Genomic DNA, 44,563 nt, shown 5'->3' with positions numbered 1-44,563 from the left:
CCAGATTCGACAAACTCGCTGTGCGCTACCAGGCCACACTCCACGTCGCCGCGATCAACGAATGGCTCTGAACCGAGCTATGAAACACGGCCTAGTGCAGGTGGGCGAAGGCCAGCGCCTCGGCGTAGCTGATCCGGCGCGCGGGCGTGTTTCGGATGAAGCCCAGCGGGCCGATCAGGAACACCGGCCGCTGGTAGGTCCGCTCGCGAACGATCCGGTTCAACTCGCTGGCGAGCGCCGGGCCGATGGGTCGCCCCAGGTGTCGGGCCAGCGCCAGCGTGCACAACGGTGATCGGTCGTAGAGCTGCACCGGGCCGTGTGAGCTGGTTTGCCGGTGGCGCTGGAGTTGGGCGACGGCGTCGACGAAGCTGGGCTCGCGCCACGGCTCAGCGTGCCCCTGCGCCTGCCGCTGGGTGATGACGTCGGTGGCGGCCTCTCGTACGGTGACGTGTCCCCTGTGGCGTAGCGCCTCGATCAGGGTGGTCTTGCCGGCGCCGGGTGCTCCGGTCAGGACGTACCGCCGGGGTTCTGGCATCTACTCCCCTCTCCCTTGCCGATGAACGCGAAAAAGCTGCATAATATCCCTTATGCATGACAAAAAGGACGACTCGCTTGATGTGCTGATCGAGGAGTTCCTGACCGCCCGCGCGACCCGCAAGCCCTCCCCCCACACCCTCGCGGCGTACCGGCGGGACCTGCACGCGGTGGCCGCCCTGATCGGCGAGGACGTCACCACTCCCCTCCCCCGTGATTCGCTGTCCATCACCGATCTCTCCCCCCGAGTGATGCGGGCGGCGTTCGCCCGTTTCGCCGCGCCCCGGGCGCCCGCGTCGGTGCACCGGGCCTGGTCCACCTGGAACAGTTTCTTCACGTTCCTCGTGGCGGACGGGGTGGTGGCGGGCAATCCGATGCCGGCGGTCGGCCGGCCGCGGGCCCTGCTCCCCCAGCCCAAGCCGCTGCGCGGGGCGGACACCCCCGAGCTGCTGCTCGCCTCGGCCGCGCGTGACGACGGCCGGCAGCGTGACCCGTGGCCGGAGCGGGACGTGGCGGTGCTGGCGGTGGCGCTCTGCGCGGGGCTGCGGCTGTCGGAGCTGCTGGCGCTGCGGGTCGGCTCGCTGGCGGGTCGGCCTGGTGAACGGCGGGTCGAGGTGGTCGGCAAGGGTGGGCGGCCCCGGGTGGTGCCGATCGAGGCGGATCTGGACGGGGTGCTGGTGGACTACCTGGACAGTCGGGTGCGGCGCTTCGGGTCGCGGTCGGTACGCCCGGACTCGGCGTTGCTGGTGGACCGGCGGGGCGAGCCGCTGCGTCGTGGTGGACTCCAGTATCTGGTGGAGTCGTGTTACCGGCGGGCGGGCATCGGTGACCGGGTGCCGCGTGGTGCGCGGTTGCACGCGTTGCGGCACACGTTCGCGACGCGGCTGGCCGAGGACGGGGCGAGCGCGGCGGAGATCATGCGGTTGCTGGGGCACGCGTCGTTGGCGTCGTCGCAGACGTACATCGAGGTGACGGCCGATCAGCAGCGCGACGCGGTGCGGGCCAACCGCACCAACCGGGCGCTGGCCGCCCTGGGGCCGGCGGACCGGGCGCGGTGAGCGGGGTCAGTGGGCCCGCTGGTCGGTGTCGTCGGCGGTGGTGGGCAGTGGGCCGAGTACCGCGTTGATGATGTGGATGCGCGCGTTGGTGGCCTGGTAGTCGGCGCACACCGCGTCGGCCCGGTCGTCGAGGCGGGCGGTGGTTGCGGTGCGGGTGAGGGTGACGGTGGCGCCGTCGAGGGTGGTGGCGGTGCCGGCGGTCACCAGCTCCTCGATGGGGTGGGTTCCGGCGATCAGGTGTGCCTTGAGCAGGGTGCGCAGTTGGTCGGTGTGGCGGGTCATCAGGTCGTCCCAGTTGTCCTCGGAGAACTTGGCGGCGAAGGCGTCGTCGGAGGGCGCCAGGATGGTGACGCCGGTGCCGGTGGGCAGGTCGGTGAGGGCGCCGCTGGTGCGCAGGGCCGCCTCGAACGTGGTGAGGGTGGGGATCCACCGGAGTGCCTGGTCGACGGGTTGGCCGGCGAGGAAGGTCGGGTTTCCGGGGTCGGTGCCGGTGGGCAGGGCGGCGCAGAGTGGTCCGGTGACCTGGGGTGCGCTGGTGTTGCTCGGTGGTCGCGCGTCCGTTGTGGAGGTGGCGGTGCAGGCGGCGGTGGCCAGCAGCAGGGCCGGTACGAGGAGGCGGAGAGCGCGGGACGGGTTCGACACGGCGGGCTCCACGGGTCGGGGGTCGGTGGGTGGGTTGCGCCGGCGGTACGGGCGTGGTGCCCGTACCGCCGGCGCGCCGGCTCGACTAGCTGCCGGTCACAGTGCCGCGCACTGGGTGGTGCGCGGACCGTGCACGGTGTTGGTCACGCCGAGGTTGGTCGGGGCGGGACTGTTCGCGGTGCAGCTGAGCGGGCCGCGGATGGTGTTGCCGGCCAGCAGGGGTGCGTCGGTGCCGGTGGTGTTGCCGGACAGGCTGACCGGGCCGGCGATCGTGACGTCGATGATGGAGATCGCGTCGGTGGTGTTGGTGATCTGGACCGGGCCGTTGATGGTGCTGTCGGCGAGGAGGACGCCGGCGGCGCGGGTGGCGCTGACCGGCCCGCTGATGGTGGTTCCGGTCGCGACGAGTGCGGCGCCCGCCCGGACGGTGACCGGGCCGCTGATGGTGGCGTCGGCGGCGCAGGTGAAGCCGGAGACGACCAGTGGTCCGTTGCGTCGGCCGGTGAGGGTGGGGTAGACGCGTTCGCCGTCGGTCAGCTTCTCCACGCCCTTGGTGTCGAGCAGCAGCGGGATGAGGCCGCGTTCGGGCTGGTTGAGAGGTACGTAGTAGCCGTCACTGGTCTTGATGACCTTCCACCCGTGTGCGGCGATGCGCTGCGCGACGGTGGTGCCCACACCGCCTGGTCCGTCGGTGCGTGCGCCGTTGTACTGCTCGTCGGTGAGCTTGTAGGCGCACGGGGCGTTGTCGAGGATGAGGTCGGCGCGGGGTGCGTCCAGCGGCGGAGGGCTGTCGCCGGGGTGCGGGGCGGGGTGGGCGGGGATCGGTCGGGAGCCGCGGAAGACGAGGCGGCCGGTGTTGGCGGCCTGGATTTCGATGGACTCGGCGCGGGAGGTGAGGATGTCGCCTCGGTCGGCGCGGTGGTAGTCCAGGAACTGGTGGAAGGTCCACAGGGCCGAGTAGGTCTTGCGGCGCCGGTTGTTGGCGGTGTTGCCCTCGTCGGGTCGGGTCTGTCCGCCGGAGCTGCGCAGTTCCAGCAGGGAGTTGGCGACGTTCTTGAGGCCGAGGGTGTTGCGCAGGATGGTTTCCTCGCTGAGGCCGACGTTGCCGCCGCCTTCGCAGCCGTAGGGGCAGGCCCACCAGCCGGCTTCGGCGCCCTTGGCGTACATGTGTCCTTCGATCATGTCCTGGGACTGGTCGAAGACGGGTTGGGCGACGTTCTGGTGTCGGGGCGGCAGCATCGGCAGGTCGCCTGCGCGGGAGTTGCCGAACTCGTGGCCGTCGTAGCCGGCGACGGGTCGGTAGTCGCGGACCATCTTGATGTACGCGGCGGTCTCCGGCTGGCGGATCAGAGAGTAGTCACGGTTGAGGTCCTGGCCGGTGGAGTTGCCGCGGGTGTTGGCGGCCCGGCCGTCGCCGTTGATGGTGGGGACGATCAGGACGGTGGTGTGGCTGAGCAGGTCCGTGATGCGGGGGTCGGTGCTGAACGCGAGTTGCCGGGCCATGATGAGGCAGGCTTCGCGGTCGCCCGGTTCGTTGCCGTGCACGTTGCAGTTGATGGCCACGGGTGCGGTGGCGGCGACGGCCTCCGGGGTGGCGGCCGGGGTGGGGGAACCGATGACCAGCATGTTGATCGGTCGGTTCTGGACGGTGCGGCCGAGCTCGACGACGCGGACGCGGTCGCTGAGGGCGTCGATGGCGGCCGTGTAGGCGTACTCGTCGGTGTCGCTGGTGTACTGCGCGGCGTGGGCGGTCTCCCACTGGGTGCGCAGTTGCTCGCCCGGAGTGCCGAGGTTGCCCCAGGGTGCGGTGGTGGTGGCGACGATCGGGTCGGAGTAGGGCTGTTCGGCCGTGCCGGCGCGGGCGCGTACCCGCCATTGGAACGTGTCGCCGGGGTTGAAGCCGGCGTCGGCGAAGGTGGGTGCCTGTTGGTTGATCTGGCGGTTGGGGCGCCAGATGCCGACGATGGTGGGTGCGCCGGTGGGGGTGCCGTTGGCGTCGACGGCGGTGCGTTCGATCTGGTAGTCGGTGGCGCCGTCGACGGGTTGCCAGGCGAGGGTGGCGTACCCGTCGGCCTGGCGGACGGTGAGGTTGGCGACCTGGTTGGGTTCTGCCGCGCTCTGGGCGTTGGCGGGGGTGGGTGCGGCGGTGAGGGTGATGGTGAGGAGTGTGGAGATGGCGAGGACGGTGGGTCGCTGGCGTCTCATGTGGCCTCCGACTAGTTGATCGTGGCGCGATTCGACCAGCATGATCGTCGGAGGTCGTCGATGCAATGATCTTGAGGGAATCTTGCGACAGGGCTCCCTCTCCCCCGGCGGCCGTTGCTACGCGCTGATGGTGGTGGGCTGCCCGAGTGGCAGCCAGCGGATGCTGTCGCGGACGGCGGGCGGGGCGGCGGCGAACGCCCGCTCGATCACGTCGCGTGGCTCCTGGAAGTGCTGCCAGCCCTCGTAGTGCACCGGGATCGCGGTCTGCGGTCGGAGTGCGGCGCACAGCTGCGCCGCGCGTCGGGCTGTCATCGAGTAGCGCAGCGGCCCGGTGCTGGGGAACCGCACCCCGCCTAGGTGCAGCAGCACGGTGCCGACGGGGATGCGGGTGGCGACGTGGCGTACGCCGCGGTGCAGCACCGTGTCGCCGGTGATCCACAGCGCGCCGTGTTGTTGCCCCGCCCAGCGCATTGCGAAGCCGACGACGTCGCCGACGATCGGGGTGCTCAGCGGTGGGCCGTGCCGGCACGGCGTCGCGGTCACCTCGATCGTCGGGCGTCCGGGGTGTTCGAGCCGGGTCGTTTCCCAGGCGCGCAGGCCGTGGGCGTCGTGGCCGAGCCGGCGCGCCCCGGATGTGGTGGTGAGCACGGTGTCCACGTCGGTCAGCAGTGCGCGGCCGGCGTCGTCGAGGTTGTCGCCGTGGTGGTCGTGGGTGAGCAGCACCGCGTCGATCGGGCCGAGGTCGGCGGCGGGGATGGCCGGGCCGGTGGTCTTGCGGGAGGAGGTGCCCCAGCCGAAGGTGTAGCGCCGTCCGGGTGGGTCGAAGGTCGGGTCGGTGAGCAGCCGCCAGCCGCCGACCTCGATCAGCGTGGTGGGGCCGCCGATGTGGGTGATCCGCAGCGGCTCGGTGTTCACCGGGCGTGCCGCAGCGCCCAGTCGAGGGCGTGGTCGGCGATGTCCTGCCAGCCCTGCTGGGCGGGGAGCAGGTGCGCGTACCCGTCGTAGAGCTTGACCTCGGTGACCGTGTCGCCCTGGTAGTGCGCGGCGTTGGAGCGCTGCACGCTCGGCGGCATGATGTGGTCCTTTGAGCCGGAGATGAACAGCAGTGGCGCGCGCTGGTCGTTGTGGTAGTCGACGGCGATGTCCTGCGGGCCGGGCAGCAGGTTGGCCAGCACGCTGTCCCAGAGGATGCCGCCGGAGGCGGGGATGGCGTAGCGCTCGTACAGCGCCCGCGACTCGTGCTCGTCGAAGGTGTTGGTGAACGCGTAGTGCCACTGCTCGAAGGTGAACCCGACGGCCCGGTGTCGGTTCGCCGGGTTCCTCAGCACCGGGAAGGTGGAGCGGAGCTGCGAGAACGGGATCACCTTGACGCCTTCGGTGGGCGCCGAGTTGAGCGTGACCGCCGAGGTGCCGTACCCCCGGCTGAGCAGCACCTGGGTGAACGCGCCGCCGGCCGAGTGGCCCATGATGATGGGTGGTCTGGGCAGCGCCTCGACGACCGTGGACAGGTGCTCGATGATCTGCGGCGCGGTCAGCGTCTCCAGTGGGCTCGGGTCGGCGTTGAGGGCCTCGACCTCGGCTTCCAGGCCGGGGTATGCCGGGGTGAGCACCCGGAAGCCCTTGTCCTGGTAGTGGGTGACCCAGTTTTCCCAGCTGCGCGGGGTGACCCAGAATCCGTGGATGAGCACGATGGTGTCCGGCGTGTCGCTCATGGTCAGCTCCGATGGACGTCGGGGGCGGAGTTGGCGGAACGGCGGTGCTGTCGGTGAGCCCACCCTAGACATTCGTGACCCACGATGGCAGTCGATTCTCAGCCGAGGTCGACCAGCAGGGGTCGGTGGTCGGAGATGGCGGACAGCGGAGTGGTGACCGCGCGTACCGGTGGGAGCTGCTCGAGGGCGTGCCGGTCGGCGAGGATGTGGTCGAGTTGGACGCGGGGTTGCCCGGCGGGGTAGGTGGGGCGGCGACCCAGGGGGCGCCAGCCGGAGAGGAGCCGGGCCGCGCCGGCGGGCAGGTTGAGATCGCCGAGCAGGACGCGGGGCGAGGGCAGCGCCCGCAGGGCGCGGATGGTCTGCCGGAGTTGGCGGGCGTTCCAGCCGGGGACGAAGGACAGGTGGGTCGCGGCGACGGTGAGCGGCCCGTGCGGGGTGTCCAGGACGGCGGCGAGCACGACGCGGGGTTCGTCGTGCAGCAGGACGAGGCCGCCGCCGGGGCCGGGCACGTAGACCGGGGAGCGTACGGGTGCGGGCTTGAGTCGGGTGACCTGCCAGCTGCGGACGGGGTGGCGGCTGATCAGGCCGATGCCGTAGCAGGGTTCGCCGTGGCCGTCGTCGTCGTGGCGCAGGGGCCGGAACTGTTCGCCGGGGGTGCCGACGACGGCGGCGGCGAAGCGGTGGTGGGGTGCGTCGAGGGCGCGGGCGGCGATGGCGGTGAGGTCGAGGTTGCCGCTGCGGCTCTGGTCGCGGTCGACCTCCTGCAGGGCCAGCACGTCGGCGTCGAGGGCGCGCACGGCGGCGGCGAGTCGGTCCGGGTCGACGAGCCCGTCGGTCAGGGATCGTCCGTGCAGCACGTTGAAGGTGGCCAGGCGCACCCCTGCACCCTACGTCCCCGTGGCAGGGTTGCCGGGTGGTGAAACTGCTGCTGTGTTCGGTGCTGGTGTTCGTGGCGGTGGGCGCGTTGGGGGTGTGGTTGCGGCGGGCGCGGGGTCGGTGACGTGCGGGGGCGCGAGTGAGGCTGGCCACTTCGGTACGGGCCGGGCGGGTCGGGGTGGGAAGAATTGCCGCCCGTGGACGCCGTATCGCTGAGCACCCTTCTGGCCGCCGCGGCCCTGGCCGGCTGGGTCGACGCCGTGGTCGGCGGTGGTGGCCTGCTGCTGTTGCCGGCGTTGCTGGTGGCCGCGCCCGGGCTGCCGGTGGCCACCGCGCTGGGCACCAACAAGCTGGCCGCGATCTTCGGCACGGCCACCGCGGCGACGACGTACGCCCGACGCACGAAGGTCGACTGGCGGGTGGCGGGGCCGGCGGCGGCGCTGGCGGTGCTCACCGCCGGGGTGGGCGCGGCGTTGGCCGGTGCGGTGCCGGCGTCGGCGTACCGGCCGGTGGTGCTGGTGGTGCTGGTGGCGGTGGCGGTGTTCGTGCTGCTGCGGCCCCGGCTGGGGGTGGTGGCGGTACCGCAGCGGCGGACCCCGGTGCGGGTGGCGGTGGTGATCGCGGTGGCCGGGGTGGGGATCGCTCTGTACGACGGGTTGATCGGTCCGGGCACCGGCACGTTCCTGGTGCTGGCGTTCACCGCGTTGGTGGGCGCGGACTTCGTGCACGGCTCGGCGATGGCGAAGGTCGTCAACGCGGGCACGAACCTGGGTGCGCTGGTGGTGTTCGGGGTGACAGGGCACGTGTGGTGGCTGCTGGGCGCGGGGATGGCGGTGTGCAACATCGCCGGCGCGGTGCTGGGGGCGCGGATGGCGTTGCGCCGCGGGTCGGGGTTCGTGCGGGTGGTGCTGCTGGTGGTGGTGGTGGCGTTGGTCGCCAAGCTCGGTTACGACCAGTGGCTGGCCCGGTGAGTCGGCGCTGATGCCGGTTCGCGCGGAGCACGACCGGGCCGTCCTGGCGGAGCTGCTGGGGCGTGATCCGGTGCTGCACGCCTACCAGTTGGGTGACCTGGACGACTTCTTCTGGCCGTACACCTCGTGGTTCCGCCGGGGTGAGCAGGTCGTGTTGCTGTATCACGGGGTGGACCCGCCGACGCTGCTGGCGTTCGCGGCGCCGGCGGACACCTGGGCGCTGGCGGCGTTGCTGGCCGAGGTGGCGCCGGTGCTGCCGGCCCGGCTGTACGCGCACCTGTCCCCCGGGCTGGCCGACGCGCTGGCCGGGTCTTTCCGGCTCGATTCCGGTGGCCGGCATCACCGGATGGCGTTGACCGACCCGGACCGCCTCGTGCGGGTGCGCCCGGCGGGCGTGGTGCTCGGCGCGGCGGACCTGCCGCCGCTGCGCCGGTTGTACGCGCGGGCGTACCCGGAGAACTGGTTTGACCCGCGGATGCTGGACACCGGGCAGTACGTGGGGGTGCGCGACGGCGGTGAGCTGCGGGCGGTGGCCGGGGTGCACGTGTGGTCGCCGGCCTATCGGGTGGCGGCGTTGGGCAACGTCACGACCGATCCGCGCTGGCGGGGGCGGGGTGTGGGCGCGGCGGTGGTGGCGGCGCTGTGCGCCCGGCTGCGCGAGAGCGTCGAGCACGTGACGCTGAACGTGAAGGCGGACAACGTGGCCGCGGTGCGGCTGTACGAGCGGGTGGGGTTCAGCTGGGTCGCCGACTACGACGAGTGGACGTTGACCGCCCGTTAGCGGCGGCGGCTGGGTGAGTCGAACCGGCCGGCGCGGATCTCGCGCAGGGCGCGGCGGCGGATGTCTCCGCGCAGGGTGTCGACGTAGAGCGTGCCGCGCAGGTGGTCGGCCTCGTGTTGCAGGGCGCGGGCGAGGAAGCCGCTGCCGGCGATGGTCAGCGGTTCGCCGTGCTGGTCGACGCCGTGGGCGGTGGCGTGCATGGCCCGCTGGGTCGGGAAGTACAGGCCGGGGATGGACAGGCAGCCCTCCTCGTCGTCCTGGGGTTCCTCGGACAGCTCCAGGGTGGGGTTGATCAGGTGGCCGCGGTGCCCGTCGGCGTCGTAGACGAACACCTGGGCGCTGACCCCGATCTGCGGGGCGGCGACGCCGGCCCGCCCGGGCGCGCCGAGCAGGGTGTCCATCAGGTCGGTGACCAGGGCGCGTAGGTCGGCGTCGAAGGTGGTGACCGGCTCGCACGGGGTGCGCAGCACGGGGTCGCCGATGATCCGGATGGGCCGCATGGTCATGCGGGTCAGCGTATCGCCGGTCGCGGCGGGTTCAGCGCCCGGCCAGGGTGGCGCGGATCGGGGCGGTCTTCGCGGCGGCCTCGGCGACCTCGGCGGTGGGGTCGCTGTCCCAGGTGATGCCGCCGCCGGCCCAGGTGTGCAGCCGCTCGCCGTCGGCGGCGGCGGTGCGGATGGTCAGGCCGAGGTCGACGCGGCCGGGGGCGACCCAGCCGAGCGCGCCCATGCTGGCGCCCCGGCCGACGGGTTCGAGGGCGTCGATCTGGGTCAGGGCGGCGAGTTTCGGCGCGCCGGTGACCGAGCCGCCGGGGCAGGTGGCGCGCAGCAGGTCGGCCAGGCCGAGGCCGTCGGCGAGGGTGGCGCGGACGGTGGACTCGGCCTGCCACAGGTCGCACCAGCGGCGTACGGCGAACAGGTCGTCGACGCGGACGCTGCCGGTGCGGGCGATGCGGGCCAGGTCGTTGCGTTCCAGGTCGACGATCATGATGTGTTCGGCGCGTTCCTTCGCGCTGGCGAGCAGTTCGGCGCGGCCGGCGGCGGTGGCGGGGCGGGTGCCTTTGATGGGTCTGGTGGTCAGCTGCCCGCCGGTGACCTCGACGAGGGTTTCCGGGGAGGCGCAGCCGATGGCCCAGCCGTCGCCGGTGAGCACGCCGCCGTAGCGGGCGCCGGGCAGCGCGCCGAGGCGGCTCAGGGCGGGCAGCGGGTCGCCGGTGTAGCGGGCGGCGGCGTGGCCGACGAGGTTGGTCTGGTAGACGTCGCCGCGGCCGATGGCGGCGCGGACCGCGTCGACGGCGTCGGCGTGCTGGCGTGGGGTCCAGCTCTCGGTCCACTCGTCGAGCCACCAGGGCGCGGGCGGGCCGGGCGGTGTGGGCCGGGCGGCGCCGTGGTCGTAGACGACCACGGCGAGGTCGGGCAGGGCGGGCGCGGGGTCGGGCGCTTCGGCCGGGGCGCCGGCCAGCAGCGCTCCGGCGGCGGCGGACAGGTAGAGCGCGGCGCCGCAGGGGCCGGTGGCCGGGTGCGCGGGGGCGGGCCGGGTCAGGTCGTGCAGCGCCAGGCCGTGCGCGGCGAGGAACTCCTCGGCGAGCGCGGCGGGGTCGCCGCCGTCGGTGCGGCGCCATTGCAGGCGGGCGCGCTCGACGAGCGCGCCCCGGCATCCGGGTGGCGCCGCGGGTGCATCGACCACCACCTGTGGGAGCGTTTCCACGCCGTATGGCCCAACCTTCCTCATCCGTTCAGTGGATTTCCCGTGCACCAGGCCGGCACCTGCTCGATGCTGGACACTTTCGCTTGGTACTGTGCGTCACTGGTCATGTGAACCATGACACAGTGCCCCCACAGTCCGGAGAACCCGATGTGCCAGCACCAACCGACCTGCCCCTCCGCCGAAGCCATCGACCGGGAAGCCGCCCGCGTCCTCGCCTGCTTCCCTGAGCAGGGCTGGAGCCTGCTTTGCAACGGTGTCATCGTGTTCGAGGACACCGGCGAGCTGCTCCCCGACGGCAGCAGCATCGCCCCGCACCGCGGCCCCGCCCGACACGCCCTCGTGGCCTGATTGACCACTCAGCGTCACCGAATCGCCGCCGTCGACCCAGGCTAGTCCCCGGTACGGGACGTCCCCGCCCAGGTCGGCGCGGCTGCCGGGGCGGCCACACCGCCCGCCCCGGCACCCCGTCGTCAGTCCTCGAAGGCCTCCGGCGACGGGCACGAGCAGACCAGGTTCCGGTCGCCGTACGCGCCGTCGATGCGCCGCACCGGCGGCCAGTACTTCCCGGCCCGGTCCACCCCGGCCGGGTACGCGCCCACCGACCGTGGGTACGGGTGCGCCCACTCGTCACCGCTGACCATCGCCGCGGTGTGCGGCGCGTTCGCCAGGGGGTTGTCCCCCGCCGGCCACTGCCCCGACCCGACCTGCTCGATCTCCGCCCGGATCGCGATCATCGCGTCGCAGAACCGGTCCAACTCGGCCAGGTCCTCGCTCTCGGTCGGCTCCACCATCAGCGTCCCGGCCACCGGGAACGACATCGTCGGCGCGTGGAACCCGTAGTCGATCAGCCGCTTCGCCACGTCGTCCACGCTCACCCCGGTCGCCTTCGTCAGCGGCCGCAGGTCCAGGATGCACTCGTGCGCCACCAGGCCCTTGTTGCCGGCGTACAGCACCGGGAAGTGCCCGCGCAGCCGCGCCGCCACGTAGTTCGCCGCGAGGACCGCGACGCCGGTCGCCCGGGTCAGCCCGGCCGCGCCCATCATCCGCAGGTACGCCCACGGGATCGGCAGGATCCCCGCCGACCCGTACCTCGCCGCCGAGATCGCCGGCGTCGCGTCCGCGTGCGCCCCCAGCGGGTCACCGGGCAGGAACGGCGCCAGATGCGCCCGCACCGCCACCGGACCCACCCCCGGGCCGCCGCCGCCGTGCGGGATGCAGAACGTCTTGTGCAGGTTCAGGTGCGACACGTCCGCGCCGAACTTGCCCGGCTTGGCGAACCCGACGAGCGCGTTGAGGTTCGCCCCGTCGACGTACACCTGCCCGCCGGCGTCGTGGACCTTCGCGCACAGCGACGCGATGCCCGTCTCGTACACACCGTGCGTCGACGGGTACGTCACCATGATCGCGGCGAGCGCCTCCCGGTGCTTGTCGATCTTCGCGTCCAGGTCGACCAGGTCGACGTTGCCGTCGTCGTCGCAGGCCACCACGACCACCCGCATGCCGGCCATCACCGCCGACGCCGCGTTCGTGCCGTGCGCCGACGACGGGATCAGGCACACGTCGCGGTGCGCCTCGCCGCGGCTGTGGTGGAACGCCCGGATGGCCAGCAGCCCGGCCAGCTCCCCCTGGGAGCCGGCGTTGGGTTGCACGCTGACCGCGTCGTAGCCGGTCACCTCGGCCAGCCACGACTCCAGCTGACCGATCATCTCCCGGTACCCGGCGGTCTGCGCGTCCGGGGCGAACGGGTGGATGTGCGCGAACTCCGCCCAGCTGACCGGCTCCATCTCGGTGGTCGCGTTCAGCTTCATCGTGCACGAGCCGAGCGGGATCATGCCCCGGTCCAGGGCGTAGTCGAAGTCCGACAGCCGGCGCAGGTAGCGCAGCATCGCCGTCTCCGAGTGGTGGCTGCGGAACACCGGGTGGGTGAGGAAGTCGCTGGTGCGGTGAAACTCGACCGGCAGGGCCGCCACGCCATCGCCGTCGAAGGTGGGCACACCGAACGCCGCCCACACCGCCGCCAGGTGTGCCACGGTGGTCGTCTCGTCGCACGACACACCCACCCGGTCGGCGTCGACCAGCCGCAGGTTGACGCCACGCTCGGCGGCGGCCGCCACCACCTCGCCGGCCCGCCCGGGCACGGTCGCGGTGACGGTGTCGAAGAACGCGACGTCCGCGACGTCCACGCCACCGGCGCGCAGCCCGGCCGCCAACCGCGCCGCCATGTCATGGGTACGCGTCGCGATGTCCCGCAGCCCGTCCGGGCCGTGGTAGACGGCGTACATGCCGGCCATCACCGCGAGCAGCACCTGCGCGGTGCAGATGTTGCTGGTCGCCTTCTCCCGCCGGATGTGCTGCTCGCGGGTCTGCAACGCCAGCCGGTAGGCGGGGTTGCCGTCCGCGTCGCGGGACACCCCGACCAGCCGGCCCGGCAGCATCCGCTCCAGGCCCGAGCGCACCGCCAGGTAACCGGCGTGCGGCCCACCGAAGCCCATGGGTACGCCGAAACGCTGCGTGGTGCCGGCGGCGATGTCCGCGCCGATCTCCCCCGGCGCGCGCAGCAGCGTCAACGCCAGCAGGTCCGCCGCGACGGTGACCAGGGCGCCGGCGGCGTGCGCGGCCTCGACCAGCGCCACGTGATCACGTACCGCGCCGGACGCCCCCGGGTACTGCAGGTGCAGGCCGAAGAACTCACCGGGCAGCTCGTCGCCCTCGACGTCGAGGACCCGCACCTCGATGCCGAGTGGCTCGGCCCGGCTGCTGATCACCGCGATGGTCTGCGGCAGCGCGTCGGCGTCGACCACGTACACCGCGCTCTTGCTCTTCGATGCGCGGCGGGCCAGGGTCATCGCCTCCGCCGCGGCGGTGCCCTCGTCGAGCATCGACGCGTTAGCGGTCGCCAACCCGGTCAGGTCGGTCACCATGGTCTGGAAGTTCAGCAGCGCTTCGAGGCGGCCCTGGCTGATCTCCGGCTGGTACGGCGTGTACGCCGTGTACCAGGCCGGGTCCTCCAGGACGTTGCGGCGGATCACCGCTGGGGTGTGCGTGCCGTGGTAGCCCAGTCCGATCATCGACACGGCGACGGTGTTGCGCGCCGCCAGGGCCCGCAGCTCGGCGATCGTCTCGGCCTCCGTGGCCGGGTCCGGCAGGTCCAGGGTGCCGTGCCAGCGGATCACCTCGGGGATCGCGGCGTCCATCAGCTCGTCGATCGAGCCGTGCCCGACGACCTCCAACATCCGGCGCTCATCGTCCGGGCCGGGACCGATGTGACGGGTGGCGAACTGCTCAACGGTCATGGGGGCACTCCCGGGACGAGGTCGACGGATCGGCCTCCCCCTCTGTCGCGCCCGCACAGCGCTCCACAGTGCCTGCCCACGAGGTCCTTTTGCCTGAGAGGTTCCGGGGAGGATTTGCCCCTTCGGCGCCGCCCCGGGTGCTGTCGGGCGGTCTCTCCCACGTGGGTGGTACCGGCATGGTCAACGCTACCAGCGCCGGTGTTTCCGGCAGATGTCCTACCCCCGGACCCGCCGTCACACCCCGGCTGGAGTGACCACCGCCGCGCCGCCGGTGACCCGTTCGGCCAGCGCCGGTAGCAGCGCCCCCAACGGCGCGTCGACGCACACCGTGGCGTACCCGTCACCCCGGGTCGCACCCTGGTTGACGATCGCCACGGCAATGCCCCGTTTCGCCGCCCGAATCACGAACCGGCGGCCCGACATCACCGTCAACGACGACCCGAGCACCAGCACCGCCCGAGCCTGCTCCACCAGCGCGAAGCAGCGCGCCACCCGCTGCGGCGGCACCGTCTCACCGAAGAACACCACGTCCGGTTTCAACATCCCCGTGCCGCAGATCCCGCAGTCCACCGGCCGGAACGCGGCCACCTGCTCATCGGGGAGATCCACGTCACCGTCCGGGTTCACCGCGGCGACCCGGGCCACGAAATCCGGGTTGGCCTCGCGCAGCCGGCGGTCCACCTCCTCCCGGGAGGTCAGGTTGCCGCAGTCCAGGCAGGTCACCTCGTCCAGGCGGCCGTGCAGCTCGACCACCGACCCGCTGCCCGCCGCGCCGTGCAACCCGTCGACGTTCTGGGTGATCACCGCGTCGACCAGACCGGCGTGCTGCAGCCGCGCCACCGCCCGATGCCCGGCGTTCGGCGCCGCCCGGGCGATCAACCGCCATCCCAGGTGGCTGCGCGCCCAGTAGCGCCGCCGCGCGACAGGATCGCCGGTGAACGCCTGGAAGGTCATCGGCGTGTGGCGGCGGGCCACCCCGCTGGGCCCCCGGTAGTCCGGAATACCCGACTCGGTGGACAGGCCGGCCCCGCTGAGCACCACCACCTGACCACCGGCCACCAGCGAGGTCAACGCGTCCAGGCTCTCCATCACCCCTCCATGCTGCCTCAACGCACCCGCCGCCGCCGAACCCCCGCCGACCTGTGGTGGTGACTACACCGCGACGATGTCGGCGATGACGCAGGCGATGTTGTCCGGCGCTCCGGCCGCCTGAGCCAGCTCGATCAGTTCCCGCACCGTGTGCTCGGGATCGGTAGCCGCACTGAGCGTCGACCGCAGATCGGCGCGGTCGACGACAGCGGACAGCCCGTCGGAGCACAGCAGGTACCGATCACCGGGCAGGGCGATGCGTAGCGCGAGATCAGCCTCGACCTGCGGGCCGGCGCCGAGGGCACGCACCAGCACAGCGCGCTGAGGATGCGCGGCGGCCTGGTCGCGGTCGAGCCTGCCCTGATCCACCTGCGCCTGCACCCAGGTGTGGTCCTGGGTCAGCAGGGACAGCTCACCGTCGCGCAGCAGGTAGACCCGTGTGTCACCGATGTGCACCAGGGCCAGCTGGGAGCCGCTGCGCAGCAACGCGGTCAGCGTGGTGACCGGCTGATGGTCACCGGTCGCCAGCGCGCGCACGGTGCGGTCGGCGTCGGTGACCGCACCGGCGAGCATCGTCAGCAGGTCAGCAGCCGGCGCGTCGGTGAGCTCCAACGGTTTGAGGGCGTCGATGGCGGCGGCGCTGGCGGCAGCGCCGCCGGGTCCTCGCATGCCGTCAGCGACGGCGAGCAACCGCTCGCTGGCGTACGCGGCGTCCTCGTTGCTGTCACGCACGATCCCGGTGTCACAACCGGTGGCGTAGCGGACGGCGACGGTGGGATTGGGTTGAGACATGGTGGCGCCCCCTTCGGACAGGTGGTCCACGAGGATGGTGGCGAGCCGGGCGCGAGCCGCGGTGTCGGCGGACACCCCCTGCCAGTACGCGGTGACCGCCTCAGCCGCCGCCGCGGGCTCCAGGGCACAAACGACGCGGATCTGCGCCAGTGGCATGCCGATGCGACGGAGCTGGGCGATCAGCCGAGCCAGAGGCAGCTGAGCCGGGTCGTAGAGCCGGTACCCGGACTCGGGATCGACCGCGGCCGGCGGCAGAATCCCCACCTGGTCGTACAGGCGCAACGCCTTCGGCGTCAGTCTCGCCGCCTGGGCGAACGCCCCGATGGTCAGCAGCCCCACGTCGACATCCTCCTCGTGCCGGTCACGGCGACCGGCACACCCCAGGCTGGGGGTTGCCCGAAGGGCAAAGTCAAGAGGACCCGACCCGCTGCACCGCCGGTAGGTTGGGCGCATGCGTGTTCTCATCGCCGGAGGCCACGGCAAGATCGCCCTGCTGCTGGAGCGTCACCTCGCCGCGCGCGGCGACACCGCCGTCGGCCTGATCCGCAACCCCGACCAGGCCGACGCGCTGCGCGCCGCCGGCGCCACCCCGGTCGTCTGCGACCTGGAACACACCGACCGCACCGACCTCGCCGCGCACCTCGACGGCGCCGACGCGGTGGTCTTCGCCGCGGGCGCCGGCCCCGGCAGCGGCGCCGCCCGCAAGGACACCGTCGACCGGGCCGCCGCCGCGCTGCTCGCCGACGCCGCCACCCACGCCGGTGTCCGCCGCTACCTGCTGGTCTCCTCCATGGGCGTGGACAACCCACCCGCCGCCGGCGCCGACGACGTGTGGGCGGCGTACCTGCGCGCCAAACGCGCCGCCGAGGACGACCTGCGCGCCCGCGACCTGGACTGGACGGTGCTGCGACCCGGCCGGCTCACCGACGACGAACCCACCGGACACGTCACCCTCTCCGCGCACGCCGGGCGGGGCGCGGTGACCCGCGCCGACGTCGCCCTGGTTCTCGTGGCGCTGCTCGACGAACCACGCACCGCCGGCGAGACCCTGGAACTCGTCAACGGGCCGACGCCGGTCGCCGACGCCGTCCGCGCCAGCACCGCCGAACCGACGTGAGGAGCGCAATGGCCGCGCAGCCACTGGACCACCGCTTCACCGCGCCGATCGAGAAGGACGGCGCCTTCGCCACCTATGTGACCGTGCCTGACTCCGCCGAACTGCTCGGCACCCGCCGCGCCGTCAAGGTCACCGGCACGATCGACGGTCACCCGTTCAGCGCCACCCTCATGCCCTCGGGCACCGGCCCGCACTGGCTGCCCATCCGGGCCGCCCTGTGCAAGCTCATCGGCAAGAGCGAGGCTGGCGCCGAGGTCACCTTCCACCTCGACCAACGGCTCAGCTGACCGCGGCAGGATGTCCTGCCCCATCCTGCGCACCCTGGGCCTCGGGGTCGGCTGCCGGGGGCGGGGCATGGTCTCGGCGGCGGGTGCGGGTCGGTCGGAGCTGGAGGACGGCGACGGAGGACAGCACCAGGGCGCCGCCGGCGAGCTGCACCGGGGTCAGGGATTCGCCGAGGATGAGCGCGGCCAGCGCGGTGGTGACCACGGGTTCGAAGGTGGACAGGATCGCGGCGGTCGATGGGCCGGTCCGTTTCAGGCCGGCGAAGAAGGTCAGCATCGCCACAACGGTGGAGACCACGGCGATGCAGGCCAGCCAGAACCATCCCGGCGCCTCGAAGTCGAGGTCGACCCCTCCGGTGAACAGGGCGCGCGCGCCGAGGGTGCCGGCGGCGCCGGCCATCACCAGTGCGGCCAGCAGCACGGGCGGCAGCCGGTGCACGACGGTGTCGGCGACGAGGATGTAGCCGGTGTAGGTGAGCGCCGAGGCGAAGGCGAGCAGCGCCCCGAGCGGGTGGAAGCTCACGCCACCGGCGCCGATCAGGACCAGCAGCGTTCCGCCCGACGCGGCCACCAGCGCGGCGCCGCGTCCCGGGGTGAGCCGGTCGCGGCCGAGCAGTACCGCCGCCACGGTGACCAGGACGGGGTAGGTGTAGAGGATCAGGGACAGCAGCGAGGCGTCCATCAGTTGCAGAGCCGAGAAGAACAGACTCGCCTGTGTGGCGTACCCGATGGCACCCAGCCCGATGGCGGTGGTCAGCACCCGGCCGCGCGTCGCCGACGGCCGGTTGCCCGGTTCGCCCCGGTACGGACCCGGCTCCGTTCGGCGCAGGCCCGGCCGCACGAGCAGGACCAACCCCAGCAGCACGGCGGCCAGGGTGAAGCGCACCAGCAGCAGCGCCCCGGGCGAGACGCCGGCGTCGTAGGCGAGTTTGCCGAAGATCGCCATAGCGCCGAAGCACGCCGCGGACCAAAGGCACAGTGCGGGACCCATGCCGACAAGGATCAGCGACCAGACTCGCCAGGTCCAGCGATGATTCATGCAGGTGACTCGTTAGAATTCCCGCATGATTGCCTTGGATCTGCGGCGGCTGCGCTTCCTTCGCGAGTTCGAGGAGCGGGGCACCCTGGCTGCGGTCGCCGCAGCCCTGGGTTACAGCCCGTCGACGGTCTCCCAGCAACTGGCCATCCTGGAGAAGGAAATCGGCGCCCGGCTGTTCGACAAGGCCGGGCGGGGCGTACGACTCACCGACGCCGGACACCTGCTTGCCCTGCATGCGCGCCTGCTGCTGTCAGCGGCCGAAGCGGCAGAAGCCGCCCTGGCCGCGTTGAGCGGTGAGATCCGGGGCACCGTACGCGCCGGTGGCCTGCAATCGGCGACCCGTCGCCTCCTGGTTCCGGCCCTTGCCCGCATGAACGTCGACCACCCGCAGGTGCGCGTGGAGATCTTCGAGCTGGAACTCGAACAGTCCCTGCCAAGCCTGCGCCTCGGCGCCGTCGACCTGGTCATCGGCGACGAGTACGACGGCCACCCCCGCCCCCGCCCGGCCGGGCTGCGCTTCACGCTCCTGCTCGAGGAGCCACTGAAGATCGTGCTACCGGCAGCGCACCCACTCGCCCGGCCCAAACGCCCCGTCGCGGTCGCCGAACTGCGACCCGACATCTGGACCACGTCCGCCGAGGGCACCGGCCACCACGCCATGGTCGTCGGGACCTGCCGATCCCTCGGCGGCTACGAGCCCGACCTGCGGCATCGCTGCAGCGACGCCGACGTGCAACTCGAACTCGTCCGCGCCGCGGCAGCCGTCGCCCTGATGCCGGCCCTGACCCTGCCCACGGACGACCCCGCTCTCGCCATTCGCGACATCGCCGAAGCCACTCTCAAACGCCGCCTGGTCGCCGTGACCCGGGACAGCCCCCCGGCTCCCGCGCTGACCGCCCTTCTGACGGCCGTAACGAACCAGGTACACACGCTCAGCCCCGGCCCTCGATAGCCACCGCGACCGCCTCGGCAGCCGGGTGGGGTCCGCCAGGCGGACCCCACCCGAGCATCACCGCTGCTGCTGGTGACGCGGCAGCGCCGTCTGCCCCGCCGCGCCGACCGCGAACGGCGCCCCCGGCGTCTCCTTCGCGATCCGGTCCATCGTGCGGGCCAACTGCTCGCTGCCGTCGTCGAGATGCCGCGCCGCCGCCTGCATGTGCGACACCATCATCTCGCCGAAGATCCGCAACGCCTCCCGGGTGGCCACCGTGTCGTCGAAGCTCGACCCGGCCGAGCTGCGGTAATCCGCCACCGCCCGCTCGGCCTCCTGCTTCGCCTCCTCCGCCGCCGCCTGCATGTAGCTCTCGTACTGCACCCGGGCGTACTCGGCGACCCGCCGCGCGTAGTCGTGCGCCTGCGCGATGATCTGCTCCGCCTCCCGCTGCGCCGCGGAAAGCAGATTCACCTCCTTGGCGGCCGGCACCTTCGCCGCCGCGCCCGTACTCGGGATCACGCCGTGCCGGTGCAGCTCCACCCGGTCGTTGAGCCGCTCGTTCTCCGCGCGCAGGTTCGCGACCTGCGTCGCCAACAGGTCCAGCTCATCGGCGACCTGCACCCGGAACCGGTCCACATCGGCGTTGTCGTAACCACGCCGACCGAACGACGCCGTGCCGAACTCCCACCGCCGGACCCGGTCCGCGGTCATCCGCACCTGCACACCGCCGACGACCTGCACGCCGTCGTACCGGCTGATCGGGGTCGCGCTCACCGAACAACACCTCCGGAGTTGTCACCAGCGGTCGACTGCTCCACCGCCGTACGCCAGGCCGGGCCGTACCAGTGCTTGCCCAGGCCCTCGTGGTGCACCTGATCCGAGTGGTAACCCGCCCGGACCAACGTCTGCACCGCGTGCGAAACCATCTCGTCCGACCCGCACACGTACACGTGCCGGGAGCGCCAGTCACCATCGGCCAGCGCCCGGTCCACGGCGTGCACGAACTCCCCCGACCGGTTCAGGTCGGCGCCCACCACGTAGGTCACCGTCAACCACGGGTACGACGACGCCAGCTTGTCGATCGCGTCGCTGTCGTAGAACTCGCTGCGGGAACGAGCCCCCACGTACAGGTCCACCCGCCGTCGGGAACCCTCCGCGGCGACCTGCTCCACCAGCGCCTTCACCGGCGCCCAGCCGGTGCCCGCCGCCAGCAGCACCAGATCGCTGGAACCCGCCGCCCACAACGACAGCCGATCCCCCACCGGCGCCGCCAGGTGGATGCGGTCACCCACCGCCGAGCCGTACACCAGCCGCGAGGACACCGCGCCACCCGGCGCGGCCCGCACGTGCAGCTCCAGGGTGCCGTCCGCGCGGGGCGCGTTCGCCGGCGAGTAGTACCGCCACGAGCGCACCGCCGGATGCGACACCCCGATCGACTGACCCGGAGTGAACGGCAGCAGGTACTGCGGGCGCACCGTGAGCACCGCCACGTCGAACGCCCGCCGCTCGTGCGCGACGATCTCCGCCACCCACCACGGCGGATTCACCGTCTCCGCGGCCTGCGCGGCCTCCGACATCACCTGCGCGACCAGCCCGTACGCCGCCGCCCAGTCCTGCGCCAACTCCTCGGTCCACTGCTCGGCCAGGAAGTGCTGCAACGTCGCCAGCAGCGCCTCACCGACCGCCGGGTAGTGCTCCGCGCGGACCGCGAACTTGCGGTGGTCCGCGCCGAGGTCCCGCAGGAAACCCACCAGATGATCCACCTGGTCCACGTTGGACACGATGTGCCCGAGCGCGGTCACCAGCCGGTCCCGCTGCCCGGCCATGTTCGTCGGGAACATCTGCCGTGTCTCGGGATGGGACAGGAACAACGTCGAATAGAAATAGAGCGGCACCTGGTCGCCGTGCCCGGCGACCAGGGACCAACTCTGCTTGAGTCGAGCCGCGTCCACGATCAGACGCCCGGACGGTTCCCGGCGGCCACCACCTGGTTCTGCACCTGCTCCAGCACCGTCTGCACGTCGGCCAGGATGTCCGCCGGCACACCCAGCTCGGTCAGCGTCACGATCAGGTGCTCACCCACCTTGACGTAGTGCTCCACCGGGATGTTCAGCGGCTGGTGCGCCTCGGCCAACCCGCGGCCGGCGTACTCGTTCGGACCGCCCAGCACCGCGGTCAACATCAACGTCAGGTGCCGCCGCTGACCCGGCATGTTCACATCGGCGAAGTAGCCCGCCAGGTCCGGGTCGGCGAGCACCTTGTCGTAGAACAGCTCGACGGCCGCCTTGACCGAACTGGCACCGCCGATGCGGTCGTAGTGCGAGGCGGGAGCGGCTTCTTCGGTAACCGTCACGGTCGTTCCTTCCGGGGTGGAGAGTCGCGCTGGGTCGGCGCGGAGGGGCAGTGGACCACCGGAGCGACATCGTCATGCCACGGCGCCACACCGGGGACCGTGGGCGACCATAGCGTGTCGACGTGGCCCGGCGAGCGCCCCCCTATCGGATGCCCGACAACAATCCGACACAGACCGTCATCACGACCGACGCCGCCGTCCACACTCGGCAACCGACCCGACACACACTGTGGATCATCAAGGTGTCCACCGGGCAGCGAGGAACCGCCGACCTGACGCGCAGTCACCGATCGGCAGCGGAAAAACTAAACGTGAAAACCGGGCGCGTCGACAGCCCCGGCGACCCAAGCAGCGCTCAGCCGGCCCGTCGCCGGGCTCGCCGCGCCGCCAACTCGTCGCCCACCGGATCCGACCCGGACGCCGCCACCGGCTCCACCGGGCCGCTCGTCGCCGGCTCCGCCGGCAGATGCGACAACGAACCCTGGATCTCCTTGAACGCCCCACCGATCGCGATCCCGAACACGCCCTGACCACCCTGCAACAGGTCGACCACCTCCTCCGGGGACCGGCACTCGTACACCGTCGTCCCATCGGAGATCAGCGTGATGTCGGCCAGGTCCCCCACCCCACGCGACCGCAGCGCCTCGATCGCCTTGCGGATGTTCTGCAGGGACACCCCCGCGTCCAACAACCGCTTCACGACCTTCAACACCACCAGGTCGCGGAACGAGTACAACCGCTGCGTCCCCGAACCCGAGGCGTCACGCACGCTCGGCACCACCAGCGCCGTCCGCGCCCAGTAATCCAACTGCCGGTAACTGATGCCCACCGCGTGACATGCCGTCACACCCCGGTAGCCCACCGAACCGTCACCCTCAGTGGCCACACCCGGCTCGTCCAACTCCGTACCCGGATCAGGATCCTGCGGCTCGTGCATCCGGACAACCTCCCCGTCAGTGCGGCGACGCGTCGTTTCCCGGACGCGCACCCCTCGACACGGCAACCCTATCGCCACCGTCAGGGGTTACCACAGAGGAACCGACGCGACACGCCGCGCAGCCACCGAGAAAGATCACCAGAAGCGCCAAGGATCACCCACAGTGACGCCTCGTGAAGGGCCGGGAAGACCGGCTCAGCCCGCGAAGTCCTCCGGACGCACCTGCTCCAGGAACTCGCGGAACTTCTCCACCTCGTCCTCCTGCTCATCCGGGATGACGATCCCCGCTTCGCTGAGGACCTGCTCGGCACAACGAATCGGCGCACCGACCCGCAACGCCAACGCGATCGAATCGCTCGGCCGCGCCGACACCCGCACCCCGTCGCCGATCAACAGATCCGCGTAGAAGACGTTCTCCTTGAGCTCGGTGATCTCCACCGCCTGCAGAGGCGCCTGCAACGCCGCCAACACGTCCCGCAGAAGATCATGCGTCAACGGTCGGGCCGGCTTGACCCCCTGCTGCTCATAAGCGATAGCCGTGGCCTCGACCGCGCCGATCCAGATCGGCAGATAGCGGTCCCCCTCGACCTCCCTGAGCAGGACGATCGGCTGGTTGCTGGGCAGCTCCACCCGAACTCCGACCACGCTCAGCTCGCGCACCGCCGCCTCCGTGTCGTTGTCACCTACGCCGCACCGCGCCCTTCCCTGCACGGTACACGGACCGCGACACGGCCGTCCCATGCGCTACGGCACCACGCCCGCGCCAGAAAGGGGTTACCCCGGCAAGCCTACGGCACGCTTCCCGGAAGGGATCTTTCCGCTCAGCCGCCACCCGCCGGGCCCCTTCACCGGCCCAACGTCGAACGCAACCCCACCCGCACCAACGCGGCGTGCAACTGCTCCGACAACGCCACCAACTCCCGCGCCGTCTCCGCCGCCCGCGCCCGCGCCGCCGGATCACTCTGCCGCGCCAACGGCGCCACCAACTGCGCGAACAACCCGACCTCACGGTCCGCCGCGGTCCGATAACCCCGCAGATGCCGCGGCTCCAACCCGTACGCCGCCAAACCCGCCACCGCCGACGCGATGATCAACGCGTCGCCGTCATACCACCCCGGCGGATCCGACACCAGCACACCCAGACGCTCCAGCTCGACCAACGTCGACTCGTCGATCCCACTGCGCGCGACCAGATCAGCCCGGCCGAGCCGCACCTGCGACGACTCGGCCGGCTCCGCCGACTCCCGACCCGGCACAGCGCCATCGGGCCCCACCGCGACCAACGCCGGCCGCGACCGCCCCGGCTGCTCACCGGACGAGTCCCACTCGGCCAACTGCTCACGGATCACCCGCAACGGCAGGTACTTGTCCCGCTGCGCGGTCAACACGAACCGCAACCGCGCCACATCGTCCCAGCTGTACTTCCGGTAACCCGCCGCAGTCCGCTGCGGCTCGACCAGCCCCTCGGCCTCGAGGAACCGCAGCTTCGAAATCGTCGTGTCCGGGAAGTCCACCCGCAACTGCCCCAGCACCTCACCGATGCTCATCAGCGGCTGGGACCGGGCCGCCCCGGGTGGCGTGGAGGCCGCAGGCTCGTTCACCCCCGGCCGGCCTCCTCCTCCGGGCGCGGACCGGCGATGAACACCACCCGGAACTTACCGATCTGAACCTCGTCACCATTGCTCAGCGTGGCCGCCTCGACCCGCTCACGATTCACGTACGTGCCGTTCAGGCTGCCGACGTCCCGCACCGTGAACGTGCCACCGTCCCGGTGGAACTCAGCGTGCCGCCGCGACACCGTCACGTCGTCCAGGAAGATGTCACTGTCCGGGTGCCGGCCACTCGTCGTCACATCGTGGTCCAACAGGAACCGGGCACCCGCATTCGGGCCGCGACGAACCACCAGCAGCGCCATACCCGGCGGCAACGAACCGGACATCCGGCTCGGCACCACATCGGTGTCCGGCCCCTCCAGCACTTCGTCGAGCGAACCGAGATTGAGCGTCGAAGTGACGTCGAGCGGGGGGAACTCGTCGTCTGGGCGCGTCATGGGACCACCTCACGGATCTGTTCGGTTGGCGTCGGGTAATGGCGGGTCTGGCCGCCGGGCACTCGAACACCCGGCGGCTGGCTCCCCGTGCCCGGGAAGGCAATTCCGCAACGCTCAACACTTGGGTTCTTCTCGGTCGACTGGGCGAGCCTAGCCAGCGCCGAAATGCAGGGCAACCGGACGCGCGCAGACATCCCACGCACCGGATCAAGCACACTCAGCCTTCGGTGATCTTGCGGTACGCGCCCGCCGTGAGCAACCCGTCCACCGCTGTCGGATCATTCGGGGTGATCTCCACCAACCAACCCGCACCGTACGGCTCCGTGTTGATCAGCTCAGGCGTGTCACCCAGCGCCTCGTTACGCGCCGCCACCGTACCGGCCACCGGCGCGTAGATCTCCGACACGCTCTTGGTCGACTCGATCTCACCCAACGAGTCACCGGCCGCAACCACCGCACCCGCCTCGGGCAACTGCACGTACACGATGTCACCCAACGCGTCCTGCGCGAAGTGCGTGATGCCGACCCGAACAGAACCGGTGCCGTCACCCGCCACCCACTCGTGCTCAGCGGTGTATCGCAGATCCTCGGGAATCACCAGACGCGTCCTTCATCCATCGGTGCCCCGGACCACCCGGGCCCGGCGCGGCCGCGCCGGTCAGGAGACCGGACGGGCGTGATCCAGCTTGATCGGCGCGTGCAGCGCCGAAACCTCGACAACCCCACGCTCCTCAACGGTCACGTTACCGCCGACACCCTGGACCGACGCGACCACCCCACCAGGAATGTTCAACGCCGTACGCATCGTCGCCGGGTCACCGATCACCGTGATCGTGAACGGCGCCGCCAACCGACGCCCCTCCACCACCAACGACCCGCTCTCCCCATCCAGGAAGTACGTCGACGCGATGATCCGCACCGTCGCCCGATCACTCCCGGAAATCTGCATCGCCTCCGCACCGGCGCCCCGCAGTTCCTGCACCGCGTCCAGCACCTGGTTCGCCGAGATCGGCTTACCGCCGCCAGCGTCGAACCGCACGGTCAACCCCGGCCCCGTCGCCGGCAACGTGCCCGCCAGGATGCCCAACTCGTCCGCCCGCCGCGTCGCCTCGTCCAACGCCGCCTGCCGACCCTGCTCACCCGAACGCAACTGCCGCTGGCTGTCCTCCAACGCCCGGATGTCCTGCTGCAACCGGTTCTCCCGGGCATCCAGGTCCGACAGGATCCGCACCAGGTCCTCCTGCCGCGTCGCCCCCAGCGTCGGATCCGTCGACGTGGTCTTGAACTGCACCACCAGCGTGAAGCCCAGCAACGCCAACAGCGCCACGATCATCACCCCGGCCGTGCTCCACCGGAACCGACCCCACGCCAGCGACCTCGCCGGCGCCACCGGCTCCTCAGCCGACCCCGTCGACCCGTCCGACCGCGACACACCGCTCAGGTCCACCGTCGCGCCCTCGTCGACCGGCGCCCCCCTGGACGCCTCGGCCAGCTGCTCCTGCTCCGGCTCCCGCTCCGCCGGCCCCTGCGGCGCCAACGGGCTCAACTCGTCCGGATCCGGCGCGTCCGGTCGCGGATCCGGCTCACCCGCCGGCCCACCCGGGCGCACCGGACCCGCGGGCTGCGGCCACCCGGTACCCGTGTCGGTCTGCTCATCGCTCATCACTGACAAACCTACGCCCGGAACAGGTGCCGACGGATCGCCGCCACGTTGCCGAAGATGCGCACCCCGAGCACGACCACCACACCGGTGGACAACTGTCCGCCCACGCCCAACTGGTCACCCAGATACACGATCAGACCAGCGACCAGCACATTCGAGATGAACGACACCACGAACTGCTTGTCGTCGAAGATCCGATCCAGCTTCGCCCGCACCCCACCGAACACCGCGTCCAACGCGGCCACCACCGCGATCGGCAGGTACGGCTGCAACGCCGCCGGCACCGTGGGATCGAGCCACACGCCGAGCACCACACCGGCGAGCAACGCCAGCACCGCGATCATCGGCCACCTCCGGAGGGGCTAGCGGTCGTCCCCGAACCGGACGACCCAGGACTGCCGGACCGGACACCCGACGCGGAAGGGCTCGGACTGACCGACGGCTTGGCGTAGCGTAGCTGCGGCTCCGGCGCCGCCGGCAGGGTGAGGTCCTCCGCCTCCCGCACACCGAACGACAGACCGGTCTTCTGCGCGACCTCCCGCATCAGGTCCGCGCTCCGACTGTCCTCGAACCGCCGCTGCAACGAGCCCGGGCCGATCGCCGACACCTCGTACGGCCCGGTCACCGGCCGGAAATCCACCAGGATCGCCTCACCCGCCAACCGGATCGTCGACGTCGAGGTCAACCGCTGCCCGTTGATGGCGATCGCCTCCGCGCCCGCGCTCCACAACGCGTTCGCCACCCCCTGCAGGTCGCTGTAGAGCACCCGGGGCGGCCCCGCGCCCGCGCCGGTCACCACATCCTGGTTACCCGGCGCGTCAGCCAGCCGCACCACCACGCCGTCTCCGCGCACCCGACCCAGCCCGGTGCTCGCCTCCAGGTTGCGCAACCGCGCCGCGGCCGAACCGCTCAACGCCGCGTCCCGCTGCCGACTGACCTCCTCGCGCAGCTCGTCGGCGCGTGCCGAGAGCCGGTCGGTCTCGCTCACCCGCTCCTTGATCTGCGCCACCAGCCCGGAGCGTGCCTTGCTGCGCCCCGGCTCGTCCGCCATCGTCTGCCGGTACGCCACCGCGAAGAGGAAGCCCAGCACCACCACCACGACCAGGCTGACCGAACGCGCCGGCCAGGCCCGCCACCCCTGCGGCGCCTCGGGCGGAGGCGACCGCCTGGCGGCCGCCGCGTCGGCGTACCCCGGGTCGAGCGGGTTGCGGAACAGCTCGGTGAGGAAGTCCGGCGCGTACACCCGCTCCGGCCGGTTGCCCCCGGACCGCGGCGCGCTCACGCTGCCGCTCCCGGGTCGCGTGCCGCGCGCACCAGCCGGGCCGCCTGCACCACGTACATTCCGCCGGCCACCCAGTAGAGCACCAGCCCCCACCAGGCCAGCCCCCAGCCGATCGCGGCGGCCGCGGTCGCCACACCGGTCGACGCGGTGGCCAGCAGCAGCACCGGGAACGCGGCGAGCAGCAGGAAGGTGGCGGTCTTGCCCACGTAGTGCACCGGCGGCGGCCCGTACCCGTAGCGGCGCAGCACCCCCAGCGAGCCGAGCAGCAGCAACTCCCGGGCCAGCAGCGCCGCGGTGAACTCCCACGGCACCACCTCCCGGGCGGTGAAGGCGAGCAGCGTGGCGAGGATGTAGAGCCGGTCGGCGAGCGGGTCGAGCAACTCCCCGAGTCTGCTCACCTGGCGCAGCCGGCGGGCGATCCAGCCGTCCACCCAGTCGGTGGTGCCACCGATGGCCAGCACGACGAGCGCCGCCACGTCGGCACGGGCGACCAGGAACAGGTAGAGGAAGAGCGGCACGCCCAGCAGTCGCCCGAAGCTGATCAGGTTGGGCAGGGTGAGCACCTGGTCACCGGGAGTCTGGTCACCGGTGTCTCGCGGATGCTCTGCCCGAGCCGGCCGACGCGACACCGAACCTCCTCCGCGGCACGCTCCGACGCCCGGCCGACGTCGGGCGCGGCGGAGGTCGTACGCGCTGTCGGGCCGGCCACCGCCGGCTCCCCCTGCGGCCCCGGACGGGACCTCTTCCCTGACACGACCCGCGATCTCGATGATCACGGGCCGGGTGAGTGCGCTGCCACTATATCGGGCTCTCGCCCCTGCCCCGGGTGCCGCGGCCCGCCGTTCGGTGCGGCTCTGCCGCACTGTGGCGTGGATCACCACGTGTAGAGCGTCCTAGGATACTAGTGGAAGGGCGTGGCGCGGAGTCAGGCGGTGCGTACCGCGGAGTCGGTCTGCTGCTCCGGCACCGCCTGGGTCGCCGCCCGACCGAACGCCAGCAACGCCAGCAGCAGGTCGTGCTGCACCCGCGGCGACATCCGGTCCAGTACGACCTGCACGGCGTGCTGCCGCCGTTCGGCCAACTCCCGCAGCAGGGTCTGCGCGGCGGCGGTCAGCACCAACCGCACCTCGCGCCGGTCCCGTGGATCGGCCACCCGGCGCAGCAGCCCGGTCGCCTCCAGGCGGTCGCAGAGGCGGCTGGCGGACGAGGGCACCACGTCCAGCAGCTCCGCCAACCGGTTGACGTTGGTCTCGGCCCGGCTGCTGATCAGCGTCAGGACCCGCAACTGGGTCGGCGGCACCTGGTGTCGCGACGCCGCCGACTCGAGCACGGCGATCAGCGTCTCGGCCGCCGTGTCGATCGCCGAGGCGAGATCCGCAGGTCGCTCCACCCGATGTCCCCTGCCGTCGTCGCGCTGGTGCCCGCCCGATGGAGCGGCGGCGACTTTCACCCGCCGTCCCGATCGCGCGGACCGTGCCAGTCCAGGCAGACCACGACGGCGTCGTCGCGCGGATCGGAGTCCACGTGGTAGGCATGCAGTTCGCGCATCACCGTACCAACCGCCTCGGTCGCGGGCTGCAACCGCGTGGCGCGCAGGGAACGGGTCATCACCCGCTGCCCGTACGGCTCCCGGCCCGCCGGCTCGGCGGCCCACACCCCGTCGCTGACCACGAAGACGCGGTCACCCGGTGCGAGCTGGAACTCCTGCAGCTCATAGCGAGTCTCGGCGAACATGCCGAGCGGCAGCTGCTGCTCCAGCTTCAGCGGCTCCACGACCGCGCCCCGCAGCCGGAACATCCGCGGCGACCCGGCGTCGACCGCCCGTACCCGCCCGGTGCCGGTGTCCAGCTCCAGCAGCAGGGTGGCCACGTGTCGGCGACCCCGGTGCTGGTAGAAGACCGTGTCCGAGGCCAGTTCCGCCTGCTCCACGAGGCCACCGCCGGAGCGGCGCGCGTTGCGCATCGCGTTCACGGTGACCGCGGTCAGCAGCGACGCGGCCAGGCCGCTGCCCTCGCCGTTGAGCACCGTCACGGTGAGCCGGTCACTGTCCAGTGACCAGTCGAAGTGGTCCCCGCCGACGGTGTACGCCGGTTCGAGCTGGCCAGCCAGATGGAATGCGGGATGCGCCACGCTGCGCCCGGGCAACCGGTCCCACTGCATCTCGGCGGCCATGGTCAGCCGCTCGCGGCGTCGGGCCCGGCGGTACCGGTCGGTCCCCCGGTCCGCGGCCCGCATCGCCATCGCCAGGGCACCGGCGATGTCGGTGCCGACGCCGGTGACGGCCGGGCCCGGTACGGCCGGCAGCTCGATCAGCAGCACGCCCAGCCGCTCCCCCCACACCGTCAGCGGCAGGTAGAGCCGGCACGGGCCCTCCTCGGCGGCGTCGCGTACCGGTTGCTGGCTGCTGAAACAGCGCTGCGCCATGGTGTGGCAGGCCAGGAACCCGGCCGCCGGCAGGTCCGGATCCAGCACCGGCCAGAGCCCGCTGATCCGGTAGTCGGCGACGAACACGTCGGTGCGCACCGCCTTGAGCGCCGAGCGGATCGCCCGGTCCGCGGCCTCGGCCAGCTGGTCGGGCGGGGCCTCGCGCAGCGCACGCGACACCACGTCCGGGGCGTCCACCATGGTCGTCCTCTCCAGAAGCTTGCTACAGGGCAAGCATCATACGGACGCCCACGGACCGCCCGTCGGCGCGGTCGCCGGAGGTCAGTCGCCGCCGCGGGTGGCCAGCACGCCGTGGAACGCGTCGGGCACCGGTGCGGGCGGGCCGTCCGGCCGCCACCGGTTGACCGGGACGATGCCGTCCGCCGTCGGCGCCCACCGACCCAGCAGCGGCGCGAACGCGGACGGCGCGCGCATCCGGAAGGTCGGTCCCATCATCGCCAGCGCCTCCGGATGATCAGCCAGCTCCTCGGTGTCGAAGTCCACGGCGAGCATGCTGCCCGGCGCCGCGGCGGCGTACAGCTCGTCGAGGGTGCGGGCCAGCGTGTCGTCGTCGAGGAACGCCGCCAGCCCGAGGAAGATCACCCCGACCGGCCGGCGGCCCCAGCCCGGGACGAAGCGGTGCAGCTGCGCCGGGTCGACGGTGCCGATGTCGGTGGCGTCCCCGAATCCGTAGCCGGCCCGGTCGCTGCCGGCGAGGATGCGCTGCCCCAGCCGGATGGTGACCGGGTCGACGTCGGTGTAGAGCACGGTGGCCTCGGCGGCCACCTCGTGCACGTTGCCCATCGTGGGCACTCCCGCGCCGAAGACGAGGAACCCGTCGACGCCCTGCCCGGCGATGGCCCGCACCGCCCGACCGAGAAAGGCCCGCAACTCCCGGAACACCGGCGCGCACGGCCCGTACGCCTGCTCGAACGCGGTCGCGGCGGCCACGTCGACGGGGAAGTGGTGATCCCCACCGAGCCAGAAGTCGATCATGCGGGCCGTGCTCGGCTGGTCCGGCTCACCCATCGACGACGCTCCCTCCCGGCTGGTCGTCGCCAGCGTACCGACCCGGACGCTCTGGGCAGTATCGCTCCGTCGGACCGTCCCCGCCGCGATACTGGTCCCGGGGGAGGTGGCCCGGTGAACTCGGCGCACAGCGCGGCCGTGGTGGTCGGCGTGGACGGCTCGGAGCCGTCCCTGCGCGCGGTCCGCCTCGCCGCCGCGGAGGCCGCCCGCCGACACCGGCCGCTGCGCGTGGTGCACGGGTTCATCTGGCCACTGCTGCGCGTGCCGGACTCCCCCGCCCCGGACGCTCCCCCCGGCGGCGGGCTGCGCCACCAGGCTGAGGAACTCGTCGCCGCCGCCGTGGCCGAGGCCGAAGCCACCGCACCCGGGCTGTCGATCTCCGGCGAGATCATCGACGGCGAGGCCTCCGCGGTGCTGGTGGGCGAATCCCCCACCGCCGCGCTCATCGTGCTCGGCGACCGCGGGCTGGGCGGATTCGCCTCGCTGGTGGTCGGGTCGGTGGCGGTGCAGGTCGCCGCGTACGCCGACTGCCCGGTGTTGGTGGCCCGCGGCGCGGAACGTCCCGACGAGCCGGTGCTGGTCGGGATGGACGGTTCGGCGGCGTCCCGGCTCGCCGCCGAGTTCGCCGCCGAGGCCGCCGTGGCGCGCGACGTGCCGCTGTTGGCGGTGCACGCCTACCGGCATCCGCCCAGCACCGGCCCCGGTGACATGCAACCCCTGGTGTACGACGAGGCGCGGCTGCACGGCGAGGAGGAGCGGGTGCTCACCGAGTCGCTGGCCGGGCTGACCGAGCGCTGTCTCGGGCTGCGGCTGACCTGGCGGGCGGTGCACGGCCGGGCCGGCACCGTGCTCGCCGAGGCGTCCGGCTCGGCCCAACTGGTGGTCGTCGGCGGGCAGGGGCGCGGCGAGGTGACCGGGTTGCTGCTGGGGTCGGTGAGCCAGTCGGTGCTGCACCACGCGCGGTGCCCCGTCGCCGTGGTGCGCGGTCCCCGCTGACACCCGGGGTTGGCCCGCGGCCAGACGGGTAGACGGCCGCGGTACGCCAACGGCGACGAAGGAGGCAGCAGATGCCAGGACCACGGCCGGGCAGCAACGCCTACGACAAGCAGCGGGCGCGGATGCGCAACGCGATCGACGACTCCGGACGGCGGGTGCCCGACGGCAAGGCCAACCAGGTCGCCAACCGGATCCTGCAGGAGGATCGCGGTCAACGGGGCGTGGTGCGCGGCGAGCGCACGTACGGCCCCAAGAGTGAGCGCAAACCAGGCGACCCGAAGTGAGGAGGGCCGACCTGGCCGACGGCGCCATCGCGGGCGCCGTCGGCAGCACCGCGCTCAACGTGGTCAGCTACCTGGACATTGCCCTGCGGGCGCGACCGGCGAGCAGCACCCCGGAGCAGACCGTCGACCGGCTGGCGAGGATCGCGCACGTACAGCTGGGATCCGGGGCCCCGGCGACGAACCGTCGCTCCGGCCTCGGGGCCCTGGTCGGCTACGGGCTGGGCGTCGCCGCCGGCGTCGCGTTCGCGCTCTACGCCCGTGGCCGGCGACAGCCGCTGCCGGTGGCCACCGGCGTGCTCGGCGCCGGCGTGATGACGATGACCGACGGGTCGATCACCGCGCTGGGCATCACCAACCCGCGCACCTGGCGGCGCTCCGACTGGATCGCCGACATCGTGCCGCACCTGGCGTACGGGCTGACGACCGCCGCCACCTGGAACAGGTTGCGGCGGCCGTCACGTGGCGGTCGTTAGATCCGGTTGTCGCTGTCGTCGTCGGCGATCGGCTCACCGGTCGGGCCGTACGGCGACACCTGGCCCTTGGGCACCGGCCGACCCGCGTCTCCACGAGACGAGCCGCGGTTCAGCGGGTGTCCGGTCGGGTTGGGCCCCTTGCTGTCCTGACTGGTGGCTCCCTTGGCGTTGCGCCGGAGCTCCTCCTGCTGCGGGTTGACCACGGGTGTCTCCCTCCGGGTATGGCAGGCGGCATCGACCGCCTCCACCGAACGCATACCCGCCCGACCCGTCGGCATTCCGGACCCGGTCACCGGCGGGAAGGCTAGCCGTCCACGGGGCGGGTACCCGTCGGACGTGGGCAACGACCGAACCGTGGCGCAGGTCCTGCTGGACCGCAGGAGCCACACCTACGCGGAGGACGCCGGCATCCGGCTCGCCGACCGACCCGGGCCGCTGTACCAGTTGCTGGTGCTGACCACCCTGCTGAGCACCCGGATCCGTGCCTGCGTGGCGGTGGACGCCGCGCGGGAGCTGTTCGCGGCCGGCTACCGCACACCGCAGGCGATGGAGGCGGCCAGTTGGCAGCAACGGGTCGACGCGCTGGGCCGGGGCCACTACCGCCGTTACGACGAGCGGACGGCCACCATGCTCGGCACCGGCGCCCGCCTGTGCCTGGACCGCTGGCACGGCGACCTGCGGCGGCTGCACGCGGAGGCCCGCGGTGACCCGGCCGGCCTGCGTCGCCGGCTCACCGAGTTCCCCGGCATCGGGCCCACCGGCGCGGACATCTACCTGCGCGAGGCGCAGACGGTCTGGTCCGACCTGCGCCCGTACGTCGACCGCCGGGCGTTGGCGGGGGCGAAGCGGCTGGGCCTGCCGGGCTCACCGGACGGGCTGGCCGGGCTGGTCGCCGAGCGAGACTTCGGCCGGCTCGCCTCGGCGCTGGTACGGGTGGCGCTCGGCGAGGAGTCCGCCGGTGAGGTCACCCGCGCCGCCACCGGCTGAGGCTCACTTGACGGTCTTGTCGCCCGGCCGGGTCAGGTGCCACACCAGCAGCGCGGCGAGCAGCGCCAGCACCACCAGCCCGCCGGAGATGCCCCGGCCCTCCTCGGGGCTGCGGCCGGCGGTGCCGAAATAGATCACCGCGAGGCCGGCCAGCACCGTGACGAACGTACGAAACCCTCGGTCCTTCACGTATCGCACCGTATGCGGGAGACATCCGCCGTGGGCGGATTCGACGGGGTTGTCCCCCGTCCGGGTGGCGCCCCGAAAGGCCGGCCGGCCAGTCAACGCTCCTCGGTGAACCCGCGCAGCCGCACGCGGCGGACCGCCCGGTCGGCGACCTCCACCACCTCCAGCGTCAGCCCGGGCAGCCGGACGGTCTCCCCCGGCTCGCCGGGCAGGTGACGGAGCCGGGCCAGCACCAACCCGGCCACCGTCGTGTACTCCCGCGACAGCGGGAAGCTCAACCGCACCCCCAGGTCGGGCAGGTCGTGCAGCGGAAAGTCACCGGGCACCAGCAGCGACCCGTCCGGCTCGCGAACGACTTCGTGCACGTCCCGGTCGGTCTCGTCGTACAACTCGCCGACCACCTCCGCCAGCAGGTCCTCCAGGGTGACCATGCCGTCGATGCCGCCGTGCTCGTCAACCACCAGGGCCAGCTGCTGGTGCTCCAGACGAAGCTGGCGCAGCGCGTCGGCGACCGGCAGCGTGACCGGCAGCAACAGCGGCGGGCGGGCCAGCTCCCCCACCGTGCCGTCGCCGGCCCGCACCAGGTCGCGGATGTGCACCACACCGATCACCTCGTCCAGGCCGCCGGGACCGATGACCGGCGCGCGGGACCGCCCGGCGACGGCGAGCCGTCGTACTCCCTCGCCGGCGGCCAGGGTGGCCGGCAGCGCGGTCACCTCCCGCCGGGCCACCAGGATCTCCCGCAGCGTCCGCCCGGCGATGTCGAACGCTCCGGTCAGGATCTCCCGCTGCTGGGCCGACAGGCCACGCTGACTGACCAGCATCTCGCGCAACTCCTCCTCGCTGGTCTCCTCCCGGCTGGCCTTCGGATTGCCACCAGCCAACCGGACCACGGCGTCGGTGGTCCGGCTGAGCAGCCACACCGCCGGCCGGGACAGCCGTGCGAGCAGGTCCAGCGGGCCGGCGCTGAGCAGCGCCCAGCGTTCCGCCCGCTGCATCGCCAACCGCTTCGGGGCCAGCTCACCGATCACCAGGGTGACGAACGTCAGCGCCACCGTCACCAGCACCACCGCGGCGGGGCGGGCCGCCGCGCCGAGGAAGCCGAGCGGGGCGACCAGCGGCTCGGCCAGCGACACCGCGGCGGCCGCCGAGGCGAGGAACCCGGCCAGGGTGATGCCGAGCTGGATGGTGGCCAGGTAGCGGTTCGGGTCGCGGGAGAGCCGCACCAGCCGGTCGCCGGCGCGGGTCCGCCGGCCCAACCGCCGCAGCTGCCCCTCGCGCAGCGTCACCAGCGCCATCTCGCTACCGGAGAGCGCGGCGTTGATCAGCACCAGCACGGCCACCAGCACCAACTGCCCCAGCTGAGCGCCCATCGCGTACCCCCGTCCCCCGCCTCAGGCCACTCAACCGCAGCGGGGCCGGTTGTGGGTCCGGTTTCCTGCCGGCCGGCGCCCGCTCAGTCGGTGTCCAGGTCGTCCAGGGAGATGGCGTGGGTCATCAGCCACCGCGCCAGCGCCGACATGCCGAACAACCAGAGCGGGGCGGACTCGGTGGGGCCGTTGGTGGCGTAGATGGCGAACCGCAGGTCCGGGGCGCGGTACGCCTCGATCCGCCACCGGTGCTGCCGATCCCGCCAGACCGCCGAAGGGTCCATGGCGTCACCGTAGGTGACGTTCGGAGATGTGGTGGCCGGTTGGGGACGGCTCGGCCATCCCCACACCCTGGCAGCCCGCCGCAATCCGATCAGCCCTCAATCACGCGCGGCAGGTCACGCGGCGCGATCTGCGGCGTCGGCCACGTCGCCGTAACGCTATGTCAGTCTCGAGTTTCACCGCCGGGCCTACTCCGCATCCTTTGCTCTGCTTAACAGGACGCAACACCAGGTCCGAAGTGCAGGAAGACCGAATCAACGCAACCGAGGCGACATCGCGTCGCATGACGGAACGTAACTGTTGCGCCGGTTGAAGCAGAGCAAAGGGACGCGACCAGGCGGGCGCGGCACCGCCACCGCCGCACACCGCGTCACCAACGGGCTTGCGGCGTTGCGCCCATCGTGAGCAGAGCACGCGGCTCGTGGGCCGAACGAGCCGCTCAGGTGACGACGACCCGGGCGTCGTCGGGCAGCCGGCGGGTCGCACCCCGCCGGTCGAGCAGCTCCAGCAACGGCACCGCCACCCGGCGGGTGGTGTCCAACGCCTGCCGGGCCGCGGAGAGGGTGAACGGCTGGGGCAGCCCGGCCAGCACCCGCACCGCGTCGTCGAGCGCGTCGGGGAGCAGCACCACAGTGTCGGCCAGCCGCAGCAACGCGCCGGCGCGCACCGCGGCCCCGATCTCCCGGGGGCCCAGGCCCAGGTCCACGAGGCGATCGGCTTCCGGGGCGCGGAACGGCCGGTCGGCGTACTCGGCGCGGACCCGCCGCACGGCCCGCGCCACCGGCTCAGGCAGCGCGCCGGCGCTCGCCTCGCCGACCCGGCCAGCGTGGATCCGCAGCGGCGGCCGGACCAGAGCCTCGACCAGCACCCGGTCGGGCAGTGCGAGACGCTGACACAGGGCGTCCACCGGCACCCCCGGCTCCAGCGGGTGCTCCCGGGCGTAGCGGGCAACCTCCTCGGCCAACTGGTCACCGAGTCGCCGCCAGTGCCCGGGATCGGCCAGCCAGTCGCCAGCCACCGGCGCGGCGTGCACCGGCACGCCCATCCGGACCAGCGTGCCGGACCGGACCAGTCGGCGGCGGCGCAGTTCGCCGGCCAGGTCGGGTCGGCCGTCCAGGTCGGCGAGGACCTGCGCGCGGGCGGCGGCGGCGCCCCGGCGGACCAGCGGCGGCGGGGCCACGTCCAGCACCCGCACCCCACCGGCCACCTGGTGCCGCCCCGGATCGCGCAGCAGCGCCCGGTCACCGACCAGCAGGGGCAGCGGGCGGGCCAACCGGAGCCGCACGGTGTCCGGGCCGAGCGGGCGGACCCGCACCGGCACCGCCGCCGACCCCACGTGCAGGGTGAGGGTGGCCGGCAGGTCGGCCGCCGGGTCGCCGGTGAGCCGGACGTCGACGAGGTCACTGCGGTGGAACCGACCCGGGGCGAGCAGCGCGTCGCCGCGGGCGAGCCGGTCGCGGGGCGTACCGCGCAGGTTGACCGCCACCCGCGCCACCGCCGCCACCTCGGGACGGGCCTGGCCGAGCGAGTGCAGGCCGCGTACCCGGACCGGTTCGTCACTGCCGGCCAACTCCAACTCGTCACCAACCCGCAAGCGGCCGGCGCCGAGCGTGCCGGTGACCACGGTGCCGCTGCCCCGCACGGTGAAGCTGCGGTCGACCCAGAGCCGGACCGGGTCATCCACCGTAGGGGCCGGCAGCCCGGCGGCGAGCCGGTCCAGGGCGGCGCGCAGCTCCGGCAGGCCGGCGCCGGTCAGCCCGCTGACCGCCACCGTCTCCACCGCGCCGAGACTCGTCGCCGCGATCTCGGCCCGGGCCCGGGCCGTCGCGGGCCCCGGATCGGCCAGGTCCGCGCGGGTCACCGCCAGCAGGCCGTACGCGACGCCGAGCGCGTCCAGCGCCGCCAGGTGCTCGGCGGACTGCGGCATCCACCCCTCGTCGGCGGCAACCACGATCAGCGCCGCCGGCACCGGGCCGACCCCGGCGAGCATGTTCGGCACGAATCGCTCGTGACCGGGTACGTCGACGAACGCGACCGTGCCGCCGGACGGCAGAGTCGTCCAGGCGAAACCCAAATCGATGGTCATCCCCCGGCGGCGTTCCTCGGCCCACCGGTCGGGCTCCATCCCGGTCAACGCGCGGACCAGGGTCGACTTGCCATGGTCGACGTGCCCCGCGGTGGCGACGACGAACACGGTCAGTCGTCCCCGGGTACGCGCAGCACGGCCGCCCGGACCGTCTCGTCATCCGTGGCGGGTACGCAGCGCAGGTCGAGCAGGAGCCGGCCACGCACCACCCGGCCGAGCACCGGCTGCTCGCCGGTGCGCAGCGGAGCGGCGTACCGCTCGGGCAGGCTCAGCGCCCAGGAGTCCAGCTCCACCCCGGGAGCGCCGCCACCGCCGACCACGGCGACGGCCGGCACCACCTCCGCCTTGCGGCCGTCCACGCCGAGACGGTCGCGCAGCCGCTCCACCCGCTCACGCAGGACCCCCGGGTCGGCGTGCAGCGCGAGCCGGGTCGGCGTGTCCGGGCTCTGCAGAGTGGCGGCCAGCGCGGCCAGGGTGAGTTTGTCCACGCGCAACGCCCGCGCCAGCGGATGGCGGCGCAGCCGGTCGACCAGCTCGGCGTCGCCGAGCAGCAGCCCCGCCTGCGGGCCGCCGAGCAGCTTGTCGCCGCTGGCGGTGACCAGCGTGGCGCCGGCGCGCAGCGTGCCGGCCGCGTCGGGCTCGTCGGGCAGCAGTGGATCCGGGACGAGCAGCCCCGAACCGATGTCGACGACCACCGGCACACCCAGGGTGGCCAGCTGCCGTACCGGGGTGGCCGAGGTGAAACCGGTGACCTGGAAGTTCGACGGGTGCACCTTGAGCACGAAGCCGGTCCTCGGGCCGAGCGCGGCCGCGTAGTCGGCGAGGGTGGTGCGGTTGGTGGTGCCCACCTCCCGCAGCCGGGCGCCGGTGCTCTCCAGCAGGTCGGGCAGGCGGAAACCGTCGCCGATCTCGACCAGCTCGCCCCGGCTGACCACGATCTCCCGGCCGGCGGCCAACGCGGTGGCGGCCAGCACCAGGGCGGCGGCGCCGTTGTTGACCACGTGCACGGCGCCCGCGTCCGGTACGGCAGCGGCCAGCGCGTCGAGCGCGTCGCGGCCGCGGCGGGCCCGCCGCCCGGTGCTCAGGTCCAGCTCCACGTCGGTGTGCCCGGCGGCGGCCACGATCGCGGCGACCGCGGTGGGCGACAGCGGCGCCCGACCCAGATTGGTGTGCAGCACGACGCCGGTGGCGTTGAGCACCGCGCGGGGGCCGGGTGCGGGCAGCGCGGCGACGGCCGCGTCACGCACCTCGTCGGGGCCGATCTCGCCGCGGCGGGCCCGCTCCTGCGCCCGGCCGACGACCGCCTTCACCCGGTCCCGGCCGAGCGTCGCGGTGGCCGCGGCCAGCCGCGGGTCGGCGAGCAGCGTGTCGGTGCCGGGCACCCGGCGCCGCGGGTCCACCGGGCCGTCGCCCATCGCGTCATCTCCTGCCGCCTGTTGGCGGAAGCGGACGGGAATCGAACCCGCCTGGCCCGGGTCCCGGACCACACCGGTTTTGAAGACCGGGAGGGGCACCAGCCGCCTGAACGCCTCCATCGGACATTCGATCACAGCGCGGGCGGGACCGCCCGGTCAGGTGACAGATCCGCCCTCGGTCCGGCGGGCTTCGAGCCGCTCGCGCTGCGGCACCACCGTGTAGCGGGGGTCACGGGCGGACGCGACGCCGCCGTAGAAGATGCCGAACCGGGTCGCGACGGAAGCGGCCAGCAGAGCGGCACCGGAGAACGCGCCGACCACCCGGCTGCGCCGGCCGACCAGAGCGCCGGCCACCCCGGCCGCGGTCAGCAGCCGACCGGCGCGCAGCAACCGACCAGGCCGGCCCCGCCGGTACGGCTCGCTGAGCAGGCCGAGGCGGGTTTCCACCCGGTGCGCGCCGTACAGTTCCATGGCCGCGCCGGCCACCGCCATCCGGCGGGCCGGCCCAGCCTCGGCCGGCGGCGCGGCGAGCAGACCCACGCCGGCGCCGCTGGCCAGGGCGCTGCCCGCGAAGATGACCGGCAGCTCCGGGTACGCCTCGTGCCACGACGGCACGGCCGTGTCGGCGAGCAGCACGCCGGTGTACGTGGCCAGCGCGGGCGCGGTGCCGGCGGCGAGCAGCCCGGCCGCGTGCCCGACCGGCGGCAGCGCCCGGCGGACCAGCCCGAGCAGCCCGCGCCGGGGCAGCCAGCCGGAGGCCTCGGCGATCGCGGCGACCCCGGCCGCCGGCCCGAAGGCGGTGAGGATCCAGGTGCCCATCGACATCGGCGAGGTGGGCTTGGCGATCCGGAGCATGTGGTGGAACCGGGCCGGCCTGCCCAGGTCCCGGACCAGGAAGACGGCGCTGGCGCTGACGGCGGCCAGCGCGGTGACCCGGCCGGCCCGGCGCAGCACCGGTCGGCCGGTGAGCTGCCCGCCCGCGGCGAGCAGCGACGAGCCGGCGGCCAGCCCGCCGGTGAACAGGTACGCGGCGATGTCCCACTTCCAGACCGGCGCCTTCAGGACCGGCCGGCCATAGTACGAGGTGAACTCGGCCTCCGGCACCCGCAGTTCCTCGCCACCGCCGCGACGACCACCACGCCGGCCCTTGTGTTCGGCGTTGCGCTGCGGCTGCGGGGTCACGTCCGCGTCGGCGCCGCCCGGCCGGCCCTGGATGCTCGTCTCCGGCCGGTCCAGCCGGTCGCGGAAGCGGCGGAACAGGTCGCCCACCTCCGGGTGGTGCGGACTCACGAGGAACCTCCGACGAACGCGGCGACGGTGGCCGCCGCCATGGCCAGTGCGGCGAGCCCGGCGCGTTTCCACATGGCCGGCAGATCGCGGGTGGTCACGATCGGGTCCGGCGGCAGCCCGTACACCTCCGGCTCATCCAACAACAGGAAGAACGCCCCATCACCACCCACCCCGTCGTTCGGGTCATGCCCGTACAGCCGTGCCTCGGGTACTCCGCGCTCGTGCAGCGTCGCGACCCGTGTGGCGGCCCGCTCCCGCAGCTCGTCGAGGGGCCCGTACTGGATCGACTCGGTCGGGCACGCCTGCGCACACGCCGGGGTCATGCCCGCGCCGAGCCGGTCGTAGCAGAGCGTGCACTTCCAGGCCCGACCGTCGTCCTTGCGCTGGTCGATCACGCCGTACGGGCAGGCGGAGATGCAGTAGCCACAGCCGTTGCAGATGTCCTCCTGCACCACGACGGTGCCGAACTCGGTGCGGAAGAGCGAGCCGGTCGGGCACACGTCCAGGCACGCGGCGTGGGTGCAGTGCTTGCACACGTCGGACATCATCAGCCAGCGGAAATCGGTGCGTTGCTCCGCGCCGGTGCCCCGACCCGGCGGCTGCGCACCCGGCATCCCGAGGAACTCCGGCCCCCGGCCGTCGCCGCGGGTGCCACTGTCACCGCGAGGGCCACCCGGGGCGATGGGAGTGCCGAGCACGTCGGGGCGGGGCTGCTCGATGAACGCGACATGCCGCCACGAGTTCGCGGTCAGCGCGCCCGTGTTGTCGTACGACATGCCGAGCAGGTCCAGGCCGGAGCCGGGCACCCCGTTCCACTCCTTGCAGGCCACCTCGCAGGCCTTGCAGCCGATGCAGACGCTGGTGTCGGTGAAGAACCCCATCCGCGGCGGCGCGGTCGACCAACCGGCGTCCGGTGCCGGATCCAGCGGCCCGTACAGGCTGTTCGGGTCAGGAATCACCGCGCCCCTCCCCGTCGCTGTCGGTGGTGATCACCGGGGCGTTGCGGCCCGGCGTGATTCCCGCCCGCCGCTGATACTCGGCCACCAGGTCGAGCAGCTCCGGGCCGGTGGGCCGGCGGCCGGCCCGGACGTCGCAGGTGCCGACCTTGCTCTCCTGGATCAGGACGTTGGGGTCGAGGCTGATCCCGAACAGGTCGTTGGCCGAGTCGCCGGTCACCAGGCCCTCGAAACCGAAGTGGTACGGCAACCACACCTGGTGGATGATCCGCCCGTCCACCCGCAACGGCGTCAACCGGTCCGTCACCAGCACCTTCGCCTCGATGGCGGCGCGGCCGCTGATCAGGTGGGCCCAGCCCAGGTGCGTCAACCCGACCTCGGCGGCCAACTCCGGCGACACCTCGACGAACATCTCCGGCTGCAGCTCGGCCAGCGGACGGACCGTCCGACTCATGCCGCCGGCCGTGTGGTGTTCGGTGAGCCGGCTGACCGTGAACACGTACGGGAAGACCTGACTGTGCTCCTGCGGCGGGCTCGGGTTCACCGAGTTGGCCGGATGGGCGTACATCTTGCGGGTCGGGTTGGCCTGCTGCCGGTAGAGCGGGTTACGTACCGGCGACTCGACCGGCTCGTAGTGCGTGGGCAACGGCCCGTCCAGGACCCCGCTGGGCGCGTACAGCCAGCCCTTGCCGTCGCCCTGCATGACGAACGGGTCGTCGCCGGCGATGCCCTCGGTGCCGGACGTACCCGGGGGCGGCCGGTACGACGGTGGTTTGGTCTTCTCGAAGTCCGGCACGTCGTAGCCGGTCCACTCGCCCTTGTCCGGATCCCACCAGACGTAGCGTTTGCGCTCGCTCCACGGGTTGCCGTCCGGGTCGGCCGAGGCCCGGTTGTAGAGGATGCGACGGTTCGCCGGCCACGCCCAGCCCCACTCGGCGGCCACCCAGTCCTGCTCGTGGCGAGACTTGCGCCGGGCCGCCTGGTTCACCCCGTCCGCGTAGACACCGGTGTAGATCCAGCAGCCGATTGCGGTGGAGCCGTCCGCGCGGGCCTCGCCGAACGAGGACAGTGGGCGGCCGGTCGACACGTCGTACCCGTTGATTTCGCGCAGCACCGATTCGCCGCTCGGCTCGGCGTGCGGGCCGTGCGTGGGGTAGTCCCAGGTGAGGTCGAGCAGCGCCCGGTCGCGTGGCAGCTCCGACCCGGCCAGCTTCTCCCGCAGCTTTCGGCCGAGGTGGTAGAAGAACCACAGCTCGGAACGGGCGTCGCCGGGCGGTTCGACGGCCTTCTCCCGCCACTGCAACAGCCGCTGCGTCTGCGTGAAGCTGCCCTCCTTCTCCACATGCGAGGCCGCGGGCAGGAAGAACACTTCGGTACGGCACTCTTCCGGCACGATCTCGCCGGTGGCCACCTCGGGGCCGTTCTGCCAGAACGTCGCACTCTCAATCATGAACAGGTCGCGGACGACCAGCCAGTCCAGGTTCGCCATGCCGAGGCGCTGCGCCCGCCCGTGCGCCGAACCGACCGCCGGGTTCTGCCCGAGCAGGAAGTATCCCTTGATCTTCCCGTCGATCATGTTCAGCACCTGCTGGTAGGTGCCGTGGTCGCCAGTCATCCGGGGCAGGTAGCCGTAACAGAAGTCGTTCTCGGCGGTGGCCGCGTCCCCCCAGTACGCCTTGAGCAGGCTCGCCGCGAACGAGCGGGCGTTGCCCCAGAAGCCCTTCTGCCCCGGGTGGCGGATGCTGTCCACCCACTCGTCGAACGTCGGGTGGTCGGCGTGGTGTGGCATCGGCAGGTAACCGGGCAGGAGGTTGAACAGCGTCGGGATGTCCGTGGAGCCCTGGATGCTGGCGTGCCCGCGCAGCGCCATCACTCCGCCGCCTGGGCGACCCATGTTGCCCAGCAGCAGCTGGATGATCGCGCCCGTGCGGATGTACTGCACGCCCACGCTGTGCTGCGTCCAGCCCACCGAGTAGATGAGCATGCCGGTGCGTTCCCGGCCGGAGTTCCGCGTCCAGGCCTCGGCCAGCTCCAGGAACTTCTCCTGGGAGATGCCGCAGACCCGCTCGACCATCTCCGGCGTGTAGCGGGCGAAGTGCCGCTTGAGGATCTGGTAAACGCAGCGTGGGTGCTGCAACGTCTCGTCGCGGCGGGTCTGCCCGCCCACCTCCGCGCCGTGCGACTCATGGCGCAGGCCGGCGGCGGTGTCCCGTTCCTTCGCGGTGTGGCCGCTGCCAGACGAGTTCTCGTGCCCCTCGTACTGCCAGCTGTCCTGCACGTAGCTGCCGGTCGCCGGGTCGAAGCCGGAGAAGAACCCGTCGCCTTCCTCGGTGTCGGTGAACTGCTCGCTGACGATCGTCGCCGCGTTGGTGTACGACAGCACGTACTCCCGGAAATCCAGCTCGTTGTCCAGGATGTACCGCACCACCCCGCCCAGCAGGGCGATGTCGGTGCCCGCCCGGATCGGCAGGTAGGCGTCCGCCACCGCGCTGGTCCGGGTGAACCGCGGGTCCACGTGGAAGACCTTCGCGCCCCGACGCTTCGCCTCCATCACCCACTGGAAGCCCACCGGATGCGCCTCGGCCATGTTCGAACCCTGAATGACGATGACGTCAGCGTTGGCGATGTCCTGCTGAAAATCCGTCGCACCGCCACGACCGAAGCTGGCCCCCAGACCGGGGACGGTGGCGGAGTGTCAAATACGGGCCTGGTTCTCGATCTGCAGCGCCCCCATCGCGGTGAACAACTTCTTGATGAGGTAGTTCTCCTCGTTGTCCAGCGTCGCCCCACCCAGGCTGGAGATGCCCAGCGTCCGGTTGAGCGGCCGGCCCTCGCCGTCGACGTCCTCCCAGGTCTGCTCGCGGGCGGCAAGCAACCGGTCGGCGATCATGTCGAGCGCGGTGTCGAGCTCCAGATCCTCCCACTGCGTGGAGTACGGCCGGCGGTAGCGAACCTTCGTCTGCCGCAACGGGCTGGTCACCAGGCTCTTGCTGGCCGAACCCTTCGGACAGAGCCGGCCCCGCGAGATCGGGCTGTCCGGGTCGCCCTCGATCTGGGTGACCTGCCCGTCCTTCACGAACACCCGCTGACCGCAACCCACCGCGCAGTACGGGCAGACCGAGCGGGCCACGCTGTCGGCGTCCTCGGTGCGGGGGGTCAACTCCGCCGAGCGGGCAGACTGCGCCGCGGCGCCCCGACCCAGCGGGTCCGTGCCGGTGAGCTGCCGGTAGACCGGCCAACCCTCGATGAAGGTCCGCAGACCCATCCCCGACACCCCCTCCCACGCGAGCGACCCCATGAACATAGGTCAACCGAGGCATGTTCGCGAACCGAGGAACCGGCAACTGACGCACACAACGCCGCCCCTGGCCGGTGGGCTGGGGGCGGCGTTGGTGTCGGTGTGCAGGTCGCCTCTCGGCGAGTGGCGCGACGCGGTTCCAGCCGAACGGTATTCCGCGAGGGCGAT

General features: G+C 72.4%; 47 protein-coding genes, 1 tRNA gene and 1 riboswitch. Of the genes, 11 read left to right on the top strand and 37 right to left on the bottom strand.

Annotated elements, in window-relative coordinates:
* Positions 1-91 precede the first annotated feature (91 nt).
* A complete protein-coding gene (locus tag ABZU69_RS33585) occupies positions 92-535 on the bottom strand; it encodes an AAA family ATPase (RefSeq protein ID WP_354968310.1) in 444 nt (147 codons plus the stop codon).
* Positions 536-587: 52 nt separating this feature from the next.
* Between ABZU69_RS33585 and ABZU69_RS33580 the strand changes: the two genes are divergently transcribed.
* Positions 588-1,592: a tyrosine-type recombinase/integrase gene (locus ABZU69_RS33580; protein ID WP_354968309.1), complete on the top strand. Its 1,005-nt coding sequence runs from the start codon at positions 588-590 to the stop codon at positions 1,590-1,592.
* A gap of 6 nt (positions 1,593-1,598) precedes the next feature.
* Here ABZU69_RS33580 and ABZU69_RS33575 read toward each other — a convergent pair whose 3' ends face one another.
* The 5 genes from ABZU69_RS33575 to ABZU69_RS33555 form a co-directional block, all read right to left on the bottom strand.
* The gene (locus ABZU69_RS33575) at positions 1,599-2,234 is read right to left on the bottom strand and encodes a fasciclin domain-containing protein (RefSeq protein WP_354968308.1); all 636 of its coding nucleotides are present in this window, start codon (positions 2,232-2,234) and stop codon (positions 1,599-1,601) included.
* Positions 2,235-2,330: 96 nt separating this feature from the next.
* A complete protein-coding gene (locus ABZU69_RS33570) occupies positions 2,331-4,439 on the bottom strand; it encodes a M14 family zinc carboxypeptidase (protein ID WP_354968307.1) in 2,109 nt (702 codons plus the stop codon).
* Between the two features lie 117 nt (positions 4,440-4,556).
* Positions 4,557-5,354: an MBL fold metallo-hydrolase gene (locus ABZU69_RS33565; protein WP_354968306.1), complete on the bottom strand. Its 798-nt coding sequence runs from the start codon at positions 5,352-5,354 to the stop codon at positions 4,557-4,559.
* Entirely contained in the window at positions 5,351-6,151 is an 801-nt protein-coding gene (locus tag ABZU69_RS33560) for an alpha/beta hydrolase (RefSeq protein ID WP_354968305.1), read from the bottom strand. Before ABZU69_RS33560 ends, ABZU69_RS33565 begins: the two co-directional genes overlap by 4 nt.
* Before the next feature lie 98 nt (positions 6,152-6,249).
* Positions 6,250-7,029 (bottom strand): endonuclease/exonuclease/phosphatase family protein, encoded by a 780-nt coding sequence (locus ABZU69_RS33555; RefSeq protein ID WP_354968304.1) that lies wholly within the window; start codon positions 7,027-7,029, stop codon positions 6,250-6,252.
* A 195-nt stretch (positions 7,030-7,224) separates the two neighbouring features.
* Here ABZU69_RS33555 and ABZU69_RS33550 point away from each other — a divergent pair, with 195 nt between their 5' ends.
* Together ABZU69_RS33550 and ABZU69_RS33545 are read left to right on the top strand one after the other, a co-directional pair.
* Positions 7,225-7,998, top strand: coding sequence for a TSUP family transporter (locus ABZU69_RS33550; RefSeq protein WP_354968303.1), 774 nt, complete (start codon positions 7,225-7,227; stop codon positions 7,996-7,998).
* Between the two features lie 10 nt (positions 7,999-8,008).
* Positions 8,009-8,779, top strand: coding sequence for a GNAT family N-acetyltransferase (locus ABZU69_RS33545; protein WP_354968302.1), 771 nt, complete (start codon positions 8,009-8,011; stop codon positions 8,777-8,779).
* Here ABZU69_RS33545 and def read toward each other — a convergent pair.
* Positions 8,776-9,285 (bottom strand): peptide deformylase, encoded by a 510-nt coding sequence (gene def / locus ABZU69_RS33540; protein WP_354968301.1) that lies wholly within the window; start codon positions 9,283-9,285, stop codon positions 8,776-8,778. The genes ABZU69_RS33545 and def overlap by 4 nt on opposite strands.
* 31 nt (positions 9,286-9,316) lie before the next feature.
* Positions 9,317-10,537, bottom strand: a complete 1,221-nt coding sequence (locus tag ABZU69_RS33535; RefSeq protein WP_354968313.1) for a chorismate-binding protein — start codon at positions 10,535-10,537, stop codon at positions 9,317-9,319.
* 96 nt (positions 10,538-10,633) lie between these two features.
* Between ABZU69_RS33535 and ABZU69_RS33530 the strand changes: the two genes are divergently transcribed.
* On the top strand, positions 10,634-10,834 hold the full coding sequence (locus ABZU69_RS33530) for a DUF5999 family protein (RefSeq protein ID WP_074310192.1): 201 nt from the start codon (positions 10,634-10,636) through the stop codon (positions 10,832-10,834).
* A 122-nt stretch (positions 10,835-10,956) separates the two neighbouring features.
* Here ABZU69_RS33530 and gcvP read toward each other — a convergent pair whose 3' ends face one another.
* The 3 genes from gcvP to ABZU69_RS33515 all read right to left on the bottom strand — a co-directional run bounded on the left by gcvP (position 10,957) and on the right by ABZU69_RS33515 (position 15,999).
* Positions 10,957-13,779: an aminomethyl-transferring glycine dehydrogenase gene (gcvP, locus tag ABZU69_RS33525; RefSeq protein ID WP_354968300.1), complete on the bottom strand. Its 2,823-nt coding sequence runs from the start codon at positions 13,777-13,779 to the stop codon at positions 10,957-10,959.
* A 71-nt stretch (positions 13,780-13,850) separates the two neighbouring features.
* A riboswitch (glycine riboswitch) is annotated at positions 13,851-13,949 on the bottom strand.
* A 64-nt stretch (positions 13,950-14,013) separates the two neighbouring features.
* Entirely contained in the window at positions 14,014-14,868 is an 855-nt protein-coding gene (locus ABZU69_RS33520) for an NAD-dependent protein deacetylase (RefSeq protein WP_354968299.1), read from the bottom strand.
* Positions 14,869-14,931: 63 nt separating this feature from the next.
* The gene (locus tag ABZU69_RS33515) at positions 14,932-15,999 is read right to left on the bottom strand and encodes a MerR family transcriptional regulator (protein ID WP_354968298.1); all 1,068 of its coding nucleotides are present in this window, start codon (positions 15,997-15,999) and stop codon (positions 14,932-14,934) included.
* A 112-nt stretch (positions 16,000-16,111) separates the two neighbouring features.
* Here ABZU69_RS33515 and ABZU69_RS33510 point away from each other — a divergent pair, with 112 nt between their 5' ends.
* Both ABZU69_RS33510 and ABZU69_RS33505 read left to right on the top strand, forming a co-directional pair.
* A complete protein-coding gene (locus ABZU69_RS33510) occupies positions 16,112-16,777 on the top strand; it encodes an SDR family oxidoreductase (protein WP_354968297.1) in 666 nt (221 codons plus the stop codon).
* Positions 16,778-16,785: 8 nt separating this feature from the next.
* Positions 16,786-17,064: a DUF1905 domain-containing protein gene (locus ABZU69_RS33505; RefSeq protein ID WP_354968296.1), complete on the top strand. Its 279-nt coding sequence runs from the start codon at positions 16,786-16,788 to the stop codon at positions 17,062-17,064.
* Here ABZU69_RS33505 and ABZU69_RS33500 read toward each other — a convergent pair.
* Entirely contained in the window at positions 17,057-18,100 is a 1,044-nt protein-coding gene (locus ABZU69_RS33500) for a DMT family transporter (protein WP_354968295.1), read from the bottom strand. The genes ABZU69_RS33505 and ABZU69_RS33500 overlap by 8 nt on opposite strands.
* 25 nt (positions 18,101-18,125) lie before the next feature.
* Here ABZU69_RS33500 and ABZU69_RS33495 point away from each other — a divergent pair, with 25 nt between their 5' ends.
* The gene (locus ABZU69_RS33495) at positions 18,126-19,052 is read left to right on the top strand and encodes a LysR family transcriptional regulator (RefSeq protein ID WP_354968294.1); all 927 of its coding nucleotides are present in this window, start codon (positions 18,126-18,128) and stop codon (positions 19,050-19,052) included.
* Between the two features lie 57 nt (positions 19,053-19,109).
* Here the strand turns inward: ABZU69_RS33495 and ABZU69_RS33490 are convergent, their stop codons facing one another.
* The 15 genes from ABZU69_RS33490 to ABZU69_RS33420 form a co-directional block, all read right to left on the bottom strand.
* The gene (locus ABZU69_RS33490; protein ID WP_354968293.1) at positions 19,110-19,808 is read right to left on the bottom strand and encodes a DivIVA domain-containing protein; all 699 of its coding nucleotides are present in this window, start codon (positions 19,806-19,808) and stop codon (positions 19,110-19,112) included.
* Positions 19,805-20,986, bottom strand: coding sequence for a globin domain-containing protein (locus ABZU69_RS33485; protein ID WP_354968292.1), 1,182 nt, complete (start codon positions 20,984-20,986; stop codon positions 19,805-19,807). Before ABZU69_RS33485 ends, ABZU69_RS33490 begins: the two co-directional genes overlap by 4 nt.
* A 2-nt stretch (positions 20,987-20,988) precedes the next feature.
* Entirely contained in the window at positions 20,989-21,387 is a 399-nt protein-coding gene (locus tag ABZU69_RS33480) for a group 1 truncated hemoglobin (protein WP_354968291.1), read from the bottom strand.
* 355 nt (positions 21,388-21,742) lie between these two features.
* Positions 21,743-22,324: a MerR family transcriptional regulator gene (locus ABZU69_RS33475; protein ID WP_354968290.1), complete on the bottom strand. Its 582-nt coding sequence runs from the start codon at positions 22,322-22,324 to the stop codon at positions 21,743-21,745.
* A 195-nt stretch (positions 22,325-22,519) separates the two neighbouring features.
* Positions 22,520-22,984: a bifunctional nuclease family protein gene (locus tag ABZU69_RS33470; protein ID WP_007460347.1), complete on the bottom strand. Its 465-nt coding sequence runs from the start codon at positions 22,982-22,984 to the stop codon at positions 22,520-22,522.
* 185 nt (positions 22,985-23,169) lie between these two features.
* The gene (locus ABZU69_RS33465) at positions 23,170-23,871 is read right to left on the bottom strand and encodes a MerR family transcriptional regulator (RefSeq protein ID WP_354968312.1); all 702 of its coding nucleotides are present in this window, start codon (positions 23,869-23,871) and stop codon (positions 23,170-23,172) included.
* Between the two features lie 50 nt (positions 23,872-23,921).
* The gene (locus tag ABZU69_RS33460) at positions 23,922-24,374 is read right to left on the bottom strand and encodes an FHA domain-containing protein (protein WP_007071101.1); all 453 of its coding nucleotides are present in this window, start codon (positions 24,372-24,374) and stop codon (positions 23,922-23,924) included.
* A gap of 217 nt (positions 24,375-24,591) precedes the next feature.
* Complete coding sequence (gene gcvH, locus ABZU69_RS33455) at positions 24,592-24,972, bottom strand: glycine cleavage system protein GcvH (protein WP_089020879.1); 381 nt, start codon at positions 24,970-24,972, stop codon at positions 24,592-24,594.
* A 60-nt stretch (positions 24,973-25,032) separates the two neighbouring features.
* A complete protein-coding gene (locus ABZU69_RS33450) occupies positions 25,033-26,040 on the bottom strand; it encodes a DUF881 domain-containing protein (protein ID WP_354968289.1) in 1,008 nt (335 codons plus the stop codon).
* Between the two features lie 8 nt (positions 26,041-26,048).
* Complete coding sequence (locus ABZU69_RS33445) at positions 26,049-26,381, bottom strand: small basic family protein (protein WP_007460356.1); 333 nt, start codon at positions 26,379-26,381, stop codon at positions 26,049-26,051.
* Positions 26,378-27,319, bottom strand: coding sequence for a DUF881 domain-containing protein (locus ABZU69_RS33440; protein ID WP_354968288.1), 942 nt, complete (start codon positions 27,317-27,319; stop codon positions 26,378-26,380). The genes ABZU69_RS33445 and ABZU69_RS33440 overlap by 4 nt, the downstream gene beginning before the upstream one ends.
* Positions 27,316-27,948: a CDP-alcohol phosphatidyltransferase family protein gene (locus ABZU69_RS33435; protein ID WP_354968287.1), complete on the bottom strand. Its 633-nt coding sequence runs from the start codon at positions 27,946-27,948 to the stop codon at positions 27,316-27,318. The genes ABZU69_RS33440 and ABZU69_RS33435 overlap by 4 nt, the downstream gene beginning before the upstream one ends.
* Before the next feature lie 296 nt (positions 27,949-28,244).
* Positions 28,245-28,709, bottom strand: coding sequence for a MarR family transcriptional regulator (locus tag ABZU69_RS33430; RefSeq protein ID WP_354968286.1), 465 nt, complete (start codon positions 28,707-28,709; stop codon positions 28,245-28,247).
* Positions 28,710-28,765: 56 nt separating this feature from the next.
* Positions 28,766-29,944: a PP2C family protein-serine/threonine phosphatase gene (locus ABZU69_RS33425; RefSeq protein WP_354968285.1), complete on the bottom strand. Its 1,179-nt coding sequence runs from the start codon at positions 29,942-29,944 to the stop codon at positions 28,766-28,768.
* A gap of 81 nt (positions 29,945-30,025) precedes the next feature.
* Positions 30,026-30,772 (bottom strand): SAM-dependent methyltransferase, encoded by a 747-nt coding sequence (locus tag ABZU69_RS33420; RefSeq protein WP_354968284.1) that lies wholly within the window; start codon positions 30,770-30,772, stop codon positions 30,026-30,028.
* A gap of 114 nt (positions 30,773-30,886) precedes the next feature.
* On the opposite strand from ABZU69_RS33420, the gene ABZU69_RS33415 reads away from it, so the two are divergent.
* The 3 genes from ABZU69_RS33415 (at position 30,887) to ABZU69_RS33405 (ending at position 32,525) form a co-directional block, all read left to right on the top strand.
* Entirely contained in the window at positions 30,887-31,768 is an 882-nt protein-coding gene (locus tag ABZU69_RS33415) for a universal stress protein (protein ID WP_354968283.1), read from the top strand.
* Between the two features lie 71 nt (positions 31,769-31,839).
* Positions 31,840-32,052: a phosphatidylethanolamine-binding protein gene (locus ABZU69_RS33410; protein ID WP_354968282.1), complete on the top strand. Its 213-nt coding sequence runs from the start codon at positions 31,840-31,842 to the stop codon at positions 32,050-32,052.
* Entirely contained in the window at positions 32,049-32,525 is a 477-nt protein-coding gene (locus ABZU69_RS33405) for a hypothetical protein (protein WP_354968281.1), read from the top strand. Before ABZU69_RS33410 ends, ABZU69_RS33405 begins: the two co-directional genes overlap by 4 nt.
* On the opposite strand, the gene ABZU69_RS33400 is transcribed toward ABZU69_RS33405, so the two are convergent.
* Positions 32,522-32,728 carry a hypothetical protein gene (locus ABZU69_RS33400; protein WP_354968280.1) on the bottom strand — a complete coding sequence of 69 codons (207 nt, stop codon included), beginning with the start codon at positions 32,726-32,728 and terminating at the stop codon, positions 32,522-32,524. The two genes, ABZU69_RS33405 and ABZU69_RS33400, sit on opposite strands and share 4 nt — an antisense overlap.
* Before the next feature lie 133 nt (positions 32,729-32,861).
* On the opposite strand from ABZU69_RS33400, the gene ABZU69_RS33395 reads away from it, so the two are divergent.
* Positions 32,862-33,512 (top strand): hypothetical protein, encoded by a 651-nt coding sequence (locus ABZU69_RS33395; protein WP_354968279.1) that lies wholly within the window; start codon positions 32,862-32,864, stop codon positions 33,510-33,512.
* Positions 33,513-33,515: 3 nt separating this feature from the next.
* Here the strand turns inward: ABZU69_RS33395 and ABZU69_RS33390 are convergent, their stop codons facing one another.
* From ABZU69_RS33390 to fdh, 9 genes are all read right to left on the bottom strand, one after another.
* Positions 33,516-33,701, bottom strand: a complete 186-nt coding sequence (locus ABZU69_RS33390) for a hypothetical protein (protein ID WP_089022156.1) — start codon at positions 33,699-33,701, stop codon at positions 33,516-33,518.
* A gap of 92 nt (positions 33,702-33,793) precedes the next feature.
* Positions 33,794-35,071 (bottom strand): hemolysin family protein, encoded by a 1,278-nt coding sequence (locus ABZU69_RS33385; protein ID WP_354968278.1) that lies wholly within the window; start codon positions 35,069-35,071, stop codon positions 33,794-33,796.
* Positions 35,072-35,154: 83 nt separating this feature from the next.
* Complete coding sequence (locus ABZU69_RS33380) at positions 35,155-35,352, bottom strand: hypothetical protein (RefSeq protein ID WP_354968277.1); 198 nt, start codon at positions 35,350-35,352, stop codon at positions 35,155-35,157.
* A 437-nt stretch (positions 35,353-35,789) separates the two neighbouring features.
* Positions 35,790-37,544 (bottom strand): selenocysteine-specific translation elongation factor, encoded by a 1,755-nt coding sequence (gene selB / locus ABZU69_RS33375; protein ID WP_354968276.1) that lies wholly within the window; start codon positions 37,542-37,544, stop codon positions 35,790-35,792.
* A gap of 2 nt (positions 37,545-37,546) precedes the next feature.
* Positions 37,547-38,851 carry an L-seryl-tRNA(Sec) selenium transferase gene (selA, locus tag ABZU69_RS33370; protein ID WP_354968275.1) on the bottom strand — a complete coding sequence of 435 codons (1,305 nt, stop codon included), beginning with the start codon at positions 38,849-38,851 and terminating at the stop codon, positions 37,547-37,549.
* A 22-nt stretch (positions 38,852-38,873) separates the two neighbouring features.
* A tRNA-Sec gene (locus ABZU69_RS33365) sits at positions 38,874-38,969 on the bottom strand.
* Between the two features lie 38 nt (positions 38,970-39,007).
* On the bottom strand, positions 39,008-40,141 hold the full coding sequence (nrfD, locus tag ABZU69_RS33360) for an NrfD/PsrC family molybdoenzyme membrane anchor subunit (RefSeq protein ID WP_354968274.1): 1,134 nt from the start codon (positions 40,139-40,141) through the stop codon (positions 39,008-39,010).
* Positions 40,138-41,097, bottom strand: a complete 960-nt coding sequence (locus ABZU69_RS33355) for a 4Fe-4S dicluster domain-containing protein (RefSeq protein ID WP_354968311.1) — start codon at positions 41,095-41,097, stop codon at positions 40,138-40,140. Before ABZU69_RS33355 ends, nrfD begins: the two co-directional genes overlap by 4 nt.
* Positions 41,090-44,362 carry a formate dehydrogenase gene (gene fdh, locus ABZU69_RS33350; protein WP_354968273.1) on the bottom strand — a complete coding sequence of 1,091 codons (3,273 nt, stop codon included), beginning with the start codon at positions 44,360-44,362 and terminating at the stop codon, positions 41,090-41,092. The genes ABZU69_RS33355 and fdh overlap by 8 nt, the downstream gene beginning before the upstream one ends.
* Positions 44,363-44,563: the final 201 nt, after the last annotated feature.

Source organism: Micromonospora sp. NPDC005206 (assembly GCF_040608175.1).
Taxonomy (GTDB): domain Bacteria; phylum Actinomycetota; class Actinomycetes; order Mycobacteriales; family Micromonosporaceae; genus Micromonospora.
This window is presented reverse-complemented; position numbering and strand designations above follow the sequence as displayed.

What these genes read in the sequence shown, in the direction of transcription:
- ABZU69_RS33445 (WP_007460356.1), bottom strand. Translation starts at nt 26,381, where the DNA reads ATGATCGCGGTGCTGGCGTTGCTCGCCGGTGTGGTGCTCGGCGTGTGG.
- ABZU69_RS33475 (WP_354968290.1), bottom strand. Translation starts at nt 22,324, where the DNA reads ATGCACGAGCCGCAGGATCCTGATCCGGGTACGGAGTTGGACGAGCCG.
- ABZU69_RS33505 (WP_354968296.1), top strand. Translation starts at nt 16,786, where the DNA reads ATGGCCGCGCAGCCACTGGACCACCGCTTCACCGCGCCGATCGAGAAG.
- ABZU69_RS33385 (WP_354968278.1), bottom strand. Translation starts at nt 35,071, where the DNA reads ATGGGCGCTCAGCTGGGGCAGTTGGTGCTGGTGGCCGTGCTGGTGCTG.
- ABZU69_RS33570 (WP_354968307.1), bottom strand. Translation starts at nt 4,439, where the DNA reads ATGAGACGCCAGCGACCCACCGTCCTCGCCATCTCCACACTCCTCACC.
- ABZU69_RS33560 (WP_354968305.1), bottom strand. Translation starts at nt 6,151, where the DNA reads ATGAGCGACACGCCGGACACCATCGTGCTCATCCACGGATTCTGGGTC.
- ABZU69_RS33410 (WP_354968282.1), top strand. Translation starts at nt 31,840, where the DNA reads ATGCCAGGACCACGGCCGGGCAGCAACGCCTACGACAAGCAGCGGGCG.
- ABZU69_RS33585 (WP_354968310.1), bottom strand. Translation starts at nt 535, where the DNA reads ATGCCAGAACCCCGGCGGTACGTCCTGACCGGAGCACCCGGCGCCGGC.
- ABZU69_RS33500 (WP_354968295.1), bottom strand. Translation starts at nt 18,100, where the DNA reads ATGAATCATCGCTGGACCTGGCGAGTCTGGTCGCTGATCCTTGTCGGC.
- ABZU69_RS33460 (WP_007071101.1), bottom strand. Translation starts at nt 24,374, where the DNA reads ATGACGCGCCCAGACGACGAGTTCCCCCCGCTCGACGTCACTTCGACG.
- selA (WP_354968275.1), bottom strand. Translation starts at nt 38,851, where the DNA reads ATGGGCGACGGCCCGGTGGACCCGCGGCGCCGGGTGCCCGGCACCGAC.
- def (WP_354968301.1), bottom strand. Translation starts at nt 9,285, where the DNA reads ATGACCATGCGGCCCATCCGGATCATCGGCGACCCCGTGCTGCGCACC.
- ABZU69_RS33495 (WP_354968294.1), top strand. Translation starts at nt 18,126, where the DNA reads ATGATTGCCTTGGATCTGCGGCGGCTGCGCTTCCTTCGCGAGTTCGAG.
- ABZU69_RS33510 (WP_354968297.1), top strand. Translation starts at nt 16,112, where the DNA reads ATGCGTGTTCTCATCGCCGGAGGCCACGGCAAGATCGCCCTGCTGCTG.
- ABZU69_RS33545 (WP_354968302.1), top strand. Translation starts at nt 8,009, where the DNA reads ATGCCGGTTCGCGCGGAGCACGACCGGGCCGTCCTGGCGGAGCTGCTG.
- ABZU69_RS33520 (WP_354968299.1), bottom strand. Translation starts at nt 14,868, where the DNA reads ATGGAGAGCCTGGACGCGTTGACCTCGCTGGTGGCCGGTGGTCAGGTG.
- ABZU69_RS33530 (WP_074310192.1), top strand. Translation starts at nt 10,634, where the DNA reads ATGTGCCAGCACCAACCGACCTGCCCCTCCGCCGAAGCCATCGACCGG.
- ABZU69_RS33465 (WP_354968312.1), bottom strand. Translation starts at nt 23,871, where the DNA reads ATGAGCATCGGTGAGGTGCTGGGGCAGTTGCGGGTGGACTTCCCGGAC.
- ABZU69_RS33580 (WP_354968309.1), top strand. Translation starts at nt 588, where the DNA reads ATGCATGACAAAAAGGACGACTCGCTTGATGTGCTGATCGAGGAGTTC.
- ABZU69_RS33425 (WP_354968285.1), bottom strand. Translation starts at nt 29,944, where the DNA reads ATGGTGGACGCCCCGGACGTGGTGTCGCGTGCGCTGCGCGAGGCCCCG.
- ABZU69_RS33380 (WP_354968277.1), bottom strand. Translation starts at nt 35,352, where the DNA reads ATGGACCCTTCGGCGGTCTGGCGGGATCGGCAGCACCGGTGGCGGATC.
- ABZU69_RS33420 (WP_354968284.1), bottom strand. Translation starts at nt 30,772, where the DNA reads ATGGGTGAGCCGGACCAGCCGAGCACGGCCCGCATGATCGACTTCTGG.
- gcvP (WP_354968300.1), bottom strand. Translation starts at nt 13,779, where the DNA reads ATGACCGTTGAGCAGTTCGCCACCCGTCACATCGGTCCCGGCCCGGAC.